Annotated in this window: 57 protein-coding genes and 1 tRNA gene (2 of these 58 cut by a window edge); 31 read left to right on the top strand and 27 right to left on the bottom strand. The window is 31.2% G+C overall.

Features of this window, described 5'->3' with window-relative positions; genetic code table 11:
• On the bottom strand, positions 1-122 hold the beginning of the coding sequence (locus NQQ59_RS00560) for an HD domain-containing protein (protein ID WP_144212665.1). It extends 457 nt beyond the left edge of the window; the window shows 122 of its 579 coding nt (coding positions 1-122); its start codon is at positions 120-122; its stop codon lies beyond the left edge, outside the window.
• 126 nt (positions 123-248) lie between these two features.
• Between NQQ59_RS00560 and NQQ59_RS00555 the strand changes: the two genes are divergently transcribed.
• From NQQ59_RS00555 to NQQ59_RS00535, 5 genes are all read left to right on the top strand, one after another.
• Positions 249-782 (top strand): hypothetical protein, encoded by a 534-nt coding sequence (locus NQQ59_RS00555; protein ID WP_144212663.1) that lies wholly within the window; start codon positions 249-251, stop codon positions 780-782.
• A 60-nt stretch (positions 783-842) separates the two neighbouring features.
• Positions 843-1829 (top strand): hypothetical protein, encoded by a 987-nt coding sequence (locus NQQ59_RS00550; RefSeq protein WP_144212661.1) that lies wholly within the window; start codon positions 843-845, stop codon positions 1827-1829.
• A 64-nt stretch (positions 1830-1893) separates the two neighbouring features.
• Positions 1894-2388 (top strand): hypothetical protein, encoded by a 495-nt coding sequence (locus NQQ59_RS00545; RefSeq protein WP_144212659.1) that lies wholly within the window; start codon positions 1894-1896, stop codon positions 2386-2388.
• 15 nt (positions 2389-2403) lie between these two features.
• On the top strand, positions 2404-3333 hold the full coding sequence (locus NQQ59_RS00540) for a DUF2268 domain-containing putative Zn-dependent protease (RefSeq protein ID WP_144212657.1): 930 nt from the start codon (positions 2404-2406) through the stop codon (positions 3331-3333).
• 44 nt (positions 3334-3377) lie between these two features.
• A complete protein-coding gene (locus tag NQQ59_RS00535; protein WP_144212655.1) occupies positions 3378-4172 on the top strand; it encodes a hypothetical protein in 795 nt (264 codons plus the stop codon).
• Positions 4173-4193: 21 nt separating this feature from the next.
• On the opposite strand, the gene NQQ59_RS00530 is transcribed toward NQQ59_RS00535, so the two are convergent.
• The 3 genes from NQQ59_RS00530 to NQQ59_RS00520 form a co-directional block, all read right to left on the bottom strand.
• Positions 4194-5189, bottom strand: a complete 996-nt coding sequence (locus NQQ59_RS00530) for a serine hydrolase domain-containing protein (RefSeq protein ID WP_144212653.1) — start codon at positions 5187-5189, stop codon at positions 4194-4196.
• Positions 5190-5206: 17 nt separating this feature from the next.
• Positions 5207-6025: a hypothetical protein gene (locus NQQ59_RS00525; RefSeq protein ID WP_144212651.1), complete on the bottom strand. Its 819-nt coding sequence runs from the start codon at positions 6023-6025 to the stop codon at positions 5207-5209.
• 219 nt (positions 6026-6244) lie between these two features.
• Positions 6245-6916: a DUF3826 domain-containing protein gene (locus NQQ59_RS00520; protein WP_222104866.1), complete on the bottom strand. Its 672-nt coding sequence runs from the start codon at positions 6914-6916 to the stop codon at positions 6245-6247.
• Between the two features lie 129 nt (positions 6917-7045).
• On the opposite strand from NQQ59_RS00520, the gene NQQ59_RS00515 reads away from it, so the two are divergent.
• From NQQ59_RS00515 to NQQ59_RS00505, 3 genes are read left to right on the top strand one after another with little or no spacing between them, the layout of a single operon-like run.
• The gene (locus NQQ59_RS00515) at positions 7046-7390 is read left to right on the top strand and encodes a VOC family protein (protein WP_144212649.1); all 345 of its coding nucleotides are present in this window, start codon (positions 7046-7048) and stop codon (positions 7388-7390) included.
• A 6-nt stretch (positions 7391-7396) separates the two neighbouring features.
• Positions 7397-7954 carry a hypothetical protein gene (locus NQQ59_RS00510; RefSeq protein ID WP_144221450.1) on the top strand — a complete coding sequence of 186 codons (558 nt, stop codon included), beginning with the start codon at positions 7397-7399 and terminating at the stop codon, positions 7952-7954.
• Between the two features lie 35 nt (positions 7955-7989).
• The gene (locus tag NQQ59_RS00505; protein WP_144212645.1) at positions 7990-8601 is read left to right on the top strand and encodes a hypothetical protein; all 612 of its coding nucleotides are present in this window, start codon (positions 7990-7992) and stop codon (positions 8599-8601) included.
• A gap of 28 nt (positions 8602-8629) precedes the next feature.
• On the opposite strand, the gene NQQ59_RS00500 is transcribed toward NQQ59_RS00505, so the two are convergent.
• From NQQ59_RS00500 to NQQ59_RS00485, 4 genes are all read right to left on the bottom strand, one after another.
• Complete coding sequence (locus NQQ59_RS00500; protein ID WP_144212643.1) at positions 8630-9190, bottom strand: DinB family protein; 561 nt, start codon at positions 9188-9190, stop codon at positions 8630-8632.
• Between the two features lie 61 nt (positions 9191-9251).
• The gene (locus tag NQQ59_RS00495; protein ID WP_144212641.1) at positions 9252-9758 is read right to left on the bottom strand and encodes a Crp/Fnr family transcriptional regulator; all 507 of its coding nucleotides are present in this window, start codon (positions 9756-9758) and stop codon (positions 9252-9254) included.
• 81 nt (positions 9759-9839) lie between these two features.
• Positions 9840-10253: a helix-turn-helix domain-containing protein gene (locus tag NQQ59_RS00490; RefSeq protein WP_144212639.1), complete on the bottom strand. Its 414-nt coding sequence runs from the start codon at positions 10251-10253 to the stop codon at positions 9840-9842.
• A gap of 77 nt (positions 10254-10330) precedes the next feature.
• Positions 10331-10405 (bottom strand) — tRNA-Val (locus NQQ59_RS00485).
• 263 nt (positions 10406-10668) lie between these two features.
• Between NQQ59_RS00485 and NQQ59_RS00480 the strand changes: the two genes are divergently transcribed.
• The gene (locus NQQ59_RS00480; protein WP_144212637.1) at positions 10669-12459 is read left to right on the top strand and encodes an ABC transporter ATP-binding protein; all 1791 of its coding nucleotides are present in this window, start codon (positions 10669-10671) and stop codon (positions 12457-12459) included.
• Between the two features lie 99 nt (positions 12460-12558).
• Here the strand turns inward: NQQ59_RS00480 and NQQ59_RS00475 are convergent, their stop codons facing one another.
• Positions 12559-13731, bottom strand: a complete 1173-nt coding sequence (locus NQQ59_RS00475) for a proline dehydrogenase family protein (protein ID WP_144212635.1) — start codon at positions 13729-13731, stop codon at positions 12559-12561.
• A gap of 237 nt (positions 13732-13968) precedes the next feature.
• Between NQQ59_RS00475 and aroB the strand changes: the two genes are divergently transcribed.
• From aroB to recQ, 5 genes are all read left to right on the top strand, one after another.
• Positions 13969-15036, top strand: coding sequence for a 3-dehydroquinate synthase (gene aroB, locus NQQ59_RS00470; protein ID WP_144212633.1), 1068 nt, complete (start codon positions 13969-13971; stop codon positions 15034-15036).
• 305 nt (positions 15037-15341) lie between these two features.
• A complete protein-coding gene (locus NQQ59_RS00465) occupies positions 15342-16745 on the top strand; it encodes a type III PLP-dependent enzyme domain-containing protein (RefSeq protein ID WP_144212632.1) in 1404 nt (467 codons plus the stop codon).
• Positions 16746-16851: 106 nt separating this feature from the next.
• A complete protein-coding gene (locus tag NQQ59_RS00460; RefSeq protein ID WP_095931202.1) occupies positions 16852-17820 on the top strand; it encodes a deoxyhypusine synthase family protein in 969 nt (322 codons plus the stop codon).
• An 8-nt stretch (positions 17821-17828) separates the two neighbouring features.
• The gene (locus tag NQQ59_RS00455) at positions 17829-18245 is read left to right on the top strand and encodes a DNA primase (protein ID WP_144212630.1); all 417 of its coding nucleotides are present in this window, start codon (positions 17829-17831) and stop codon (positions 18243-18245) included.
• Between the two features lie 141 nt (positions 18246-18386).
• Positions 18387-20501, top strand: coding sequence for a DNA helicase RecQ (recQ, locus tag NQQ59_RS00450; RefSeq protein ID WP_144212628.1), 2115 nt, complete (start codon positions 18387-18389; stop codon positions 20499-20501).
• A gap of 53 nt (positions 20502-20554) precedes the next feature.
• Here recQ and NQQ59_RS00445 read toward each other — a convergent pair whose 3' ends face one another.
• The 4 genes from NQQ59_RS00445 to NQQ59_RS00430 form a co-directional block, all read right to left on the bottom strand.
• Entirely contained in the window at positions 20555-21070 is a 516-nt protein-coding gene (locus tag NQQ59_RS00445; protein WP_144212625.1) for a DinB family protein, read from the bottom strand.
• A 29-nt stretch (positions 21071-21099) separates the two neighbouring features.
• Entirely contained in the window at positions 21100-23685 is a 2586-nt protein-coding gene (locus tag NQQ59_RS00440) for a phosphoenolpyruvate carboxylase (RefSeq protein WP_144212623.1), read from the bottom strand.
• A 91-nt stretch (positions 23686-23776) separates the two neighbouring features.
• Entirely contained in the window at positions 23777-24256 is a 480-nt protein-coding gene (locus tag NQQ59_RS00435; RefSeq protein ID WP_008468989.1) for an Lrp/AsnC family transcriptional regulator, read from the bottom strand.
• A 77-nt stretch (positions 24257-24333) separates the two neighbouring features.
• Positions 24334-25488, bottom strand: a complete 1155-nt coding sequence (locus NQQ59_RS00430; protein ID WP_144212621.1) for a M14 family metallopeptidase — start codon at positions 25486-25488, stop codon at positions 24334-24336.
• A gap of 311 nt (positions 25489-25799) precedes the next feature.
• On the opposite strand from NQQ59_RS00430, the gene NQQ59_RS00425 reads away from it, so the two are divergent.
• Positions 25800-26246 carry a helix-turn-helix domain-containing protein gene (locus tag NQQ59_RS00425; protein WP_144212619.1) on the top strand — a complete coding sequence of 149 codons (447 nt, stop codon included), beginning with the start codon at positions 25800-25802 and terminating at the stop codon, positions 26244-26246.
• Between the two features lie 84 nt (positions 26247-26330).
• Here NQQ59_RS00425 and NQQ59_RS00420 read toward each other — a convergent pair whose 3' ends face one another.
• Positions 26331-26882, bottom strand: a complete 552-nt coding sequence (locus NQQ59_RS00420; protein ID WP_144212617.1) for a 1-acyl-sn-glycerol-3-phosphate acyltransferase — start codon at positions 26880-26882, stop codon at positions 26331-26333.
• Positions 26883-26946: 64 nt separating this feature from the next.
• Here NQQ59_RS00420 and NQQ59_RS00415 point away from each other — a divergent pair, with 64 nt between their 5' ends.
• The 6 genes from NQQ59_RS00415 to NQQ59_RS00390 all read left to right on the top strand — a co-directional run bounded on the left by NQQ59_RS00415 (position 26947) and on the right by NQQ59_RS00390 (position 31696).
• Entirely contained in the window at positions 26947-27612 is a 666-nt protein-coding gene (locus NQQ59_RS00415) for a spermidine synthase (protein WP_144212615.1), read from the top strand.
• A gap of 4 nt (positions 27613-27616) precedes the next feature.
• Positions 27617-28294: a peptidoglycan DD-metalloendopeptidase family protein gene (locus NQQ59_RS00410; RefSeq protein ID WP_144212613.1), complete on the top strand. Its 678-nt coding sequence runs from the start codon at positions 27617-27619 to the stop codon at positions 28292-28294.
• A gap of 6 nt (positions 28295-28300) precedes the next feature.
• Positions 28301-28777 carry a hypothetical protein gene (locus tag NQQ59_RS00405; protein WP_144212611.1) on the top strand — a complete coding sequence of 159 codons (477 nt, stop codon included), beginning with the start codon at positions 28301-28303 and terminating at the stop codon, positions 28775-28777.
• 11 nt (positions 28778-28788) lie between these two features.
• Positions 28789-29310: a hypothetical protein gene (locus NQQ59_RS00400; protein ID WP_144212609.1), complete on the top strand. Its 522-nt coding sequence runs from the start codon at positions 28789-28791 to the stop codon at positions 29308-29310.
• 47 nt (positions 29311-29357) lie between these two features.
• Entirely contained in the window at positions 29358-29828 is a 471-nt protein-coding gene (locus NQQ59_RS00395; protein ID WP_144212607.1) for a nuclear transport factor 2 family protein, read from the top strand.
• 125 nt (positions 29829-29953) lie between these two features.
• Entirely contained in the window at positions 29954-31696 is a 1743-nt protein-coding gene (locus tag NQQ59_RS00390) for an APC family permease (protein WP_144212605.1), read from the top strand.
• A gap of 300 nt (positions 31697-31996) precedes the next feature.
• On the opposite strand, the gene NQQ59_RS00385 is transcribed toward NQQ59_RS00390, so the two are convergent.
• Entirely contained in the window at positions 31997-33484 is a 1488-nt protein-coding gene (locus tag NQQ59_RS00385) for an aminotransferase class V-fold PLP-dependent enzyme (RefSeq protein WP_144212603.1), read from the bottom strand.
• Positions 33485-33666: 182 nt separating this feature from the next.
• Here NQQ59_RS00385 and msrA point away from each other — a divergent pair, with 182 nt between their 5' ends.
• Together msrA and NQQ59_RS00375 are read left to right on the top strand one after the other, a co-directional pair.
• Positions 33667-34200: a peptide-methionine (S)-S-oxide reductase MsrA gene (gene msrA / locus NQQ59_RS00380; protein ID WP_144212601.1), complete on the top strand. Its 534-nt coding sequence runs from the start codon at positions 33667-33669 to the stop codon at positions 34198-34200.
• A 177-nt stretch (positions 34201-34377) separates the two neighbouring features.
• Complete coding sequence (locus NQQ59_RS00375; RefSeq protein WP_144212599.1) at positions 34378-35946, top strand: protein adenylyltransferase SelO; 1569 nt, start codon at positions 34378-34380, stop codon at positions 35944-35946.
• A gap of 80 nt (positions 35947-36026) precedes the next feature.
• Here NQQ59_RS00375 and NQQ59_RS00370 read toward each other — a convergent pair whose 3' ends face one another.
• Both NQQ59_RS00370 and NQQ59_RS00365 read right to left on the bottom strand, forming a co-directional pair.
• Positions 36027-36995, bottom strand: a complete 969-nt coding sequence (locus NQQ59_RS00370) for a YpdA family putative bacillithiol disulfide reductase (protein ID WP_144212597.1) — start codon at positions 36993-36995, stop codon at positions 36027-36029.
• 1 nt (position 36996) lies between these two features.
• Positions 36997-37470 carry a CYTH domain-containing protein gene (locus NQQ59_RS00365; protein WP_186296538.1) on the bottom strand — a complete coding sequence of 158 codons (474 nt, stop codon included), beginning with the start codon at positions 37468-37470 and terminating at the stop codon, positions 36997-36999.
• 186 nt (positions 37471-37656) lie between these two features.
• On the opposite strand from NQQ59_RS00365, the gene NQQ59_RS00360 reads away from it, so the two are divergent.
• Together NQQ59_RS00360 and NQQ59_RS00355 are read left to right on the top strand one after the other, a co-directional pair.
• Positions 37657-38568: an OmpA family protein gene (locus NQQ59_RS00360; protein ID WP_144212594.1), complete on the top strand. Its 912-nt coding sequence runs from the start codon at positions 37657-37659 to the stop codon at positions 38566-38568.
• A 20-nt stretch (positions 38569-38588) separates the two neighbouring features.
• Positions 38589-39131 carry a hypothetical protein gene (locus tag NQQ59_RS00355; protein WP_144212592.1) on the top strand — a complete coding sequence of 181 codons (543 nt, stop codon included), beginning with the start codon at positions 38589-38591 and terminating at the stop codon, positions 39129-39131.
• 90 nt (positions 39132-39221) lie between these two features.
• Here the strand turns inward: NQQ59_RS00355 and NQQ59_RS00350 are convergent, their stop codons facing one another.
• The 8 genes from NQQ59_RS00350 to menD all read right to left on the bottom strand — a co-directional run bounded on the left by NQQ59_RS00350 (position 39222) and on the right by menD (position 48357).
• Positions 39222-40268, bottom strand: coding sequence for an o-succinylbenzoate synthase (locus NQQ59_RS00350; RefSeq protein ID WP_144212590.1), 1047 nt, complete (start codon positions 40266-40268; stop codon positions 39222-39224).
• Positions 40269-40375: 107 nt separating this feature from the next.
• On the bottom strand, positions 40376-41611 hold the full coding sequence (locus NQQ59_RS00345; protein ID WP_144212587.1) for a tetratricopeptide repeat protein: 1236 nt from the start codon (positions 41609-41611) through the stop codon (positions 40376-40378).
• Positions 41612-41825: 214 nt separating this feature from the next.
• A complete protein-coding gene (locus NQQ59_RS00340) occupies positions 41826-42503 on the bottom strand; it encodes a metal-dependent hydrolase (protein ID WP_144212585.1) in 678 nt (225 codons plus the stop codon).
• A 27-nt stretch (positions 42504-42530) separates the two neighbouring features.
• Positions 42531-43493 (bottom strand): 1,4-dihydroxy-2-naphthoate octaprenyltransferase, encoded by a 963-nt coding sequence (gene menA, locus NQQ59_RS00335; RefSeq protein WP_144212583.1) that lies wholly within the window; start codon positions 43491-43493, stop codon positions 42531-42533.
• A 111-nt stretch (positions 43494-43604) separates the two neighbouring features.
• The gene (locus tag NQQ59_RS00330) at positions 43605-44438 is read right to left on the bottom strand and encodes a 1,4-dihydroxy-2-naphthoyl-CoA synthase (protein ID WP_012024845.1); all 834 of its coding nucleotides are present in this window, start codon (positions 44436-44438) and stop codon (positions 43605-43607) included.
• 799 nt (positions 44439-45237) lie between these two features.
• Positions 45238-46092, bottom strand: coding sequence for a CvfB family protein (locus tag NQQ59_RS00325; protein ID WP_144212581.1), 855 nt, complete (start codon positions 46090-46092; stop codon positions 45238-45240).
• A 177-nt stretch (positions 46093-46269) separates the two neighbouring features.
• Positions 46270-46611: a DUF2853 family protein gene (locus NQQ59_RS00320; RefSeq protein WP_144212579.1), complete on the bottom strand. Its 342-nt coding sequence runs from the start codon at positions 46609-46611 to the stop codon at positions 46270-46272.
• 84 nt (positions 46612-46695) lie between these two features.
• Entirely contained in the window at positions 46696-48357 is a 1662-nt protein-coding gene (menD, locus tag NQQ59_RS00315) for a 2-succinyl-5-enolpyruvyl-6-hydroxy-3-cyclohexene-1-carboxylic-acid synthase (RefSeq protein WP_144212577.1), read from the bottom strand.
• A 177-nt stretch (positions 48358-48534) separates the two neighbouring features.
• Here menD and NQQ59_RS00310 point away from each other — a divergent pair, with 177 nt between their 5' ends.
• Together NQQ59_RS00310 and NQQ59_RS00305 are read left to right on the top strand one after the other, a co-directional pair.
• Positions 48535-49710 (top strand): thioredoxin family protein, encoded by a 1176-nt coding sequence (locus NQQ59_RS00310; RefSeq protein WP_144212575.1) that lies wholly within the window; start codon positions 48535-48537, stop codon positions 49708-49710.
• Positions 49711-49725: 15 nt separating this feature from the next.
• Complete coding sequence (locus NQQ59_RS00305) at positions 49726-50223, top strand: GNAT family N-acetyltransferase (protein WP_144212573.1); 498 nt, start codon at positions 49726-49728, stop codon at positions 50221-50223.
• Between the two features lie 128 nt (positions 50224-50351).
• Here NQQ59_RS00305 and NQQ59_RS00300 read toward each other — a convergent pair whose 3' ends face one another.
• Positions 50352-50930, bottom strand: coding sequence for a glutathione peroxidase (locus NQQ59_RS00300; RefSeq protein WP_144212571.1), 579 nt, complete (start codon positions 50928-50930; stop codon positions 50352-50354).
• A 937-nt stretch (positions 50931-51867) separates the two neighbouring features.
• Between NQQ59_RS00300 and NQQ59_RS00295 the strand changes: the two genes are divergently transcribed.
• The 3 genes from NQQ59_RS00295 to NQQ59_RS00285 all read left to right on the top strand — a co-directional run bounded on the left by NQQ59_RS00295 (position 51868) and on the right by NQQ59_RS00285 (position 54030).
• Entirely contained in the window at positions 51868-52398 is a 531-nt protein-coding gene (locus NQQ59_RS00295) for an RNA polymerase sigma factor (protein ID WP_144212569.1), read from the top strand.
• On the top strand, positions 52398-53186 hold the full coding sequence (locus tag NQQ59_RS00290; RefSeq protein ID WP_144212567.1) for an anti-sigma factor: 789 nt from the start codon (positions 52398-52400) through the stop codon (positions 53184-53186). Before NQQ59_RS00295 ends, NQQ59_RS00290 begins: the two co-directional genes overlap by 1 nt.
• A gap of 109 nt (positions 53187-53295) precedes the next feature.
• The gene (locus NQQ59_RS00285; RefSeq protein WP_144212565.1) at positions 53296-54030 is read left to right on the top strand and encodes a DUF3667 domain-containing protein; all 735 of its coding nucleotides are present in this window, start codon (positions 53296-53298) and stop codon (positions 54028-54030) included.
• A 69-nt stretch (positions 54031-54099) separates the two neighbouring features.
• Here NQQ59_RS00285 and ccsA read toward each other — a convergent pair whose 3' ends face one another.
• Positions 54100-57321: a cytochrome c biogenesis protein CcsA gene (ccsA, locus tag NQQ59_RS00280; protein ID WP_144212563.1), complete on the bottom strand. Its 3222-nt coding sequence runs from the start codon at positions 57319-57321 to the stop codon at positions 54100-54102.
• Between the two features lie 289 nt (positions 57322-57610).
• Between ccsA and NQQ59_RS00275 the strand changes: the two genes are divergently transcribed.
• Positions 57611-57671, top strand: the beginning of a protein-coding gene (locus NQQ59_RS00275; protein WP_144212561.1) for a Rossmann-like and DUF2520 domain-containing protein. The gene runs 701 nt beyond the window's last position; 61 of the gene's 762 nt are visible here — the first part of the coding sequence; its start codon is at positions 57611-57613; its stop codon lies off the right edge, out of view.

Here is a 57671-nt window from a genome sequence, read left to right as displayed (position 1 = left end):
TTGATATACTCTACCCTTTCTCCTTCATTACCGCCACCATATTTTTGTCCGTCGTGAAGTTTTGAAACCAATTGCCAAATATTTTGAATGTCGTCTATGGACCAGTCTTTTTCCTGTTGCATATATAATCTGATTTTTAGATTAAATGTAATTTACTTCTTTTTTCTAATATTTACAATAATTCAGTTTTAGTTCTGTATTTTCTATTGTTATAATGATTGTATATTAGCCTCAAATAAAATCCTTACATGCAGCAAACTTTAAAAATTACAAGCCTTACTGATGAAGACATAAAATTCCTGAAAAAACAAGTAAGAAAAGGGTATTTGACGTGGTCTATATTTTCGATAATAACAATTGTATTTCCTTTTAGTTGCATTTATTTGATTATCACCAATGAAGAGCTAACAGATAAAATTTTCTCCATTTTTATGGTACTAATTATTTTTGGCTTTTGGATCTATGCCACAATCAGAGCAATCATAGACATAAATAAGGATAGAAAGTATCTACTATTGCAGAAAAAAATTGAAGGAAATAGTATAGTTTTAGAAAAGGAAATTGTCACAATAGAAGGACATGATTCTGATAGAGATTCTTATCAAATAAAAATCTATTCTGATGTTGAAGAAAAACATAGAATAATAGAAGTCACAAAAAAATATTACGAACTAATCCAAACAGGAGATTCCTTATGGATTGAATATTATTTGGATAGTAATTATATCAAAACATTGATATTTGATAAAATTGACAGTAAGTACAAAAATTTTGTCAATTAAAAATAGAGATATAAAAAATAGCTAGTAACATTATTTTAAGCAACATAAAAATTTAATTTCATGCAAGAATATCTTGAGAAAAATTATGACATTTCTAACTGGTTTTATAGTAGTTATTATGGTTCAAAACTTGGAAATCTAAAAGGGAATATTCGTTTTATGAAAGTATTAGCTTTCGATTTTGATACTGAAATTAATGCATACAAGCTGATAAATGGAACAGCTTGTTTTTCTTTTGAATTTAACCGACAAAAAGAAGTTATTAGAGAATTAGATGGTCAGGAAAAATTTGAAACAAAGTATAAGAGTTTTAAAGATGGTAAAATAATTTCAAGAGAATATTTGCCTGATCATTCTATTGAATTATATGAATATGATGAATCGACACATTTAGCCAATAAGTATATAAATATCAATAAGGATGGAGTACGGAAAGAAAAAGAGTTAAAAATTGAGAGGTTAAAAGACGGCTCAATAATTCATTACACAGAAAATCACAACTATAATTATGATCCTTATGATAGACTAAAACTTGAAAAAGCAAATGATAGTGATAGAGAGGTTGTTTACGATTATTCCACTTTTGGAAAAAGGGGATATTACACGAAAACAAGTTATCTAAAAGGTCAAATAAGTTCAGTTGAAAGATTTAGTCAGGACAACTATATTCTTATGAGGATATTGAATCGTGATGGTATCTTCTTGAGTAAAAGAATGTACTTTTATAATGAAAATAATCAATTGATACAGCTTCTAATCTTTTTTGACGACGATTCATTTGAGAATCATTACTATTTTTATAATGAAATTGGACTTTTAATTGAAGACAAAATTTCTTATCCAGGTGGAAAAATCGGAACGTGTGATTTTTTTGAATATGATCTTCATCATAATGTAATAAAGAGTAGAGATTATTCCTATCAATATAAATATGATGAACATGGAAATTGGGTTGAGAAAATTGAAATTAGGAGTGCAACAAATCAAATATTGTACAAGACAACTCGTGAATTTGAGTACTTTCCCAAAGGATTATATCTAGCTTAGTTAAATTTCTTTAAGGATATTAAACAAACCAGAGCAGAAAAACATTTCTACCTAATAAATAGTGATGACAAAAATTATTATTGAAAACCTAAAGATTTTATCTGAGAATTTCAAACACAAATTTGATACTTTCTCAGACACAATCATTTTTGTAAATGAGGTTAATAAAATTAGAATTAGACCTGAAAACAATACCAATTTTAGAATAACTTATAATCTGTGTTTGGATGAAAAAACGATTTTAGTTTCAAAAGAAACGATTTATCATTTTGTTTTGGAGTTATTTAAAAGAAAGGATACCGATACTGAAGTAAATTCCTTTCATAAAAAAACAATTGATATCGAAGAATGGTTTAAAATTGAAAAAGAAGAATCACTAAACATAATCAGCGAAATTGAAAAGGAGCTGGATTATAATTACAGATTAAAATACTTAATCTTGGAAACTAAGCGATTTGAAATAACCTATTTTAATGGTTTACTTATTCTAGAAGATAAACAGAAAGAATATTCTGCTAATGTGTTTAATTTTAGAAATATAGCTGAGATAATTCAATAACATAAAAGATTCAATATGAAAATAAAATACCTTGTTTTATTCGTTCTGGTTTCTATTCAAAATACTGCTTTTGGACAAACTAATTTTTCTGAGAATCCTTTTGATGCAGTTTTTGAAACAAAAGACACAAAGAATTTTTGGCTCGCATTTGATAAAATGGAAAAAACGAAAGAAAATCCATTTGTTGAATATATGAAAAAAGGTTCTCCTGGTGTGAAAGCGTTTACTGAATACAGAATTATAAATGCAGATTCTCTTTTTGTGGTTGTGAAGAAAAGAAAAGCAGATTATGAACTTTCTCGAAATGTTTTAGATGGTCTAAATACTAAAGAAAAAAGAGTAAGAGCTATTTACAGTGCATTAAAATATTGGTATCCAAAGGCAAAGTTCCCTCCTATTTATTTTGTTTATGGAAGATTTAATTCTGGAGGAACTTCTGCTCTTGAAGGAATTGTAGTGGGAACAGAAAAACTTCAAAATTTAGATGGAATTTCAGGTTTAATTGCCCACGAACTGGTACATTATCAGCAAAACATATCGGGTAAAGATGCTTTGTTGAAATGGTGTTTGCTTGAAGGAGGCGCTGATTTTATCGGCGAGCTTATTTCGGGAGAATCAATAAATCAGTTTTCATATCAATATGGAGAAAAAAATTTGGACAAATTGTGTATGGAATTTGTGTCAAGATTAAAGAACATAGATAATCAGGATTGGTTATATGGAACATCCCAAAAAGACGACAGGCCAAATGATTTAGGATATTGGATTGGTTATAAAATAACCGAAGCTTATTTCAATAAACAGAAAGACAAACAGAAAGCAATTGATGAAATATTAAACATAAAAGATACCATGCAATTTTTAAAACAAAGTGTTTTTTTAGATGTCTATATTGAAAAATATCAGAAGAATAAAAAGGAAAGTTATGATGAGTTTTTTAAATAATTAAATCGAAACTAAACACTATTCTTTCTCTTAAAATTTAAAAAATGAACTTATTAAGAATATTTGACCAGACATTTACTGAACGTAAATTTGTGTTTTTCATTCTATTTGAATTGTTAAACAATGTCGAATTTGAAGAAACAATGCCTGTAGAATATAATAAATTATTAGCTGACTTTAATGAAAAGCTGAGATATAATATTTTTAGTGAATTAAATTTAAATAGTGCTCTAAATCAAGAAAACAAAGCCTCATTCATAAAGATATTTGAATCACTTAATTCTAACAGATTTAACTTGGTTTCTAACGATCTTAATCAAGTATTACGATCCAAACTGTTTTTAAATCAAGATCGTAAGAAAATTGGAAGAATAATCTATGAGCAACTTGAAAATAAAATCTATGTGACAGATATTTTTAATGCAATTTTGAATGCTCTAAAATTTGAAACCTTTCATGAAGTAAGTATAGTTGGTGCAGATGAATTACTTGGTGATTGGACTTCAATTAAAGAATCAGGTCAGTTACGAATAAATTACAATATGACAGATTGGACACCAATTGGATCAAAAATTGAATTGAAAATAGAAGAATTCGAAGATGATTTCTATAAGTTTATTTGTTTGGCCACAGTGAGAAATTATAATTCCAGAGATTTTTTTCTAATAAATGTACACGAAACAAATGTTCAGATAAAAAACGGCTTTTTTTATCACTATAATTTTGAAACCAATAAGCTTATTTATAAAAAGCCTATTTATGAATTTGAAAATAATACCTTCAAAACTACAATTGGTGATTATGAGTTTGTTTTTCAAAAGAAAAACTTAAGTGAGTAAATGGCAGATTTTAAACAAGTCTTATTTAAATATATCTTGTATCGAACTGCTTATTTCATCCAAATTATTTTGCTTGTTATTGGTCATCAAAATAATGGTTAAATCGGGATTACTGACCAATAAAGCTTGATAATTAAACGCTGCGCCATCATGTCTGTGATTGATTACTTTACCAAGTTTGATACTTCCTTCGCCAAGACCAGTCTGACTTTCTTCAGAAAAAGGCACAAAAAGCTGAAGCGTTGATTCAAGTGAAATAATTTTAAATGAATTTATTGCTTCTGACCATTTGTAAAAATCTCTCAAATCTAAAGCTGTCCAACCAGAAATGTTATATTTAAGATCATCTTGTTTTCCGTTATTATTAAATGATTTTGCAAAAAGTTTTTCATTTTTGTCCGGATCCACAACTGCATTTTTTATACCGATTGGAAGAAGTATTTTCTCAATAACAAAAGAATTGAAAGTCATACCAGTAATTTTCTCAATGATTCTCCTTTGTAAAAACACATTGTTATTATTATAATCGTATTTTGTCCCCGGCTCAAAATCAAGAGATGCTGTACTTTTTAGAAAAGCCATATTATCTGAATCCTGATTGACTTCCTTCCATCTTATTTGTGGAAGTCCGCTTGTGTATTGCAGTAAATGAATAATTTTGATGTTATCAGCCCATAAAGGAAGTTCAGGAAGATATTTTGAAATAGCATCATCAAGCTTTAATTTCCCTTGTTCTTTAAGCATCAATATTCCTACCGCATTAAATTCCTTTGCAATTGAACCAATATGAAAACGGTATTTTTTATTTAAGAGATTAGATTTACTCGTATCGGCTTTTCCAAAAGCTTTTTCGTAGATTATTTTGTTCTTTTGAGCAATTAAGACATTTCCGTTGAAACTTTTGGAATTTTGTAGATTACGAAACAAAATATCGAGATTAGCTTCTTCTCTTCTCTGTCCGTAAGTGTTCGCTATTATAAAGAATACGATGATAAGACAAGTTTTTCTAAGTAGCATTTTTTATGTCGTAGTTTTTATAAATAGTTCTGTCTTTGTTTAATGAACTGCCAATCGTATTGAGTACAAAGTCCAATTCCATGATGTTCACCCTTACCATTTTGCGGTAATTCATTAAATATTTCTGGAATTTGACCAATAACTTCAATTAAACAGTGAGAGTGATGTCCTTTAGACAAATTAGTATGAAAAATGACTCTGAAATTATAGGCAAATTTAATGATGGTTTTTTGTTCAATAAATTTTGATAAATCTCTCGTATCAAAAATAATATCATAAACTTTTGGCAAAGTGACGTTTGCATAACAAGAAGAAATTCCAACCGACAGTATATTTGGATTATTTCTTTCTGATAATAAAGATCTAAATTCTTGTTTTACATCATTAAATTTTTCATCTGGCAAACGCGAATATCTTTCCCTTTTTAAATCATCAATATTTTCGGGAAAGTCAAACGGAATGAAATCATGAATCGTAATAAACCTGTCAATCGGTTCAATATCTAACTCCTTTTGCCAAGGAAATTCTGTTTTATAAAATAGATCAAATAAATTAGTAAAAATCAACTTAATTATTGTGCTAAAGTCAGATGATTTCTCATAATATTTATTGTACAAATCTTCAATCTTTAGAATCGACTTGAATTTTTGATTTTTTATGTCAAGGTAAATCGGTACAAACTCATCTATAAAATTCAATCGGTCCATATTAGCCAGAGAATCTGTTTGAAAATAATTTGAATTGGTTATTTCTTCCAATAAAAGTTCAGCAAAATGTCTTTTGAGGGATGAATTATAATACCGTAACCTTTCAAAATTATCTTCGAATGTATTCATATTACTGGTGAATTGTTTTTATAGAGATTGGGATTAAAGAGATTAGCTAGCAAGTTTCACTAAAATCTACTGATAAGTCTTTGTTTAGTAAGATTTGTTACATTTTATGTATTTCAAATATATTGTTTTTTCTAAAGTATTCTTTTCAAAAGGAACCTTTAAATTATTAATTTTCAGTTCATATATGTTTTAAAATAATAGAAAAAAAACTCCCTAATTTTAAGGAGTTTTTGTCTTTTTAGCAGCTTCTTTTTCGGCTTTAATTTTCTTTGTATAATCAGCATACATCTGGCGCCAGTTACGACCATTATTATTTAAATATTGTTCAGCTTGTGTTTTGTAAATTTCAAAAATGACCGAAATCTCTTTCATACTTTTGTAATCTACTGCTTGTTCACGAGCTTTTTCTAGTAATTTTTGAATTTCAGCAGTTTCTGTATCAGTCATTTCCAGAACAATCGCCTGATAACCTTTCATTGTAAAAGCGACTTTTCCTACTGTATATTTATCTAAAACTAAAGCTACTTGTTGTTCATTTAAATCCTTTCTTAATCCGCTCATTAAATCATCATGAACTTTTGAAGGTATTGCTGAATCAGCAATAATTTGTCTATGAAGTTCAGAAAGAGGTTTTCCATCCAAAGGATTTATTCCTGCTGGAACTGTAGAAGCAGGATGACTATTATGCCATTCTTTTACTGCAGTCAAATGTGTAGCGACTACTTGCGACAACCTTTCTTCTTTTGCACGATCATTTAATGATAAAGAACCGATCCATTCTTTGGCTTTTGTTGTTTCGTCTTGTTCTGTTTTACCAGTTTGTGCATTGATTGTAATGTTGGTAATTAAAAGTAACATTATGATTGATGCTAATCTATTTTTCTTTTTCATAAAATTTAATAGTTTTGAGTTTTTGATTTAAAAATACAAAACGCAATCTGGTTTTTGAGTTTTTAAGTGTATAATTAACAATTATTAAGAATTCAAAGAAAATTATAAATAAATATAGTTCAAAAACAGATGGAGATTAGACTTATTGTAATACGTACAAACGCCCCCAAACGTCTTGCTGACTTTTATAACTTGCTTGGTTTAACATTTGATTATCATAAACATGGTAATTCGCCTATGCATTATTCTTCTAAAATTGGAAGCATGGTTTTAGAAATTTATCCATTGGCAAAAAATCAAACAGAAGCAGATAAAAACATAAGACTAGGTTTTGCTATTGACAATTTTGAAGAAACATTGAATTTGCTCAATCATCATAACGTTTCATTTTCGGAACCAATGCAAACAGATTTTGGCTTTTTGAGTATTGTTTCAGATCCTGATGGAAGAAAAATAGAACTTTATAAAAAATAATTTTACTTGTCAAAAATCAATCGAACAGATAATATGACTGAAATAAAAATAGTCTTTCGTTTTAATATTTCTGAAGTTGTATTTCCTCCAATTGAAGAATTCCTATATTCTAATAAAGAGTTAAACATTATCTCGGAAAATCGAATTAAAAATGAATTTTTGAAAAGCGAAAATGCTATTGCTAGTCAGATTAATAATTGCATTAACAATGGAGAATTGATTCCAACAGAAATATGGTGTCCGTTTTGGACTTGTATGATTTCTGAAGGTCAAATGAATATTTTTACAGCGGCAGTTGGAAATCTTGAACAATTTAAAGAATTTGAAAAATGTATGACAGCCAATGAGTTTATACTTTCTGAAATTATTTATTTGAAATTAAACGATATTTCCAGAATTACTCAAATGGCAAAAGAGAAATATTATAAAATATATGATGACGAAGAAATATTGAGAAATCATATTGAAAAATATAATGAAATGAGAGAAGAAGTAATACGTTACGCTTTACCAAAATATAAAGTGGTGATAAAGGATTTCTTTTTAGAAAAAATAAAAGTGTAAGGTATTTTACGGTTTAAATAAAAAATAAAAACAAAATGGGAGTTGATCTAAACGTTATAATCGGACATAACTTGACATCAAAAGAAATAATGGATTTTCCTAATGTATTGAACAGAAACAAAGAGCTTAAGGATGTTTTCCTAGAAGGAATTAATAGTAAGTTAGAACACGGCGCTACTGTTGAACGAATACTATCCATTCTTGAAAAAGAATATTTTTGGCAAAACATTACTGAAAATGATTTGTTAGATTCCTGGAAAAATAATGAAACTCCCGAGCTCGTTGCAGAATACGGTTATATATGCCATATGCTGGATACTTATTTTGGATTTTTGTATTTCAACAAAAGAACTATTGATATTACTTATCTTCCTGAACATAAGTATGCTAATTTGAAATACCAAGCGAATAGAGAATTCATATTCAACTTTAGTAAAGCACTCGCTAAGTTAGTAGGTTCTGAAAAAATTATTTATTGTGCCGATACTGGCTCGACTGAAATTATAGAGTGTTGGGCAACAGAAGGAATGACGATTGAGTCAGTACTAGATCTTGCCATAAAAGAATTTGGAATGCCATCGACAGTAGTCCAGGAAGCAATTGATAAAAGATTTATAATTGAAGATGTTCAAAATCCTATTTATTGAAAAAGTTAAGATATAAAAAACTCCAAAATCATAAGACTTTGGAGTTTCTCATTTCAACTTGTATTTGATCAATTTGATTAAAATGTCTAATGTTATGATTGACAAAAAAATGAAAAGTATCTCCTAATTTTAGTCTAATAAACTTTGATATAGAAATTTTGATCTTTACTTTGTTTAAACTCACATTTCTTGATTGATTCAGCAAGTCCAAAAGTTTTATTTGCTGATTTAAAAACCTGTCAATTACTGATTTGTCAAGTTTAGTATTCAATGGATTTTTGTCTTTAAAAGTTTTCATTTTATTTAGCTTTCCTTTTGGCAGCATACTGTTGGCAAAATAATTTCCTAGAATTCCACTTTTAAATTCAAAATCAGTTTTGGTGACCGATTTTTTTATTTCGCTTTCTATTTCTGGCAAATAATAATCGCCATACAAATTCAAATGCTCTAAACATTCCAAAATGCTCCAAGAACTTTCGTTTCTTCTCCAAGTCAAAGCATTCAAATCATAATCCTTTAGTTTTTCTGCTTGATTAATAATTTGTCTCGTTTGCTCTAAAATTCTTTCTATAAATTCTTCTGATTGCATAATTCTATTTTTTACTTCATGCAAAATTGTGAAAAGTATTTTCTATAAATCTTGATTGAAGTCAAGACTTTTTTAACCTAGACAAAGTTTCGGCACTCATTCGTAAATAATTGGCAATATGCCGGTTTGGGATTTCCTGAAAAAGTTGCGGACTCCTTTTTAAAACCCTTTCATATCTTTCTTTTGGAGAATTTGTTAGAATGTCGATTTCTCGTTCCATTTGTTGAACTACGAGATTTTCTAAAATTGTTGTCCATAAACTTCGATTGCTTTCATTTTCTAAAAAACTATCTATTTGCTTTTTATCCACAACTTTTACAACCGTCTTTTTTATGGCTTGAATGAACAAATCAGAAGGCTTTCCTGTTAAAAAAGAATCTAACGAAACAATTAAATTTTCTTTATAACCAAATCTAATTACTCGCTCTTCATTTTCATCTAAAACAAAAATCCTAACACTTCCACTTTCTATAAAATACAAATTGTTATCAATACTGCCTTTAACCTTCAGAAAATCATTTCTGTCGATTGTTATTGTTTTATTCGAAAGCTCTATAATTTCTTTCATTTTCTGTTTTGCTGTAGTTTAAATATAAAGCAAAAACCTCCAAAATCATAAGGTTTTGGAGGTTTTGAATTCTTTATTTTTTTATAATGATTCTTTATTGATAAGCTTTTCAAGTCGTAGCATCATTTCATCTTTTTCTTTCAGCATGCGTTCGTATAATGCAATTTTTTCATCATGGAGTTTTTTCAACTCTTCGATAGGATTGAAATTAAATGTAGAATTAGGATTTCCAACGCAGGCATTATCTCCAAAAGTATTGGAAATGATATTTATAGCTTGTTCTTCATCAAAGTTCTGAAATGCTTCTACAGGAATTTTCAATATATCTGAAATTTGCTTCAATATATCGTCTTCAATTACATCCTTTTGCTCCAGCATAAAGATTTTCTTTTGATTCCAGTTCTCTCCTAGATCGAAAGCCAACGCCTCCTGCTTTATGTTAAGCATTTCTCTAAAACGTTTTACATTTCTTCCCTGATGAATTTTTTGTTCCATAAATAAGTATAAGTTTTATGATGCTCAAAGATAAAAAAAAACTCCAAAATCATAAGACTTTGGAGTTTTGGAGTTTGTGGGCGATGAGGGGTTCGAACCCCCGACCCCCTCGGTGTAAACGAGGTGCTCTGAACCAGCTGAGCTAATCGCCCTATTTTACTAGGTTGCTATCGTTTGTGATTGCGAGTGCAAATATACAGCTAGATTTTATATTTACAAGTCTTTTTTTGAAAAATATGAAAAATAATTTTAATAAAATGTTTAGAAATCTATTTTTCAGCAATTTAAAAAAATAGAAAAAAACGTGTTTTCTTAATTTTAGTTAAAAATTGAATGTAGAAAAGCTATTTCCTAATAATCTTTTTGCAGTAATTTGCTATAATCATACCTTTGCCTACCTTAATTGTATATTCAAATGGCAAGATTTCAAGAAAATGATTTACCAAAAGCTAAATTAAACGCTAACTCTCTTCAAAAAGCACTCCGAATTTTTAAATATGCCAAGAGCCACAAATGGAAATTTTTCCTTGGCTTGATTTTTCTATTTTTAACAAGCGCTACTGCCCTCGCCTTTCCTAAACTAATGGGAATGCTTGTAGATTGCGTTACCAACAAAGATCTTTCTAAGGCAAACGAAATCGCATTAGGATTAATGGCTATTTTAGTTCTACAGGCCGTTTTTTCTTTTTTTAGAATTTCACTGTTTGTAAACTTTACAGAAAATTCCCTTTCAAACATTCGCTTTGCGTTGTATGAAAACCTGATCAAATTGCCAATGTCGTTTTATTCTCAAAAGCGTGTTGGGGAATTAAACAGTAGAATCAGCGCTGATATTTCGCAATTACAAGATACTTTCAGCACGACAATCGCTGAGTTTTTACGTCAGTTCATTCTAATAATTGGTGGTTTTGTAATCTTAGGAAGTATTAGTCCAAAATTAACTTTAATGATGTTGGCAATTGTGCCGATCGTGGCAGTTGCTGCCGTAATCTTTGGAAGATTCATTCGTAAATACGGAAAAAAGACACAAGATAAAGTTGCCGAAAGCCAAGTAATCGTTGAAGAAACATTACAAGGAATTAGCAATGTAAAAGCATTTGCTAACGAATGGTATGAAATTCAACGTTACAAAAACAAGATTAGAGAAATCGTAAAAATCGCTATTAAAGGCGGTCAATACAGAGGTTATTTCGCTTCATTTATTATTCTTTGCCTTTTCGGATGCGTTGTGGCCGTAGTTTGGTACGGAATCACATTAACGATAAAAGGTGAAGTTGAAGGTGTTGGAGATTTGATCTCATTCGTATTATATACAACCTTTATTGGTGCTTCTTTTGGGGGAATTGCCGAAATGTATGCACAGATTCAAAAAGCGGTTGGAGCAACAGAACGTGTTTTTGAATTGTTAGAAGAAACTCCAGAGGAAATTAATGCGAAACCTAGACTTACTGCTGTTGAGAAAATAAAAGGAAATGTATCGTTTAAAAACGTAGCTTTCAGTTATCCTTCAAGAAAAGAAGTTCAGGTTTTAAAAGACGTTAATTTCAATGCCGAATTCGGACAAAAAATAGCCATCGTTGGACCAAGTGGTGCCGGAAAATCTACTATTTCTTCTCTTTTATTGCGTTTTTACGATATCACTTCAGGAGAAATCTTAGTTGACGGAAAAAACATTTACGATTATGATTTAGAAGATCTTCGTGGAAATATGAGTATTGTTCCTCAAGACGTAATCTTGTTTGGCGGAACAATTAGAGAAAATATCGCCTACGGAAATCCAAATGCTTCTGAAGAAGAAATTATTGCAGCAGCAAAACAAGCCAATGCTTTCAACTTTGTAGACGGTTTTCCTGAGAAATTCGAAACTTTGGTTGGAGAGCGTGGTGTTAAACTTTCTGGAGGTCAGCGCCAACGTATTGCCATTGCAAGAGCATTGCTTAAAAACCCAAGTATTTTGATTTTAGATGAAGCTACGTCTTCTTTAGATAGTGAAAGCGAAAAACTAGTTCAGGAAGCTTTAGAAGTATTAATGGAAGGAAGAACAAGTATTATTATTGCTCATCGACTTTCTACCATTAGAAACGCGGATAAAATCTTAGTTCTAGACAACGGAAAAATTTCTGAAGAAGGAACACATCAAGAGCTAATAAACCTAGAAAATGGTATTTATAAGAATTTAAGTAATCTACAGTTTAGTAACTCTTAATTAAATTCCAAAATCCAAAACAATAAAAAAACTCCAATCGAAAGATTGGAGTTTTTTGTTCTATCCTGTAAACTGAGACTGTAAACTGAGACTAAAAAACTACTCTTTCCCTTTTCTACGTTTACGTTCTGCTTTAATCATAGATAATTCGCGGCTTGTTTGTCCGGCAACTGAAGTGTTTTCTTCAGCACGACGAATCAAGTATGGCATAACATCTTTAACAGGTCCGAACGGAAGATATTTGGCTACGTTATAACCATTTTCAGCTAAGTTGTAGCTAATATTATCACTCATTCCGTATAATTGTCCAAACCAGATTCTGTTATCGTTTTTAGCAATTCCTTTTTGAGCCATCATCTCCATAAGTTTATACGAACTTAATTCGTTATGAGTTCCAGCAAAGATTGACATTGTTTCAATATGATCTAGCATATAATTTACAGCAGCATCATAATTATCATCGGTAGCTTGTTTAGAAACGCAGATTGGCGAAACATATCCTTTTTCTTCTGCTCGTTTATTTTCTTTCTCCATGTAAGCACCACGAACTAATTTCATTCCGATGAAGAAACCTTCTTTTTTCGCAATTTCGTGTAAACCTTTTAAATAATCTAAACGATCCCAACGATACATTTGTAATGTATTGAAGACAATTGCTTTTTCTTTATTGTATTTGCGCATCATTTCGGTAACCAAATCGTCAGCTGCATCCTGCATCCAGCTTTCTTCACCATCAATTAATAAGGCTACATCTTTTTTGTGAGCCTCACTGCAAACTTGGTCAAAACGAGCTACTACTCTATTCCATTCTTCTTGTTCAGCAGGATTAAGAGCTTGTTTCTCTCCTAATTTTTCATACAATTCAAAACGTCCTAAACCAGTTGGCTTAAATACTGCGAATGGAATTGCTAAACGTTCTTTGGCAAATTCGATAGTTTTTAAAGTCATTTCCAAAGCAGCATCAAACTGCTCTTCTTCTTCTTTTCCTTCAACAGAATAATCTAATACTGACGAAACACCTTTAGTAAACATTTTGTCCACCACAGTCAAACAGTCGTTTTCGTTTACACCACCACAAAAGTGATCAAAAACAGTAGCACGGATTAATCCTTCAACCGGAAGATGTGCTTTTATTGCAAAATTAGTGACAGCAGTACCAATACGAACCAAAGGCTCGCTATCAATCATTTTAAAAAGAAAATAAGCTCTGTCAAGTTCTGTATCACTTTTAAGTGAAAATGCAACCTGAGTGTTATCGAATATTTTTTCCATTAAGTTTAGTTTTTATGCAAAGATAGAGAGTGTTTTGAATATTCTTCACAAAACAGGACGATATTTTTAGGTATCTTTAAATAATAACACAATAAAACATTCGATTATAAAGTAAATGTTTTGTTCTTAATTATAATGCAGATAAATTAGGTGTATTTTAAACAAATTAGAGCTAAAGTTTGATTATTAATTAGTTTAAAATACTTTATTTTTGCGCTTTCAATTAACTAAAGAATTATGCAATCTATTCAGGCCAATAATTATCTAGTGCATTTCAACCAAAATGCATACGAAGCTTTAAATAAACATTTAAGAGAAAATAAATACTCCAATATATTTATTATTGTTGACGATCAGACAAACGAATATTGTCTTCCGAAGTTTATTCCGCATTTAGAAACAGATTTAGCGATCGAAATTATTGAGTTTGAAGCCGGAGAAGCAAATAAGAACATCGAAACTTGTATCGAAATCTGGAATATTCTGACAGAACTTGGAGCAGATCGTAAAACACTTATTATTAATGTAGGTGGCGGTGTAGTAACAGATTTAGGTGGTTTTGTTGCTTCTACTTTTAAAAGAGGAGTTGATTTTATCAATGTTCCGACTACTTTACTTTCTATGGTTGATGCTTCTGTTGGAGGAAAAACAGGTGTTGACTTAGGAAATCTTAAAAACCAGATTGGTGTAATCAATGTGCCGCAAATGGTATTAATTGACACCGAATATTTAGAAACTTTACCACAAACTGAAATGCGATCTGGTTTAGCCGAAATGCTTAAACATGGTTTGATTTATGACGCACCTTACTGGAGACAGTTTTCTGATTTAAAATCTATTGTTTTTGATGAATTGGATCAATTGATTTATCGTTCTGTTGAAATTAAGAATGAAATCGTTATTCAGGATCCAACAGAAAAAAACATTCGTAAAGCTTTAAATTTCGGACATACTTTAGGTCATGCTATTGAAGGTTATTTTTTAGAAAGTGAAGAAAAAACTACATTATTACATGGTGAAGCAATCGCTGTTGGAATGATTTTAGAAAGTTATATTTCACTAAAGAAAGATTTAATTTCTGAAGAAGAATACAGAGAAATCAAAACCATTATTAAAGGTATTTATGATGATGTTCTTTTTGAAGAAAATGATATCGATCCGATCTTGGAATTGCTTATTCACGACAAAAAAAATGAATACGGTTTAATTCAATTTGCATTGATTGAAGGAATCGGCAAGATAAAAATTAACCAATCCGTTGAAAATAAATTAATTCTAGACGCGTTTCAAGATTATAAATCTTAAACTTTTTTTAATCGAAAGCGTTGCATTTGGTATATTTTATTTTTTACATTTGCCCCATGAAAACAAACAAGCAGCAAAGAAATTTTAGCTCTTATCGAAACCGTCTCAACAGTTCTTTATTAAGAATGTTGAATCGTTTTTACAATAGTAAAAGTCCGCTTTGCTTTGATGTTTTCCAATGTTCAAAAGCCGAGCACGAAAAACTGCCGATTATATTCGCCAATATTAGAGTTTGAATTTAAGATTTAGTACCTTAATATCTAAATTACAAGTAAAAATTACAATCTCTAAAAATTGACAAATAAATGAATACAAAATATTCGGATCTAATAAACCAAACATACTACTTTCCACAAGAGGAATTTAAACTAAACAAAGACAACTTATTGTTTCACAATATCGATTTGATGAAATTGGTTGAACAATACGGAACACCGTTAAAGTTTACTTATTTACCTCAGATTTCTGAAAATATCAATAAGGCAAAAGCTTGGTTCAGAAAATCGATGGAAAAAAACAAATACGACGCAAAATACTACTATTGTTATTGCACAAAAAGTTCTCATTTTGAATATATCATGAATGAGGCTTTTAAAAACAATATTCATATCGAAACTTCATCTGCATTTGATGTAAACATTGTAGAGAATTTGTTAGAGAATGGCAAAATCAATAAAAGTACTTACGTAATCTGTAATGGTTTCAAAAGAGACGAATACATTTCTAATATCGCAAGATTAATCAACAACGGACATAAAAATACTATTCCGATTATTGATAATTACGAAGAGTTAGATTTACTTCAGGCAGAAATTAAAGGAAAATTCAAAATTGGAATCCGTATTGCTGCTGAGGAAGAACCTAAATTTGAGTTTTATACTTCAAGATTAGGTATCGGTTACAAAAACATAGTTTCTTTCTATAAAAAACAAATCCAGGAAAATGATAAGTTAGAGCTTAAAATGCTTCACTTCTTTATCAATACTGGAATCAACGATACATCATATTACTGGAATGAGCTTGTAAAATGTATTAAAGTATACATTGCTCTAAAAAAAGAGTGCCCTACTCTTGACGGTTTGAACATTGGAGGTGGTTTCCCTATTAAAAACTCACTTGCCTTTGAATATGATTATCAATACATGATTGATGAAATTATCAATCAAATTAAAATTGCTTGTGATGAAGCTGAAGTTGATGTTCCAAATATTTTTACGGAATTTGGATCATTTACTGTAGGCGAAAGCGGTGGTGCAATCTATCAGATTTTGTATCAAAAACAACAAAATGATAGAGAAAAATGGAATATGATCGACTCATCATTCATTACCACTTTACCAGATACTTGGGCTATAAACAAACGTTTTATTATGCTGGCTGTAAATCGCTGGAATGATACCTACGAACGGGTTCTGTTGGGAGGTCTGACTTGTGATAGTGACGATTATTACAATTCTGAGCAAAACATGAATGCCATTTATTTGCCAAAGTACAACAAAGAAAAACCTTTATATATTGGTTTCTTTAATACTGGAGCTTATCAGGAGACAATTGGAGGATACGGAGGTTTACACCACTGTTTAATTCCACAACCTAAACATATTCTAATTGACAGAGACGAAAACGGGATTTTGGCAACTGAGGTATTCTCAGAACAACAGACTTCAGACGACGTTTTGAAGATTTTAGGATACAAAAAAAAGTTGTAAAAAAAACGGCAAATTAAGTAATGGATATCTTTAGAAAATTCTTAATTTGCATTAACATCCAAAAAGGTTAAACTTTTTAATTCAAAAAAAAACAAAAACAAAAGAAATGAAAGGACCAATCAGTCAGTTTATTGAAAAACATTATTTGCATTTTAACTCTGCTTCATTAGTTGATGCTGCAAAAGCATATGAGCAGCAATTAGCCGATGGTGCAAAGATGCTTGTGAGTATGGCTGGCGCAATGAGTACAGCTGAAATTGGTAAAATTTTTGCCGAAGTAATTAGACAAGACAAAGTACATATTATTTCATGTACTGGTGCGAATCTAGAAGAAGATATCATGAATTTAGTAGCTCATTCACACTACGAAAGAGTTCCTAACTACCGTGATTTAACTCCAGAAGACGAATGGGCATTATTAGAAAGAGGATTAAACCGTGTTACAGACACATGTATCCCTGAACATGAAGCTTTCCGTCGTTTACAAAAACACATTTACAAAATCTGGAAAGATGCAGATGATAAAGGAGAACGTTATTTTCCGCATGAATTCATGTATAAAATGTTGTTATCTGGTGTTTTAGAAGAATATTACGAAATTGATTTAAAAGATAGCTGGATGTATGCAGCTGCAGAGAAAAATTTACCAATTATCGTTCCAGGATGGGAAGATAGTACAATGGGAAATATCTTTGCTTCATACGTAATTAAAGGTGAATTAAAAGCATCTACCATGAAATCTGGAATTGAATACATGACTTTCCTTGCGGATTGGTATTCTAAAAACAGTTCAAACGGAATTGGATTCTTCCAAATCGGTGGTGGTATTGCTGGGGACTTCCCTATCTGTGTTGTACCAATGTTGTACCAAGATATGGAAATGCATGATGTTCCATTCTGGAGCTATTTCTGTCAGATTTCAGATTCAACAACCAGTTATGGTTCTTACTCTGGAGCAGTTCCAAATGAAAAAATCACTTGGGGTAAATTAGACATCAAAACCCCTAAATTTATTATTGAGTCGGATGCTACGATTGTTGCTCCGTTAATTTTTGCATATTTATTAGATTTATAAAATAATTTATGAAAAGAGTTATAGTAGACTACGCTAAACTTACCAATGAAATTTTAAACCTTTTGGTGGAGAAATTTCCTGATGGTTACGATGATTCGGATGTAATCCGTTTTAGAAATGCTAAAAACGAATTGGTTGAAGCTGTTGAAGTTCGTACTGAGGATACTATTTATTTAGTAAAAATTAGTACTAAATTGGCTGACAGAATTGAAAACTACGATGAAGATGATGATTTAGATGTTGACGTAGATGCAATTGCACCAGTTAAAGGTATGGATATTGATGACGATATCAGCGATGATGATGACGACGATGACAATCAAGACAAACCTGATACTGACGGTGGTGATGACGATGACGATGATGATGACAACGATAAAGCAGATACTGATTACGATGATGAAGATGAGGATGATGAAGATTAATTCATTTTCTTAAAATATTAAAAGGAACTCTATTTCGGGTTCCTTTTTTTTATTTTAATTATACTTTAAACGAAATTTAATTTTTTATGTTTTGTAGGATTATTTTTAATTTTATATTTACAACATAAAAATTATACGCCTATGACTTCAGAAATTTTACACGCTACTCTAAAAGAGAATTTTGGTTTTGAGAAATTCAGACCGAATCAGGAAACGATTATTACTACCATACTTTCAGGACAAGATGCATTAGCTATCATGCCGACTGGAGGTGGAAAATCAATATGTTTTCAACTTCCAGCTTTAATTTTACCCGGAATCACAATTGTAATTTCTCCGCTTATCGCATTAATGAAAGACCAGGTTGACAGTTTGAAAACCAACGGTATATCAGCATGTTATATCAATAGCTCACAATCTTCGCAAGAGCAGCAATATTATATAGATAATCTAAAATCAAATACTTTTAAATTAGTTTATATTGCTCCTGAAAGTTTGTCTTATTTAGATATGGCTTTTAATGAGTTAAATATAAGCTTGATAGCAATTGACGAAGCACACTGTATTTCATCTTGGGGTCATGATTTTAGACCTGCTTATACCAATTTGGGATATCTCAAAAGTCGATTCCCTTCTACTCCAGTTTTGGCATTAACAGCCACAGCCGATAAAGCAACTCGTACAGACATTACAAAACAATTGAATTTAATAAGACCTAAAACTTTTATCGCTTCTTTTGATAGAAAAAATTTAAGTTTAGAAGTGCGTCCGGCCTTAGATCGTGTTAAACAGATTGTAGATTTTATTGAAGATAAACAGAACGAATCTGGAATCATTTATTGTCTTAGTCGTAAAACTACAGAGGAACTTGCTGAAAAATTAAAGAAAAACGGAATTACCGCAAAAGCATACCACGCCGGATTAGACAATGAAACTCGTGCCAAAACTCAAGATCAATTTATTAATGATGATTGTCAGGTAGTTTGCGCCACTATTGCTTTTGGAATGGGAATTGACAAATCGAATGTTCGCTGGGTGATTCATTATAATCTTCCAAAAAATATTGAAGGATATTATCAGGAAATCGGAAGGGCTGGACGTGATGGACTTCCAGCAGAAACTGTTCTGTTTGAAAGTTACGCCGATGTAATCCAACTTCAAAAATTTGCTTCTGAAGGATTGAACTCTGATATTCAGTTGGCGAAATTAGATCGTATGAAGCAATATGCTGATGCTGTTAGTTGTCGCAGGAAAATTTTGCTTTCCTATTTTGGAGAACTGGTTACAGAGAATTGCGGAAACTGCGATATTTGCAAAAATCCTCCAACTTTTTTCGATGGGACGATTCTCGCGCAAAAAGCATTGTCTGCTATTGTACGTTTAAAAGAATCTGAACCATTAGCAGTAATTGTTGATTTTTTGAGAGGATCGAGAAACGCGTATATCTACGAAAAAAATTATCAAGAGCTAAAAACGTATGGAATTGGTGCTGATGTTTCTTGGTATGATTGGAATCAATATTTAATTCAGCTCATCAATTTAGGATATTGCGAAATCGCCTTTCATCAACACAACAAAATACTGCTTACTCCTTTTGCTAAAAAAGTTTTGTTTGAGGGGGAAAAAGTAAAATTGACTACTGTAGTTAAGAAAACAGTTGATAAAAACGAAATCAAACAAGAAAAAGCTAAAGTAGTTAAAAATTCTCTTTTTGAAACCCTGCGAAAATTGCGTTACGAAATTGCTCAGGAAGAAGAAGTTCCGGCGTATGTTATTTTTAGTGATGCTTCGCTACGTCAAATGGAAATTTTGAGACCAATGACAGATGAAGATTTTCTTGCTGTTGAAGGTGTTGGTAAAGCAAAATTGGAAAAATATGGATCTGAATTTATCAACGCCATAATTCAGTTTTACAAGAATAAATCGGTTGTCAAAAAAGAAAAAAAAGAAAACACATATGAAAAAACTTTAGAATTATTTGAGAGCGGAATTTCTGTAGAAGAAATAGCGGAAAGCCGAAATTTAGGTCGCACTACAATTATTTCACATTTAGCTAAATTGTATGTTGATGGACATCAAATAGATTTAAGTCAATTTGTTTCGGAAGATGAAATTTCAAAAATTCAAAAAGCACAAATAGAATTAGAAAAACCTGAAGCTTTGAGGCCTTATTATGAATATTTTGAAGAAAAAATGTCTTATGATAAAATTAGATTTGGCTTAGCTTTTATTGAGCGAAAGAGTCAAACGATTTAAAATAAAAAATCCTGTGAATCAACTTCACAGGATTTTTTGTTTTTTTTTATCTCTTATAAATATCTTTCTTCAAAAACTTTTTGATGATGTTTCTGATGTCCGATTATGACAAAGCCTAAAGCACGAACAGAAATCTGATTCCCAGCAGCAGTTCCGATTCTTTTAAGCTGTTCATCAGATAGACTTTTGTAAAACAATAAGTTTGAATGTCTTACAGCAGAAAATTCAGTTAACAAATCCTGAATGCTTCGCGAATTTGCATCGGTATTATCTGCGTAATCACTTTCCTCAAAACCTGGCAAAGGTGTTTTGTCATTTCTTGAAAAACGTAAAGCACGATAAGCAAAAATTCTTTCTGTATCAATCACGTGCTGAATAATTTCTTTGATAGTCCACTTCCCTTCTGCGTAGCGATAGTCAAATTTATCCATCGGAATATTTTGAACAAATCGGATAAATTCATGAAGAGAAATTTCTAATTCTTCGATTAATTTTCCGTCTCCAGCTTCTTTAATGTAAGTACCAAAATGACCTGCATATTCGTTTTCTAAAACATCACTGATATTCATATTTAATGAATTTTAAATTTATAATTCGGTTAAGCTGAATTTCTACTAGCATTTGTATTTCCGAAAAGTGATCTAGTTACGATTTTCTCATAAACTTTAATCAATTCTTCGTTTTGAACTTCTTCTTTATTCAATTCATTAATTCTCAATAAAGCATATTGCTGAATTGTCAATAACGGCAATACAATGCGCTCTCTAATCTGGATTGAAGCAATACCATCAGGATAATTTTCCATCAAAGTTTTATGTCCTGCAATTTTCAAAAGCAGTCTCTTTGTTTCAGAAAATTCGTCATGAATAATATTCCAAAACTCACCAAATTCAGGATCTTTACTCATGTAAGCTGTTAATGGCAAGAATGATTTTGCCAACGACATCATGCTGTTTTCAAGTAAAGTTTTAAAGAATAATGAATTGTGGTACAAATCACTTACTTTATCCCATTGCCCATTTTCTTCAAAATGCTTTAGAGCTGAACCAACTCCAAAGAATCCAGGAACGTTTTGTTTCAACTGACTCCAAGAACCAACAAACGGAATTGCTCTTAAATCTGCAAAATCTAAAGATTCAGATTTACTTCTTTTTGATGGACGGCTTCCGATATTAGTTTTAGAGTAATATTTCAACGTACTCATTTTTTCCAAATAAGGAATAAACTTTGGATGATTCTTGAAACTTAAATATTTTTGGTATCCTAAATCTGCTAACTGATTCAGAATCTGAGTTTCATCAGCAGTTAATTCGTTTTTATCTTTACTAAAAACCTGATTGGTAACACCAGCAGTGACCAAGTTTTCAATATTATAACGGCAAGAATCTAAAGTTCCGAAATTAGAACTAATTGTTTGTCCTTGAACAGTGATTTGAATTTCTTTGTTTTCAATTTTTGGCCCTAAAGAAGCGTAGAATTTGTGTGTTTTTCCACCACCACGTGCAGGAGGTCCGCCACGTCCATCAAAGAAAATAGCTTTAATTCCATATTTTCTAGAAATTTCAGTTAATGAAATCTTAGCTTGATAAATACTCCAGTTGGCCATTAAATAACCACCATCTTTAGTTCCGTCAGAGAAACCAAGCATGATAGTTTGCTCATTTCCTCTTGATTTTAAATGCTTAGCATATTCTGGATTAGTATACAACTGTTCCATAATAGAATGTGCATTCTGTAAATCATCAACAGATTCAAAAAGCGGAATAATATCTACAGTAGGATGTTCCCAATTGTTCAAACGAATCATGGCAAAAGTCTCCATCACGTTCAAAGCACTTTCGTTATTACTAATGATGTAACGATTAGCTCCTTCTTCACCATTGTTCTGCTGAATTGTTTTAATTGCCTGAACAGATTCTAATGTAGATCTTGTGATTTCATCTTCAAAATCAGCAGGATTTAAATTTCCTTTCACTTTAGATAAAACATCAATTTTTTGATCTTCCGTTAATTCGTAGTAGTTTTTAGGAAAAATATCAGAACCAGCATTTAAGTAATAGTTCACAACATCTTTAAACACTTTGTTGTGAATTTTACTGTTTTGACGAATATCTAAAGTCGCAAAGTGAAATCCAAATAAATTGATTTTTACCAAAAGCGCTTCTAACTCATCTAAATATAAAGACTGATGTTTCTCAATTATGATTGCTCTAATTTTGTTTAATTGAGTCAATAACTCCTCTAAAGTGATAAAAATATCACCTTTAGAATAGAAAACAGAACGATAAAGTTTATGTTCAAGATCGGCTACTAAAGTGTCTACACCTGAGAAAGTTAGCTTACGTTTAAGATTTCTCATCTCAACATAGTAACACTTTAAAATCGAAGTACGTAAACGATCTGCAACTTTAAGTGTAATTTCTGTAGTAACAAAAGGATTTCCATCACGATCTCCACCTGGCCAGAAACCAAGCTTGATCAACTGATTTTGGATCTGATTTCCTTCCATAATATTCTTCTGAAGATAATGTACAATTTCTCCCGCTGTAGCGTAGAATACATTTTCTAAAAACCAAATTAAACTTACAGCTTCATCGTAAGGATTTGGTTTTTCATGTTGAATAAAAGGCGTTTTTCCTAACTGTGCCAATAATTGTTTAATCTGCAACAAATCGTTCTGACGAATTGCCTCAGTTAAATCATTGATAATTCCTAAAACCGGTCCAGGATAAAACTGAGTTGGATGTGCTGTTAAAACCGTACGAACATTGAAGTTTTCTAAAAACTCTACTAATTCGTCATCTTTTTCTTTAGCATCAGATTTTTCTTTGATATCGCGTAAAGATCCACGCCCTTCCATGTTGTTCACTTCTGGAAACGCAGCATCTTCAATAGCATCAAACAGTACAATTTGACGTTCGATATATTGAATAAATCGGAACATTAAATCGACTTTTTCAGTTTCAGAAGCGTTGTTTAAGAATTTATTAGAAAAGAATTCAAAGATTTCTTTTGGTGTTTCTTGTTTTTTAAAGCCCGTTTCGCAAGTTTCTGTAAATAAAGGAAGTAAAACTCCTGTGTTATCTATAGAATCAAAAGGTAATGTTATAAAAACACTATTATAAATGTGGTATTTTGAGAGAACGTCTTGATTAAAACGTTCAATTTTCGGCAACGTATACATAATTGTGTTATAGTTGGTTGGTTAATTAGTCATAAAAAAACCCCAAGAATAAACTTGAGGTATATTTTAATATAGCATTCAAGAAAAGTTCTTACATATTTTTGAAAATAGTATGCATCAAACGCTTCTTATCGTTTATACTTTCCTCTAAAGAGATCATAGTTTCAGTTCTGTACACACCATCGATATCATCAATCATGAAGATAACCTCTTTCGCGTGTTTAGTATCTTTTGCTCTAATTTTGCAAAAAATATTGAATTTTCCTGTAGTTACAGAAGCTACAGTAACGAATGGAATTTGGTTAATTCGCTCTAATACAAATTTTGTTTGAGACGTATTATTCAGAAATACACCCACATAAGCAATAAATGAATACCCTAATTTATCGTAATCCAAGGCTAAAGAAGATCCCATGATAATACCGGCATCCTCCATTTTTTTAACTCTAACGTGTACCGTACCAGCAGATATCAAAAGTTTTTTTGCAATGTCAGTAAACGGAACTCTCGTATTGTCTATTAACATATCTAAAATCTGGTGATCTACTTCATCTAAACGAAATTTACTCATAATTGTTTAATTAATATTACTAATTGCTATTACAAAGTATAAAATTATATATAAAAAACAACAAATTCACATAAAAATTAACTTTTTATTAATCCGTTAACAAATTTAACATTTTTATTTAAATAAAAATTTGCTTTTTGACCCACTTTTGGAAAATTTGAGAAATCATCCGAATATTCTTCGCCTTTTGCGTCATATTCATAATGTCCAAAGAAATTTTCCAATTCACCTACTTCAGCGATGTAAGCATTAAAATGAATCTTATTTTCGATTAATTCTTCTTTGTATTGAGCGACAAAATTCGTAATAATTTCGATACCATCATAATTTATTTTGACATTTTTATACATAAAATCATAAAAAACCACATTATTTTGTGAAATATTCAAATATTCACCAAATCGATTATCAACTAAATCGTTTTCGGAAATTTGTTTGAAGCTTGAAATTAACGCGAAAAAGATGTATTTACGTGTAATTTCCCTTTCGTAGTCGCCTGGGTAATGACCTGCTTCAAATAAGATTGTTGGAACTCCTAAGTATTGAAAAGTGTCTCCAATACAATTAATATTGAATGAATCATCAAAACGTCCTACTTGACCCGGAATATATTCCTGAAGTACTTTATTAATTTCTGCAATAATATTGATTGCTTTCAATCTGTTTTCATTAACCTCTCTTTCTTCATTATAAGAAGGTGCTAAAAAAGAAACTGTTGCTGGTTTTCCAGTAGTTCCTGCTCCAAATATGGTACGCTGATCATGAAGGTTGAAACAATAATGAGGTTTGAAATTCTCAAAAACATTACGTAGCACATTACTTTCAGGCTGTGTAAGATCTTGCGAATCACGATTTAAATCTATTTCATTAGCATTGGCTCTTGTGTATAATCTTGCTCCGTCTGGATTTAAAATCGGAATAGAAAGAAAGGTAAATGTCTCCAACATTCTTTTAGAAAAATCAGTTTCTCCATTTAATAAATTGATAAAATCAAATAATGCTTTCGTTGTAGTACTTTCATTTCCGTGCATTTGTGACCACAAATAAACACGAGTTGGACCAGTTCCAATTTGATAACTATATATAAGTTCACCTAAAACAGATTGCCCAACAATTTGAACCTGTCCGTTAGTATTTAGTTTATCTAAAAGAGGTTGAATATGATCTAAAGTTAGATATCTTCCTGAGATGGTTGTCTCTTTATATTGTGTAAAAAGTTGTTCTAAATTCATTGTGTTTTGATTAGTTTACAAAAGTAAACATCTTTATTTTTACAATTGTGAAACTGCAAAAGCTTTAACAATTTAATATTGTAAACAAATTTTTGAAACAGAATGATAGCTTTGTTCTTGTTTGAACTTTAAACTATTTGAAATGTTAACTTATATTTATATTTAATTGTAAATCAAATATTTAATTAATATTATTTTAATTTAAAGTTTAAGTAAAAACCAGGTTATTATTGAAGTAAAGTAATTGAAATTGTTTTACTATTTCTTTTTGTTTACATTTGTAAATAGCTGATTTTAAACTATTTTTTACAATGGTAAACATAGATGATTTTGTTAAAAGACTTGAAATCGTATTAGAGTATTATGGTTTAAATGCTTCTGCATTTGCCGATAAAATTGGAGTTCAACGTTCGAGTATGTCTCATCTTTTGTCTGGAAGAAACAAACCTAGTTTAGATTTTATATTGAAAATTCTGGAAGTTTTCCCAGAAATAGATTTGTATTGGATTTTGATTGGAAAAGGAAATTTCCCAGATCAAGATCAAAATTTTGAAAAGTTAAAATCTCCAACTCCTACTTCACTTCATCAAAACACTTCAGAAAATTTATTATCTGCCATTGATGTTGATGAAGATAAAAAAAATGAAAAAACTATTTTTCCAGAGTTCGAAAACAAGAACATAAATATTAATGATGACGAAATTGAGAAAATTGTTCTTTTTTATAAAAATGGTACTTTCAAAGCCTATTTACCATAATCCAAAAATTAGCGCATATTTGGAGATTGGTACAGAAAATTTTCAAATACGCGATTCTCACGCATTTGGAAAAATTCTCAGATTTTACAATTTTACTCCATTTTCCGGAATTTTCCCCAAAACTCCTTTATAGTGTTTCTTTAAAATTTCGAAATCTGCTTCGTAATTTCCAGTTGGGTAAAATGGTTTGCCAAGATTTACTTCTTTTTTACCCCAATCAAAAGCTACGGGAACAATTGGTACTTTCGCTTTAAGCGCAATAAAATAAAATCCAGTTTTAATTTCTTTTACTTCTTTACGAGTTCCTTCGGGGGCAACCGCAAGACGAAAGACTTCTTTACGTTCAAAAATGGCAGCAATAGAATCAACTTTATTTAAGCCACCTGAACGATCTAGAGGTTCGCCTCCCACATTTCTGAAATAATATCCAAAAGGAAATCGAAACAATTCTTTTTTTCCAACCCAATTCATTTGCAGTCCAGAAATGCCACGAGTAAAAAGTCCAATATAAAAATCATGATTACTTGTATGCGGCATTACCATCAAGATACATTTTTTTATTTCGGCATTTTTCAATCCTACTATCTTCCAGCCCATTAGCTTAAAAAATAAGAATTTGTACAATAGTTTTTTCATTAAACACTTATTATTTGGTGCAAAATAAAAGATTTAATGGTAAATTTGAGTAAAAGCATACAAAATGATTCAAAAATTTTTCAGTTATATAATCCCCATAAAAATATTTAAAAAGAAATCTGCAAGAAGCAAAACAATTGAAGTCACATGGGCAAATGGTGAATTAGTTTTAGATACTGAAAATACTAATTATTCGTATGGAAGTCTGCAACGCATATTAAGATATGGACTTCGAAATATTGGCTATGATAACATTTTAAAAATGGATCATATTTTATTACTGGGTGTCGCTGGTGGAAGTGTCGTAAAAACCTTGGTTGACGAAATTCAATATAAAGAGAAAATTACAGGAGTAGAAATCGATCCTGAAATGATTCAGATAGCCAATCAATATTTTAATCTCAATCAAATTAAGCAATTAGAAGTTGTTATTGATGATGCATTTGAATTTGTTTTAAAAACTAAAGACAAATACAATCTTATTATTGTTGATATTTTTGAAGATACCAATATGCCGAACTTTTTGTTTGAAAAGTTTTTTCTGGATAGAATTTGTACCTTATTAAAAGAAGATGGATTTATCTTGTTCAATACCATGATTTTGGATGAAGCACATAACGTAAGAAATCGAAAATATATTTCTGAAGTAAATACTGAATTGTTTACTAGTAAAATGCTGCCTCGTATAGAAGTACACAATGAAATAATAATTATTAAAAAAGTTGCCTGATTTTATGAAGCCCCTCACCTCAATATTAAATGCCTTACCACCTACCAAAATAATTGATGAAACAATTCCTGTTTCAGAATATACGCCGTTGAATTTATCGGTTTCAAATGAGGAATTAGTGGCTCAAAAACTTGATACCTCACAAGATTTCGAAAAATATATTTTTAGTTATCTTAAAAGGAATAAAGCCAAAGTTGCTTTTGGAGGTTACATTGAAGGTCGTTCCTTATACCAAAGAAGCACCATTTTTTTTAATGAATCAAAACCGGAGCGTAATATTCATATTGGTTTAGATTTATGGACAAAAGCTGGAACAACTGTTCTTGCTGCTTTAGATGGTAAAGTTCATAGTTTTAAAAATAATATTGGTTTAGGCGATTATGGTCCAACGATAATATTGGAACATGAAGTCGAAAAAGAAAAATTTTATACTTTATATGGACATTTGTCGTTAGAAAGTATAGAAAACTTAAAGATCGGAGACAAATTTAGAAAGGGAGATAAGATTGCTGTCCTTGGAAATGCCTCAGTAAATGGAGATTATGCGCCTCATGTCCATTTTCAAATTATTCATAAAATTGATGACTATTGGGGAGATTATCCAGGTGTCTGCAATGCAAAAGACTTAAACTTTTATATAGAAAATTGCCCCGATCCTAACTTATTATTAAAAATTACTTAAATAGTTATGAAGAAAGCAGGATTGATTATATGTTTGTTATTATTAATTGGATGTAAATCGAAAACAGTAAGCAGAGATACGGAAGATTTAAAAATAAAGAAAATCACGACGACCGAAATAAATTCAAGTCAACAGCAAAAAGCTTATGATTTAGGAAAAAGAGTTTTGCTTACTTGTAATACTTCAAAATTTAAACCTTTTAATGAAACTGAAGTAACTAAATCGGTAATGGAAAATACTACCGAGGAGCGTTTAACCAAGACCTGTCAAAGGTTTAGACAATATTACGGAAGTTTTATAGATTTAAAATTGGATGGCGTTTACAAAACAAAGCATGAAGTAATTTACCGTTATCATGCTTTATACACCAAGAAAGTCGCAAACAAAGAATTACGAATTTTTGTAAATGATGAAAATCTCATTTCTGCCATAAAATCAATGGATTGGGATGAAAAGTTTGATACTAAACTTACGAATCAATAAATAAAAAAAATATGAATTTAAAATTATCATTTCTTATCCTATTGTTTATCTCGACTTTTGCAAATGCACAGCAAACTATAACAGTAAAAGGCTCTAGCTTTCCAGCAACGCAAGAGTATACTTTTATCTGCGAAAAATATGCATTTACAGGTGAAGCCAAAATTCAGATTGCCAAAACAGATAAGGGAGGTATTTTAAAAATAAGTATTGCAACTTCAAATGATAAGGCTAGAATTGCTGGCGGACTTTACGTTGACCTGACAAATGCTGATGTTATTGCCTGTACAGACAAAAATGTAAAAGAATCTGCAGATGGCACAACAACTTCATATTATTACTTTACTCCTGCAGAATGGTTGAAATTGAAGAAAACTGACATTTACGCAGTTCGATTTATAATCGCTGGAGGTCCAGATACTTTTGGAAACCAAACGGGATATTTTACTGCTTATAGTAAAATGAACTATTTTTCTACAGCATTTGATAAATCAAAAAAAACATTTGATACAGCAAAAGAAATTAGTGTTTTGTGATGTTTATTTAGTCGAATAAATCTTATATTTAACATTAAAAATTTCCTATGAATCCTAACGAATCCCTAATAACAAAATTTTATACTGCTTTTGCCAACGCCGATGCCAAGACGATGAGTGAATGTTATCATCCAAAAGTTCATTTTATTGATCCTGCTTTTGGTTTACTTAAAGGAGAGCAAGTTTCAAAAATGTGGGAAATGCTCTTGTCAAAAAGCAAAGGAAACTTAAAAATAGAATTTTCTAACGTAAAAGCAGACGATTCTACGGGATCTGCAAATTGGATTGCTACTTATAATTTTAGTAAAACAAATAGAAAAGTCGTTAATAAAATTAGAGCTGAATTTGTTTTTCAAGACGGATTAATTATTAAACATACTGACGGTTTTGATGTATGGAAGTGGTCTAAACAAGCTTTTGGAGTAACTGGTTATTTGCTTGGTTGGACAGGTTTTTTCCAGAATAAAGTTCAAAAACAGGCTTTATTATCATTGCAAAAGTTTCAAGAATCTAAATAATATACCTAAATTAGAAATCTACATAACACTTTTAAGCGGGTTTCAATTTAAATATCTGCCTTTTAACTGATTGTAATTATTTGTTACTTATTGTTTTGTACTAAAAGTGTTAATCTCAACTACTGATGAAAGAAATTGTACACAAAAAATTAAATCAATTACAGGCAACTGCAATTTGTGGAAACGATATTAGCTCTTCTTGTCTTTATGTTTCTGCTTTAACCATATTATATGCAGGACAATATGCATGGATTTCACTTTTAATTGTTGCTGTAGTATTATTTCTCTTTAGAAAAATTTATGGTGAAGTTGTTGGGGCAATTCCTTTAAATGGCGGAGCTTACAATGTTTTATTGAATACTTCTACGAAAAGATTGGCTTCTTTAGCAGCGACTCTTACCGTTTTGTCCTATATGGCGACAGCTGTTATTTCAGCTTCCGAAGGAATGCACTATTTACATGGTATTTTTCATGGATTAAACGTTACGATTGCAACTGTTGTGGTCTTAATATTATTTACAGGATTGGCGATTTTAGGAATTGGAGAATCAGCATTTGTTGCTGTAATAATTTTTCTAACGCATATTGGAACTCTAAGTTTGTTAGTATTAGCTTCAATTTGGTTTGTGTTAACGCATGGTTTAGAAACTTTTCATATCAATTGGCATACACCTATAGCTTATGAAAGCATTAAAACAGCACTTTTTCTTGGATTTTCTGCAGCAATGCTCGGAATTTCAGGTTTTGAAAGTTCTGCCAATTTTGTTGAAGAACAAGAACATGGTGTTTTTCCGAAAACACTTAGAAACATGTGGGGTATTGTTAGTTTCTTTAATCCTGTTATTGCTATTTTATTAATAAGTGTAATTCCTCTTACAGAAGTTGGAGAAAACAAAGAATCACTTTTAGCTCATTTAGGGCAAACTACTGGAGGTTCATGGTTGGCTTGGCTTATTTCCATCGATGCCGTTATGGTGCTCTGTGGAGCAGTTTTGACATCATTTGTTGGTGTCTCAGGACTTTTAAACCGAATGACATTAGATCGAATTCTACCTAATTTTTTCTTGAAGCAAAATAGCAGAGGCTCGCATTATAGAATTGTAATCAGCTTTTTAGTGCTTTGTATTTCAGTACTTTTTGCTACAAACGGACATTTAGAATCTTTGGCTGGAGTTTATACTTTTTCATTTTTAGCTGTAATGGCTTTATTCGGAATTGGAAATTTGCTTTTAAAATACAAACGCAAAAAGTTACCAAGACCAGAACGCGCCAGAGGAATTGCCGTTGTTGCTGCAGTTCTTTTTGTCATAGCTGCTTTCATTGGGAATATGGAATTGAACATCAATTCATTCTATACATTTCTTCAATATATGGTTCCAGCTTTGATCTTCATCGGAATCATGTTAAATCGCGTTATTCTAATTCGTTTGCTAATCGAAGCTTTAGAATATTTCTATCAGCCACTCAGAAAAATGGTGATCATCAGCAATCGTTATTTGCAAAACATGAGTACTCAGATCAATTCGCAGGAATTTGTCTTTTTTACAAAAGGAGATGATATCACTATTCTAAACAAAGTTTTACAATACGTAGAAGATAACGAAACAACCAAAAAACTTAAAATTGTTCATGTCAAAAACGATTCAACAAATAACGAAGCCCTCAAAAAAGATCTAGAAGTTTTAGATCGGGCTTACGACGGACTTGATATTGAATATCTAGAAATAGAAGGAACTTTTGGTCCAGAAATAATCGATGAACTTTCTCAAAAATGGAAGATTCCAAAAAACTTTATGTTCATTGGTTCACCTGGAAACAAATTTTCTTACCGAGTTTCAGATCTTGGTGGAGTACGATTGATTATGTAATTTTTTAAAAGCAGAAATATTCGTTTTTTCAAGAAGTGAAGTCCCGCTATAAATTTCAATCTTTTATGGTGAACCCCACCATAAAAGGATTTCCATTTCTATCGGGGCTAAAAAAGAACAAATCATTTTCATAAGAAAACATAAATAACAAAAAAAATAAACCCGACAGGTTTTAGAAGCCTGTCGGGTTTAATATTTTTAATAGGGAGCAAAAAGTAAGCTTTGTAATCCCTTTAAAGACTCCTAATAATAAAGCTTAAAAACTCTACGAAAATCCTTAGTGTTCTTTGAGTAAAAAAACTAAGATTTAAACCAGCCTTCAACTAATTCATCTTCGAAAGAAGTTGCATTTTTATGAATAAACTCATTTCTGTTTTTATCATAAGAATAATCAAGTCCCCAAGATTCGTGATTTGCAGCTAGTTCTTTAATACTTTTACAAACAAAAGCAATCTCTTCGTCTGTAGTCGTTGGGTGAATTGACATTCTAATCCATCCTGGTTTTTTGATTAAATCACCAATTGTTATTTCATTTACCAGTTTGTTAGACGTTTCCTGATCAACATGTAATAAATAGTGACCGTATGTTCCTGCGCAACTACATCCTCCTCTAGTTTGGATTCCGAAACGATCATTTAGAATTTTTACTCCTAGGTTAAAATGAAGATCGTCAATAAAAAACGAAATTACACCAAGACGTTCTTTATGTTGTCCAGCCAAAATTTTAATATTCGAAACGGGCTCTAATTCACTAAAAACATAATCAACGATTTCATGTTCGCGCTGCATGATGTTTTCAATTCCCATTTCTTCTTTCAACTCAATTGCAAGAGCTGTTTTTATTACCTGAAGAAAACCTGGAGTTCCACCATCTTCACGATCTTCGATATTATCAATATATTTATGTTCTCCCCAAGGATTTGTCCAACTTACAGTTCCGCCACCAGGACAATCAGGAATCATATTGTTGTATAATTTTTTATTAAAAATTAAAACACCAGAAGTTCCAGGTCCGCCTAAGAATTTATGAGGAGACATGAATACGGCATCTAAATACGCTTCTGGATCAGCAGGATGCATGTCAACTTCTACATAAGGTCCAGAACAAGCGAAATCAACAAAACAAACACCATTGTACTGGTGCATTAATTTTGCAGCTGCATGAAAAGGAGTTCTTAATCCTGTAACATTTGAACAAGCAGTAATAGAAGCAATTTTTATAGTTCTGTCATTGTATTTTTCTAGTAAAGCTTCTAAATTTTCTAAATTGAAAAGACCTTTTTCGCAAGACGGAATAATTTCAACATCTGCAATGGTCTCCAACCAAGAAGTCTGATTAGAATGATGCTCCATGTGTGAAATAAAAACAATAGGTTTCTTTTCTGCTGGAACATTCGTGAAGTTTTTCAAGTTTTCAGGAATTTTCAAACCTAAAATACGTTGGAATTTATTAATAACTCCAGTCATTCCAGTTCCATCTGTAATCAAAACATCGTCATGGTTTGCATTGGCATGACGTTTAATAATATGTCTGGCGTGATGATAAGCTTTTGTCATAGCAGTACCAGAAACAGTAGTTTCAGTATGCGTATTGGCTACAAAAGGACCAAATTCATTTAATAATTTTTCCTCAATCGGACGATATAATCTTCCGCTGGCAGTCCAGTCAGTGTAAATAATAGATTTTCTGCCATAAGGTGACGTAAATTCCTGATTTATACCGACAATATTTTGTCTAAACTCTTGAAAATAAGTTTCTAGGGTGATGGTACTATTTTTGCTATTCATTGGTTGTGTCTTGTGTTTGAATGCAAATATATCGTTTTTTTATAAAATTGCGAATTTATCAATACTAAACTTCAAACATTACATTCCTATTGGGTATCTTTAGTTAAAAGAACTTTTTTTTAATAAATTATCATAATATCCTATCGAATTAATAGACAATAAACTAATAGAAAGTATTATTTATGGGAAATTTATCAGTAGCTACCTTTGGTGGCGGTTGTTTTTGGTGTATCGAAGCTGTAATTCAGCGTTTAAAAGGTGTAGAATCCATAAAATCAGGTTACTCAGACGGATTTATTAAAAATCCTGCATATAGAGAAGTTTGTACCGGAAGAACGGGACATGCAGAAGTTATTCAAGTGACTTTTAATCCTGACATAATTTCATATCATGACTTAATATTTATATTCATGACAAGTCATGATCCAACAACTTTAAATCGTCAAGGAGGTGATAGTGGAACTCAATATCGTTCTATTGTTTTGTATCATGATGATGAACAAAAAGAAATTGCAGAAAAAGTATTTGAAGAAGTTCAGCCTGCTTATGCCGATCCGATTGTAACGCAATTGAAACCTTTTGAGGTGTTTTACGAAGCTGAAGATTATCATCAAAATTATTATAATGAAAATCAAGAAGCTGGATATTGCCAAGTGGTAATTGATCCTAAAATTCAAAAACTTAAAAAAATGTACGCTGACATGTTAGTGGATTAATTTTTTAGGTTAACCAAAGATTAAATGGATTAAAAAGATTATCTGTTAGTCTTTTGACACGAATTACATCAATTTACTCGATTTTTTTCGGTTGAATTTTAAACAATTAGTGAAATTTGTGTAATTCGTAGCTGAAAATAATTCTTAATCTGTGGCAAAAAAAGAAAGAAATTTAAAATGAAAAATTTAAAAATAAACAATCGATTTACAGCCGAACTACCAGCAGATCCTGATTTAACTAATGAAGTTCGTCAGGTCAAAAACACCTTGTTTTCGTATGTAAATCCAACAAAACCTTCAGATCCTAAACTGATTCATGCTTCTGATGAAGTTGCAGCATTAGTTGGAATTTCAAAAGAAGAAATTCAATCAGAAGAATTTGTAAACGTTTTTTCTGGAAAAGAGATTCTTCCAGAAACGCAACCTTATGCCATGTGTTATGCCGGACATCAATTTGGAAACTGGGCAGGACAATTAGGTGATGGACGAGCTATTAATTTAACTGAAGTTGAAAACAATAATCAGTTTTATACGCTTCAATTAAAAGGTGCAGGAAAAACACCTTATTCAAGAACTGCAGATGGTTTGGCTGTTTTACGTTCGTCTATAAGAGAATATCTTTGTGCAGAAGCTATGCATTATTTGGGAGTTCCCACTACCCGATCACTTTCATTGATTCTTTCTGGAGATCAGGTTTTGCGAGATATTTTATATAATGGAAATCCAGCATATGAAAAAGGCGCTGTGGTGTGCCGTGTGGCTCCTTCTTTTATTCGTTTTGGAAGTTATGAAATGCTGGCCGCAAGAAATGAACTTAAAAATCTAAAACAGTTTGTAGAATATACCATCAAACATTATTTTCCTGAAATTAAAGGAGAACCTAAAGAACAATATATCCAGTTCTTTCAGAAGGTTGCAGATACGACACGAGAAATGATTTTGCATTGGCAAAGGGTCGGATTTGTACATGGTGTCATGAATACAGATAATATGTCAATTCACGGAATTACGATTGATTACGGTCCGTATGGTTGGTTAGAAAACTATGATCCGAACTGGACACCAAATACTACTGACAGTCAAAACAGAAGATATCGTTTCGGAAATCAGCCTCAAGTGGCGCAATGGAATTTATTTCAATTGGCCAATGCGCTTTATCCTTTGGTTAATGAAGCTGCTCCTTTGGAGAAGATATTAGACTCTTTTATTACTGAGCTTGAAGAAGGATATAAAAATATGTCTTTAAGTAAATTAGGGATATTTACTTCAAGTGATACTGATGATAAAATTGTGAAAGGTCTTGAAGAAATTTTACAATTATCAGAAACTGATATGACGATATTCTTTAGAAATTTAAGTCAAATCAAAAAAGAAGATTCAGTCGAACAAGCATTCGAAAAGATTGAATACGCTTTCTATATACCAGAAGAAATAAAAGGAAACATTCTGGATGCATGGCAAAAATGGCTTGCAGTTTATTTGAAGCGATTAAATTTTGAAGAGTTATCAGATGAAGAACGTTCCCTTAAAATGAACTTGACAAACCCAAAGTATGTACTTCGAAATTATATGGCACAATTAGCCATCGATAAAGCCGATAAAGGAGATTATACTTTAGTTGATGAATTGTTTCAACTTTTGAAGAATCCTTACGACGAACAACCGGAATCTGAAAGATGGTTCGCCAAACGTCCTGACTGGGCAAGATCTAAAGTAGGTTGTTCTATGCTTTCTTGTAGCTCTTAAAAAGTATTTTTTGCCACGAATTTCACGAATTGACACTAATTTTATTTGTTGAAATTAGTGAAATTCGTGGCTTATCAATATTACTTCGAAATGTGATCTACTATTAAATTAGCATGAACTCTTGAGTTTTCAATAAACCATTTATGAGTTTGCATTCCGCCGCAGACTACACCCGCAAGAAATAATCCTTCTACATTGGTTTTCATAGTTTCTGGATTGTAAACTGGAATTTTTAACTCGTCATTAGAAAGCTCAATTCCCATTTTTTCTAAGAAATTCAAATCTGGTTTATAACCTGTCAAGGCCAAAACAAAATCATTTTCAATGGTAATTTTTCCGTTTGGAGTTTGTATTTCTACTTCATTCTCTCGAATTTCAGTAATATTCGATTCAAAATAAGCTGTGATACTTCCTTCAGCGATACGATTTTCAATATCTGGTTTTACCCAATATTTTACACGGTTATTGATTTCATTTTTACGAATCACCATAGTTACATCGGCTCCTTTTCTCCAGCATTCCAAAGCAGCATCAACAGAAGAATTATTGGCTCCTACAACCAAAACTTTTCTAAAAGCATATTCATGCGCTTCTTTATAGTAGTGACGTACTTTTGGTAAACCTTCACCAGAAATATTCATCTCAATCGGAATATCATAAAATCCTGTAGCGATCACTACATTTGTTGCTTGATATTCAGATTTGTCTGTTTTAATCTGAAAAACATTCTTACTGTTTTTTTGAACATCTAGAACTCTTTCAAATAAATTAATATTGAATTTAAAGTAGCGATGAATATTTCTATAATATTCTAAAGCTTCTTGGCGCCCTGGTTTTGGTGCTAAACAATTAAAAGGGATTTCGCCAATTTCTAATCTTTCGGCAGTTGAAAAAAAAGTCATATAGAGTGGATAGTTGAAAATACTATTCACTATTGCTCCTTTTTCTATAATTAAATATTTTAGTTTTTTCTTTTCGGCTTCAATGGCGCAGGCAAGACCAATTGGTCCTCCACCTACTATTATTAGGTCGTATACTGTTTCTGTCATTTTATTTTTGCCAGTCTTTAAAAGGATTTTTACTTAAATAGGCGTTGTAATATCTTTCGTCATTTGTCACTTCTTCTCCAAGCCAATTCGGTTTTTCAAAAGTTTCTGTTTCCGAATTCAGCTCAATTTCAGCCATTATTAAGCCTTCATTTTCTCCGTAAAACTCGTCAACTTCATATACATGAATTCCTGATTGTATTTCATATCGGGTCTTTTCAATTTTACCTTTTTCACATAATTTCAAAAGTTCAATTGCTTCTTCTAACGGAATTTGATTTTCCCATTCAAAGCGAGACATACCACCACTCTGACTTATTCCTTTTATAGTTATAAATCCTTTATCGCCTTTAATTCTGACTCTTACAGTTCGTTCTGGAGCAGAACTCAAATATCCTTGAGCAATTTTATTTTGAGTAAAAGCTTGATTTTTGAAGTCGTCAGATTTTACAAGAAATTTTCTTTCTATTTCGACCATTATAATTCTAAATTATTTTTTTATGCAAGTTACTCATTTTAATCAAGCCTTCGAAAATTTAAAAAATCAAAAAAATGTTAATTTGAGTTTTGTTTCTCAAATCAGAAAACATTAAAATAACTGATTATTAATACATTACGTGTTATTTTTTTAGTTAAATTTGATTGAATCTTAACTTCATCATCTATGTCTAAAAAAGCACTTTATCTATTAGGCATTGCAATAACCATAATTTTAGGGGCTTATTTATACCTAAAATTCTGCTGCAATTGCTCTGAGAAAATTACATCGGATGACACTCCAAAAACAGCAGTCCCAACTGTCCAAGAGCCTAATTTTGTTCCGTTTGTATTAAATGGTCCAGGAATTGAATATCAAACTAATGATAACCTCAAGTTCCTTAAAAACAACGCTACTTTAATAATGCCAGTAAGTGATTCTGTCATTAATGGTATTCAAAAGTTAAAGTTATTCTTGGTTTCTAATCCAAAACAGAAGGTTGTCATAACAGGTTATGCTACATCAGATGAAACCAATTCTACCACTTTTGAGAATCTTGGTCTTGCCAGGGCAAACGAGGTTAAGAATTATTTTGTTTCTGAGGGATTATCAGAGAAACAGTTTACCACTAAAGGAGAAATTATAGATAAATGGAAAATGAGTGCAGATACACTTCTTGGTCCGTCAAACTATACATTTGAAACTATTGATTCTACTTCAACTTCAACTGATGAATGGACTGCTTTAAAGAATAAAATAAACGCTGATCCATTGATTCTACATTTTAACACCAATAAGTCCCGCGAGACGCTTACCAGTCTTGAAAAGCAGAAAGTTGCAGATATAGTAAAATATACCGAAAATGTTAAAGATGCGATTGTATTGGCTGTAGGTCATTCTGATGATGTCGGAAATCGTGATTCGAATATTGTTCTAGGACAAAAAAGAGCAGAATTTTCTAAAAAATATCTTTCCAAAAATGGTATAGATCCAGCAAGAATTGAAACACAATCTAAAGGACCAGATGAGCCAGTTGGAGATAACAATACTTCGGAAGGAAAGGCCTCAAACAGAAGAACTGTAATTACAATTAAATAACTAATCAAAAACATACGATCATGAATATACCTTGTATTTTAATACCTGTGCTAGTGGGATTAATCTGTGGAATTTTAGGTTACTTACTAGGAAAAATGAATTCGAAAAATGATGATTCTCTTGCATTATCTCTTCAAGCCGATTTAGATGCTTGCAAAGCTAATACTCGAAATTTAAATGCTAGGATTTCTACTTTAGAAGCTGATTTAGCTGCAGCAAAAGCAAAACCACAGTCATTTACAGCAACGACTCCTATTGTAATTCCGTTCAACAGCGAATTGGCGGCAACTGTTCTCGGTAAAAAAATTAAAGAAAACGATTTGAAAGTGGTAGAAGGAATTGGACCGAAAATAGAAGCTTTGTTTAACGATGCTGGAATAAAAACCTGGCATGATCTCTCTGAGGCTTCAACAGAAAAATTACAATCTATTTTGGATGCTGGAGGTGAGAATTATGCGATACATAATCCTAGTACTTGGGCAAGACAAGCTTTAATGGCTTACCAAGGAAAATGGCAAGATCTGAAAGACTGGCAAGATAGTTTGTTAGGAGGAAAAGAGTAAAAAATAGCTACAAAGGTTCAGAGTTGCAAAGGAACAAAGGCTTTTCTCAATGTTTTTAAAACTTTGTTACTTTGAACCTTTGTTACTTTGTTACTTTGTACCTTCAAAAAAAGATTCCCATTCTTTTTCCAAATTGTACCAAAGCTGTCCATTTTTAACTTCTAATGGACAATCTATATTATTAGTATATAATGCCCCAGTTCCTAAACCTTGCGGCATATTTGAGTTTTGAAGAAATGTCCATTGCGCTATAGCATTAAGCCCAATATTACTTTCTAACGCAGATGTAATCCACCAACCAATATTGTATTTATCTGCAAGCGAAATCCATTCTTGAGTTCCTCTAAAACCACCTATAAAACTTGGTTTTAAAATAATATATTGTGGCTTTATTTTCTTTAATAACTCTTCTTTTTCTTCAAAAGAAAATACGCCAATTAATTCTTCATCCAAAGCAATAGGAAAAGGTTTTTCTAAACATAGTTTAGCCATTTCTAAAACATTTCCTTGTTTAATAGGTTGCTCTATACTATGAAGCTGAAATTTACTTAATTGTTTTAGTTTATCTAAAGCTTCTATTGAAGAAAAAGCGCCATTGGCATCTACACGAATTTCGATTTCTTCAGGAGAAAAATGATTTCGGATAAACTGTAATAATTCAAGTTCTTTCTCAAAATCAATGGCTCCAATTTTAAGTTTAATGCAATTGAATCCGTTGGCTAATTTATCTTCAATTTGCTCTTTCATAAAAGTGGATTCTCCCATCCAAACCAAACCATTTATAGTTATAGATTTGGTATTGTTTGTAAAATCTGATGGAAATAAAAGGTAAGGATTTTCACTTCTTAATGATTGAAAAGCCATTTCAATTCCGAATTGAATTGACGGAAATTCTAATAATGATTCCCAAAGTGCAGTTTCACCTAAATGAATATTATCGCAAGCCCATTTTAGTTTTTCTTCATAATCTTCACGATCATCTGCGCTCAAACCACGAAGTATACCACACTCTCCTATTCCTTTTTTACCATTTTCTTCTAAAATAATAAACCAAGTTTCTTTATCGGTCATAATTCCTCTAGAAGTACCTGAGGGTCTTTTAAATTCTAGTAAATATTTATGGTAAGATGCGTTCATTTTTTTCAAGGTGCTAAGGGACTGAGGTGCTAAGCTACTAAGGTACTAAGGCGTAAAATAGACTGCAAGAAAAACTTAGAACCTTAGTAGCTTAGTAACTCAGTACCTTAATTAAATAATTTTAAGATTTTTTCAAAATCTTTTGATGGAAGTCCTGCTTTTTGAAAAAGTAGAAAGTCAGATTTTGTTTTGTCTTTCCAACTTAAACTATCCGTTACATTTTGATCTTGATACTTCTTATAGATTGCTTTTGCATCGCTATAATTATCACTGATCAAATAAGCATGCGCTAAATTTAATTTGACTAATAATTCCGTATCATCTAATTTCTCTCCTTCATGCAGTGTTTTCAGTGCTTTTGCGTATTGTTTGGTCAAAATATAGCAGTAACCAAGCGAACTGTAATCTACTGCTGTTGCTTTTCCTTCGTTAATAATGGTATTTAATTTCGGAATAGCCTCATTGTATTTTTGAGTTTTGATTAAAGAAGCTGCTTGTGTTCTTAAATCATTAAAAACATTTTTAGAAATATCAGCATCTTTATAACATGCATTTCCAAAATCTTTATAGACTTTTGTTTTTTCAACCGATAATAATTTTTGAAATTCATCGTAACGATATTGTTTCATAATTTTATTCAAAATACAAACACAGAAATCGTCAGAATTGGCCATTTTTTGAGCCATTGTCGATGTTTTACAAAGACTTATAATTTCATTTTTGTTATCCTGATTCCAGCCGCGGTTTAATTTAGTATCGACCCAAGGCACAACTTCTAAAACCACTTTTTGGCTTAAAATCCAGTTTTTGCTTTCAAAACCAAACCAGACGGTACTGATATTTTCTTTTAAACAAGATGATTTACCAATCGATAAACGTTTCGCATCTTTGCTTACAGGTTCTGCCTGAGAAAAACAGGCTTTATCAATTTTTCCATCTGCAACGTATTTCTTTGCGTTTTCATTTGAAGTATAAATGGAATAAGTACATTCATCATCTCCCGAAATTTTGGACATTAAAAAAACCGCTCCTGCTGATCCCTGACTAACTCCTGTAGGATCTGGAATGGCTTTTAATAAGGAAACCAGACTATTCGTCAATTCTTGATTTTTATCTAATAATGTAATTCGGTAAACGATTTCGGTAGTTCCAATTGGCAGATCTTCAGTTGCAATAGAAATTCTATCACGTGCAGGAACCATTATTTCTTTTGTAGTAGCTCGTTCTTTGTCCCAATAACCATCTTTTTGAGCAAAAAGATTTAATGAAAGGGCAAGAAATAGAGATAGAATTATTTTTTTGAAAGTATTTTGTGATGATGCTTTAATTGCCACAGATTTCACAGATTAAAATGATTTTTTACTTTAAAACTCGATTATTGAAATAACATAGATTGTGCCAAATAACTTTCTTATAAAATGAGTGCCCTAGCCCCGATTACTTCACTACTATTTATTTTAATTGAAGTTCAGTGAACTTCGTTTGAGGCGGTATCCTTTTTTAGGCAATTTTTCTTTGCCTAAAAAAGATATAGCCGAAAGCGGGATTAGCTCCTCATTATAATTCTATAGATTCTCCGATTGCTAAAAGCATTAAATCTTTTCCTTTATCAAAGAATTTACGAATAGATTCTTCATGATCGATTTCGATGTACCCAAAAGTATCAAAATGATATCCTAAAATTTTATCACAATCTACAAAATCTGAAGCGATAATAGCATCCTCAACATCCATTGTAAAATTATTACCAATTGGAAGAATTGCTAAATCTAATTCTGTACGAAGTGGAATTAATTTCATATCGTAAGTCAAAGCGGTGTCACCAGCGATGTAAATATTTTTATGTTCGCCTTCAATTACAAATCCACCAGGATTTCCACCGTAAGATCCATCTGGAAAACTACTTGAGTGAATAGCTGTTACATATTTTACATTTCCAAAATCGAATTTCCAGCTTCCACCATGATTCATTGGGTGAGAATTGAAACCTTTTTTAGCATAATAACTTGCAATTTCTGCATTTGAAACAATAACTGCATTTGTGTTTTTTGCAATTGCTTCAACATCTAAAACGTGATCTCCATGAGCATGTGTCAACAAGATATAATCTGCTTTTAATGTGTTAATATCAATTGCAGCTGCTTGTGGATTTCCTGTAATAAATGGATCCACAATAATATTTTTTCCTCCTACTTCAATTCCTAAAGAAGCGTGTCCGTAGTATGTAATTTTCATTTTTTGTTTGATTTAAAGTTTAATAATTTATCTACCTCCTAAAAACAAGTTTACAATGATGTCTGAAATTAAAGAGATCATACAAACTGTCAATAAAATAGAAAGTAAAAATGTACTTAAAGCCAATTTTTTCAATTCTGGATCTAATAACTTAGGATCCTGATTTTTATAAACTGTAATTAAATGTTTAGTTAAAGGAATAAAAGCCAGTAAAAACAAGTATTGATCAAAGTTATAATCGCTTAAAATAGCAAAAACAACTACTAAAAGCATTGCTGTAATGATCAAGAAAAAATGGTAATTTTTAGCTTTTTGAGCACCAATTTGAACTACAATTGTGTTTTTACCTGCTTTTTTATCTGATTCCTGATCGCGCATGTTGTTCAAATTCAAAACTCCAACGCTCAATAATCCGATTGAAACTGCTGGTAGAATTAATAGTGGATCTATCTCTTTTGCATATAAAAAGTTCACTCCCAACGTACTAACCAATCCGAAGAAAATAAAAACGAATAAATCTCCAAATCCTCTGTATCCATAAGCTGAATTACCAACTGTATAGCGAATAGCCGATACAATTGCAGCGATTCCTAGTAATAAGAAAAAAATAGAGTAACCAAAATTATCTCTTCCAAATGCAAAATAGATTAATACAATAGCTGATAGTAAAGTCAATAATGAAGTAATGATTATTGCTTTTTTCATTGCTTGAGGCGTAATAACACCACTCTGAATAGCACGTTGTGGTCCTACTCGATCTGCATTATCTGTACCTTTTACACCATCACCATAGTCATTTGCAAAATTGGATAAAACCTGTAAACCTAATGTTGTTAGCAATGCAAATCCAAAAACTTTCCAGCTAAATACTTCAGTTGGTGTATTGATCGTTTCTGTTGGATTTGATAAAGCATAAATACTTCCAACTATAATTCCGGAAACTGATAAAGGTAATGTGCGCAGTCTTGCGGCTTCAATCCAATGTTTCATTAATTTGTTATTTAAGATTTTAGAATGTAGATTTTAGATTTATTTTTAATTCTAATTTTTAGATAGCTTGAATATCAAATCTAAAATGAGAAATCAGAAATCTACAATGTATTAAGGCAACCATTTATTTTCACCGAAATTTGGTTTTCTTTTTTCCAAGAAAGCATTTCTTCCTTCTTTAGCTTCTTCGGTCATATAAGCCAAACGAGTTGCTTCTCCCGCAAAAACTTGTTGTCCGACCATTCCGTCGTCTGTCAAGTTCATAGCAAATTTTAGCATTTTGATAGATGTTGGTGATTTTTGAAGAATTTCCTGTGCCCACTCATATGCAGTAGCTTCCAGTTCATCGTGAGGAATTACAGCATTTACCATTCCCATTTCAAAAGCCTCCTGAGCAGAATAATTTCTACCTAAAAAGAAAATTTCACGTGCTTTTTTCTGACCAACCATTTTAGCAAGGTAAGCAGATCCATAACCACCGTCAAAACTGGTAACGTCTGCGTCTGTTTGTTTAAAAATGGCATGTTCTTTACTAGCAAGTGTCATATCGCAAACTACGTGCAAACTATGTCCGCCACCAACAGCCCAACCTGGTACAACTGCGATAACTACTTTAGGCATAAAACGAATTAAACGTTGCACTTCCAAAATATTTAAACGGTGCTGACCGTCATCTCCAACATATCCTTGGTGTCCGCGCGCATTTTGATCTCCACCACTACAGAAAGAGTAAACTCCGTCTTTTGTTGAAGGTCCTTCAGCAGAAAGTAATACTACACCGATTGAAGTATCTTCTTGTGCATCATAAAAAGCCTGGTATAATTCTGAAGTAGTTTTTGGACGGAATGCATTTCTAACATTTGGTCTGTTAAAGGCTATTCTCGCTACTCCATTGCATTTTTTATAGGTTATATCTTCAAATTCTCTGGCTGTAATCCAATCCATTTTGATTTTTTTGTTTTAATAATTATAGTGTAAAAATAAAGCATTTTTACTATTTTACCTACTCAAATCGCCTTAAGTCTTTGTGAAATTGAGCTGCAATGTTAACAATTGGTATTTACTTACAAAAAATAACATATTTTAACATTACTTTAGAAAAATAATAATTAATTTTACACCCTAGAAATCAATGAGATACATTTTATTTCAAAGGTTTCAGATTGATTTTCTTTCACTGATTTATTAACCTAAAAAATGATTTTTTTGAGAAAATTTAAAAAATTTGTCGCTCATTTTTTTAGGATGTTAAATAACAAACCTGAATTAAAAGAGCAAATGATTTATGTGTTTGTCGAAACTTCAAAAAGAAAAAAGTAACACCTAAGGTTAAATGTTAGAATTGTATCTATAATTAGTATATGAATGATAACGAAAAGAAGAAAAAAGTACTAATTCACACTTTCTAAAAGTTATTTATAAACCAATGGATTAGCCGTGAAATTCTTTTTTTGCTTTTAAGATAGGTACATCGATTATTTAAAAGACATACCCGTCAATGGAATGATTTCAAAAATTCGTAAAGCTATTATTCTGAGATGGATTCGAATTATTTTATTTCTGTTTTTTTTTAATTACAATTTTTTTTAAAACTAGAATAAAAAGCGAAAGGCTGCCTAAATAGGCAGCCTTTTGTGTTATAATAACTTTGCTGAAGCGAAGTAAATTCCAAATAATAAATTCTAAATTCCAATCCTAATGAATTTTGGAATTTGGAATTTCTAAAATTGGAATTTTAAAGCTTTTAATCTTTTACAAGGTAAATTCCGTCGTCCTTAATTTCGATTAGTTTTTCTTTATATAAAGAACCGATTGCTTTTTTGAATGATTTTTTACTCATCTTTAAAACTGTCTTAATGTCTTCCGGATGTGAATTATCATTTAAACGAAGAAAACCTCTGCTGGCTCTTAATTCGCTAAGAATTTTTTCAGCATTAGGTTCAATGCTTTCAAAACCTTGTGCTTGAATAGCAACATCTATTTTGTTGTCGGGACGAATATTTTTAATAAAACCACGCATTCTGTCACCAGTTCTAATAGCGTCATCGTACACTTCATCTTTATATAAAAGACCTTTATGACGTTCGTTAATGATTACATTAATTCCCATATCAGTAATATGAGAAACGATTAAATCAACTTCTTCGCCTTTTTCAACTGTTAATTGATCATTGCTCAAGAATTGGTTGGTTTTGCTTGAAGCAACCAAACGATTCGTTTGTTTATCCATATACAAATAAACCAAGTAACGTTTTCCTTTTTCCATTGGACGCGCCTGCTCCTTAAACGGAACCAGAATGTCTTTCTCCATTCCCCAGTCCATAAAAGCACCTACATTATTAATGTAATTTACACGTAAAAGCGCAAATTCATTCAATAAAATATAAGGAACCAATGTTGTTGCAACTGGACGCTGTTCATGATCCAAGTAAACAAAAACAATTAATTCTTCTCCAATCTCAAATACTTTTGGTACATATTTGTTAGGAAGTAAAACATCGTGAATTCCGTCTGGGTCATTTTCAGGATCTCCTAAAAACAAACCAACTTTGGTATCACGTAATATAGTAAGGGTATTGTATTTTCCTATTTCTAGCATTTTCTTTTTATTCTAAGTTGATCAAACAACTAAGTTCTGTGGCGCAAAGGTACAAACTTTGAAAGCGTGGAAAGAAATAAATTTAAACAAAACTTAAATTAGGCATTTAAACTAAAAATCCTCTCAAACACTTCAAGTGCAATAAGAGGATTTTCAATCAAGCCTTACTAAAATTAGTTATTCAAATACACTTTCTTTTTTAAAATGTATCGTTAATAGATAATAGACAACTGCTCTATATTTATGTCTATTTGATTTTCCATATTTTTCCATAACAGCATAGATCCCTTCCATTAACTCTGGACTATCTGGCAAACCAAGTTTCTGAATTAAGAAACTATTTTTAACTGTATCCAACTCTGATTGTTGTGATGAGGCAACTGTTGATGCATCATCATTATAAATAGATGGACCACAAGCGATAGTTACTTTAGTTAGCAAATCAACATTTGCAGTAATACCACATTTCTCTTTTAAATCAGTAGTGTACTTTTGAATTAATTCTTCTCTTTTACTCATAACTATAATATTAATTGGTAAGCCAAATGTATACTAAAGCAAGATGTAAAACAATAATTTTAACAAAATATTTCTTACTTTTTATTAATTTAAAAATTTGAAATATTGTTTTAAAATAATATCGTTCTCTATTGTTGGAGTGAAAATTTCTAAAATTGCAGGAATATCATCTGAATTATACAATGATTCGATTCCAATTTCTAAAGATTCATTGTCAGTTACAGTTAAATAATTCATTCCATACATTTTAGCCAAATGCTCAGCAGTTAGATTATGCGATGTTTCAAAATAAGTATTAAAAACAGGCTTTTCTTCATGTCCAGGTAAAATTCTGAAAATTCCTCCTCCTCCATTATTAACTAAAATAATTTTGAAGTTTTTCGGAATATAAGAGTTCCAAAGTGCATTACTATCGTATAAAAAGCTAATGTCTCCCGTTATAAAAACAGTTTGTTTTGTATTACCAACTGAAGCACCAATAGCAGTAGAAGTACTTCCATCAATACCACTGGTTCCTCTATTACAGAAAACTTCAATTGATTCATCAATATCAACTAATTGTGCGTAACGAATCGCAGAACTATTACTAATCTGCAATAGACTATTTTTTGGAAGCGTTTTGATTACTTTTTCAAATACTTTAAAGTCTGAAAATGAAATTTTATTTAAATATTCTTCACGCTTTTCTAATCTCGTTTTGTAAACGGTATCTATATTTTTAAAATAATTACTTTTTACAAAAGATGTCTTTGAAAGCAAGTCGGTAAAGAAATCATTTGGATGCATTTCAAAATGTTTTGTCAATGCTCCAAAGGTATCATATGCACGTAATGTATCGATATGCCAATGTTGTTTTGGTTTGTATTTTCTCAAAAATCCTTTGATCCTTTTTGAAACTACCATTCCGCCAAAAGTTACTAAAACTTCTGGATTAAATTCTTTAAAATCAATATCATCAAACGGTGTAATTAAAGTATCAATTGAATTGATAAAAGTTGGATGATGAAGATTTGAAGTTGTTTCAGTTAAAACTACAACAGACGGATCTGAAGCTAGATTTTCAATTACTTCTTGATCAATTATATTTGACTCGTTAACTCCAACTAAGATTAATTTACGTTTAGCATTATTCCAAACAGAAACAATTTCTTCGCTGTTTTCTATAGTTTTTGGAGCATTTTCTAGTTCTGAAGTTGTAATTATCGGTTGTACAGAAAGTTCTTCTGTAGTTTCATACAAAGGTTCTTCAAAAGGTGCATTGATATGAACTGGACCTTTTTTGGCGATAGCCGTTTCAATTGCTAAATTGATTTTTAAATCATTTTCTTCTGAAGCTTCTTCGGTCAAATTAGCATTGAAAACAGAATGATTTAAGAAAACATTTTCTTGACGAATCGTTTGTCCGTCACCTATGTCTATTTTACTTTGCGGACGATCGGCAGAAATTACAATTAGCGGAATCTGGCTATAAAATGCTTCTGCTAAAGCGGGATAATAATTCAATAAAGCTGATCCCGAAGTACAAACAATTGCGGTTGGCTGTTTAGTTTGCTGTGCAATTCCTAAAGCAAAAAATGCAGCGCAACGCTCGTCTGCAATACTGTAACACTTAAAATTTGGATTTTGAGCAAATCCTATCGTTAATGGCGCATTTCTAGATCCTGGAGAAATAATAATGTTTTTGATGCCTTTGGCTGATAAAATTTCGATAATGCTTTGTGCAAGCGCTATTTTGGGGTAAATCATTACGGTCGTGTATTACTATTTTGAAGAAAATTTTCTGTTCCAATTTCCTTTCATCTTGATTACAAAGTTACAAACTTCGCAGTTGATTTATGTTATAATTAGGAATATATTAAGGCTCTTTCTCAAAAAAGGAAATATATTTGTAAAATCGAATTATTAATAAAAGCCTGACTTAATATGCGTTTCTTATTTGTGCTCTTTTTAACTGTTACTTTTCAAAGTGTAATTTCTCAAAATAAATTTGTTCCTGTTGATATTCCGTATAAAACGGCGTTGGAAACTGCTAAAAAAGAAGGAAAACCACTTTTTGTAATGCTTTATGCTGATTGGTGTCCGCATTGTAATTTGATGAAAAGCGAAGTTTTGAGCGATCAAACAGTTATCGATTTTTTGAATAAGAATTTTGTCTGCACTTATAAAGACATTGAAAAAGAAGAAGGAATAGCTTTAAAGAATAAATTCAAAACAAAATCACTTCCTACTTTTTTATTTATAGACAACAACGAAACGTTGATTTATGCTTTAAAAGGAGAATTGAAAAAACCTGATTTTCTAAATGAGCTTCGTTATGCTTTGAATCCGAAAATGCAATTGCCTTATCTAGAAAAGGAATTCTTAGCCGATCCAAGTAATTCAGATAAATATTTCACTTATTTGAATACACTGAAAAAAGGAAAAGAAAGAACTGAATTGTCGCCAGCCACACACACGTATTTAAACACACAATCTGATTCACAATTAATTAGTGAAGTAAACTGGCGTGTTATTGCAAATGGCGTTACAGATATTAAATCAAGAGAATTTCAATATGTTTTACAGCATCAAAAGGAGTTTGCTGCAGTTGCTTCTCAAAGCAGAATCGACAAAAAGATTGAAAACATCGTAAATGAATTACTTCGCCCTTTGGTTGACAATTTGGACACCATCAATTACTATAAACAAAGAGAAATTGCAAAATCTATTCGTTTACAGAAAACAGATTCTTTAGTTTTTAAATATGATTTAACTTTGGCCGAAAGAACCGAGAAATGGGATTTTTACAAAAAAGTTACTTTAGAAGACACTCAAAAATTAGTTTGGAATGATGCCAGTTTCCTAAAAGATATTGGAAACACCTATTTCAAACATATTACGGATACCGAAAGTTTGAAAAAAGCGATTTTCTGGGTCAACCATTCTTTAGAATTAAATGATTCTTATGATGGAAATCTACTTGAGGCTAAACTTTATAATAAAATAAAAGACAAAAAGAAAGCTTTAGAGTACGCTAAAGAAGCCAAAGCTATTGCAAAAGAAATGGGCTGGGATGCTAAAGAAGCGGATATTCTTTTAGCTGAATTAAACAAAAAATAATCACAATAATTACCAATGAGTATCATTTTAAGACCTGCAACTGAAAACGATTTGCAAAAGATTTTAGAAATCGTAAATCATTCGATTTTACATACAACAGCCAACTACAGCTACGAAATTCAGACTCTAGAAGTACAGCAAAAATGGTTCGAAGATAAAAGAGCTAAAAATCTTCCAGTCGTAGTTGCCGATTTAGACGGTGAAGTCGTTGGCTTTGGAAGTTATGGTCAATTCAGAGAAAAAATTGGTTATCAATATACTGTAGAACATTCTGTTTATGTGGTTGATAATATTATTGGTAAAGGAATTGGTTCAAAACTTTTAACTGAATTAATTCGTTTAGCAAAAGAACAAGGTTATCATGTTATGATTGGCGCAATTGATGCAGATAACGCCGGAAGTATTGCTTTTCATGAAAAATTCGGATTTGTAGCTACAGGAACCATTCGTGAAGTCGGTTACAAATTTGATCAATGGCTGGATTTGGTTTTCATGCAGTTGATTTTGGTATAACCGCAAAGACGCTAAGAATTACACAAAGTTCGCAAAGTATATAAACTCTGTCTCTTTGTAACTTTGTCCCTTTGTAACTAAAAAAAAACTCAAATTCGAATATTCAAATTTGAGCTTTTTTTTATGTTTTAACTTTTAATCCAATTAATTACTTCTGGATCTGTTGGTAAAGTTCTTGGTTTAATCACTTTTACCAATTCTCCTTTTTCATTGATTAGGTATTTTTGAAAATTCCATTCTACTTCAGAATCTTGTAAACCATTTTTAGATTTTTGAGTTAGGAATTTATAAACTTCACACATATCATTTCCTTTAACCGAAACTTTGTTCATCATAGGAAAAGTTACACCGTAATTTTGCTGGCAAAAACTTTCAATTTCTTTAGCTGTTCCAGGTTCTTGCGAAGCAAAATTGTTTGCTGGGAATCCCACAATTACAAAACCTTTATCCTTATATTCTTTGTAAATAGCTTCTAGATCTTTGTATTGTGGTGTTAAACCACATTTTGAAGCAGTATTTACAATCATAACTTTTTTGCCTTTCAAAGACGCGAAGTCAAAAGTATCTCCAGATAAATCCTCTACTTTAAACTGATAAATATTTTCTTTTACCATAATTTCTTTTTTTTGTTTATGGCTCGTTTGAGCCTGAACTTGCGATGCGATCATAAATAATGCACTGCAAACTAAAATTGCTATATTTTTCATCTGATAATTTTTTATAAAATTAGCTAAAATCTGTTTTAGTAAAACTATTTTCTCTGTTTATATTTTGCCAATCAAAAGTTAAATAAAAAATTGAAGCCTAACGTTAATCAGACGTTAGGCTTCCCCCCATACAAACAAATCAAACCATGAATTAATTATTATGCAATCTTTTATTATAAAATAATATATGTACAAATTATAGTTGATGACTCGGTTATGTTGAATCTTTTTATTCCCCCAATGTCTTACGTACTTTCAAAATATTTTCAAATGGCTTGTATTGTATTTACTGAATCTTAACATCGTCATAAAGACATAATAAAAAGTCTTCAATTTGGAAGTCCGAGTGCATCAACTATACTATATTTTGTTTTAAACTAAAAAAACGTTACTAATTTTACTGCTTATAAAGCTTTATGAAGGCTACAACAAAAACTAGTAAACTGACTATTTTTATAAATACCATAATCTTAAAAGTTTATTATTTATAATGAATTCGTCAATCTCAACTACATTTTCAATTGACTTATAACAGCTTCTTTTCTAAAGTCGTTCTTGTTAAAAACTGTCATCGCTAACACTGTGGTTAGTCCGACGATCAATATTTTTATTATATGCTTGCTATCCATATTATTGTTTTTTAAGAACGACTTTATATTTTCAATCTAATGGTTATCTGGCTTATAAATTTGGCTCTTAATTTGGAATTGGCTTATTATGGTCTTTTTCTTACTCTCTTATAAAAACATTTACGTAATTGGATTGTTTTTGGTTTTAAAAAAAGTAAAAAAAATCATCTTTTTTTTGAAACCCCTTTATTTTCCTAGGTTTAGGACTACAAAAAAAAATAAAAAAAATCCAAAAAAAATAATTTATCTTTATAACAGTTACCACTAAATGTCTAAAATTTTATTTCCAAACTTAAAAATCCCAATCTATGAGTCAAGAAGAATTGTTAGTTTTAATTTATAAGAAAGATGAAAAAGCTTTTACTCACTTATACGATATGTATTCTAAAAGTTTATTTTCTGTCATTCATGTTCTAATCAAAAATCGAGAAGAAGCAGAAGATGTTCTCCAAGACGTCTTCGTGAAAATCTGGAAAAACATCGATTCTTATAACGAAAGTAAGGGTCGTTTTTATACCTGGATCCTTAATATTGCTCGCAATACATCGATTGATAAGCTTCGTTCTAAAAATTTTAATAACAGTCAAAAAAACCTTTCCTCAGATAATTTCGTAAATCTGTTAGATGACAGTAATAAATTGACCAATAAAATTGATGCAATCGGAATTCAAGAGTTCGTAAAGAAACTGAAACCAAAATGTATTGAGATCATCAATTTATTATTCTTTAAAGGATATACCCAGCAAGAAGCTTCAGAAGAATTGGCAATGCCACTGGGAACTATCAAAACACAAAACAGAAACTGTATTAACGATTTACGTAATTATTTAAAAATATAATGGAAGCACAAGAATATATAGAATCAGGAATTCTAGAGTTGTACGTTTACGGCTTATTAAGTGAAAAAGAAAACCTAGAAATAGCTGAACTGGCAAAAAAGAACCCAGAAGTCGATAGCGAAATTATTTCGATCGAAAAAGCTGTTATTGCTTTATCATCAAGCTTCTCTCCTTTCCATTCGGTAGAGAATTTTGAGAAGATTAAAGCTCGTCTTGAACTTAAACACGGTAAAGTAGTCGACATGAAACCAACTTCAAGCTGGTCTCAATATGTGGGCTGGGCAGCTGCTGTATTATTATTGTTAGGTTTAGGGTATCAAACTTTAGAATTAACAAAAACAAAAGAAGCTATTTCTATTGTTGGAAATGAAAAAAATAAAATTCAAAGAGAATATGCATTTTTAGATCAGCAGAATAAAGAAACTGAGAAAAATTTAAATATTGTAAGAGATATTAAAAACACTGGAGTAACGCTTGGAGGACAAGCTGTATCACCAAGATCATTTGCAAAAGTATACTGGAATCAGCAGACGAAAACAACTTACATCGATGCTGCAGGTCTACCGACGCCTCCAAAAGGAATGGTATATCAAGTTTGGTCTTTAAAATTAAGTCCAGTTCTTACACCAACAAGTATTGGTTTACTGGATAATTTTGAAGGAAATACACAGAAAATCTTTGCTGTGAGCCAAACAGATTCTGCTGAAGCTTTCGGAATTACTTTGGAACCAGCTGGCGGAAGTCCAACACCTACAATGGAACAACTTTATACTTTAGGAAAAGTTTAAAGCAAACTCTTTTATAAAAATTGAAAACGCATATTTAATCTAATATGCGTTTTTTTTTATTATTTTTAATTGAAACAATTTCTAACTAACAACTTATAATTGAGCGTCTATGGAAGTAATGTGCAAAAATTGTCATCAGGTTTTTAAAGGTCATTATTGTAGTAATTGTGGTCAATCTGCTGAGACGCACAAAATAAATGCTCATTTTTTATGGCATGATATTCAGCACGGTTTACTACATTTCGATAAAGGAATTTTATATTCTTTAAAAGAATTATTTACTCGGCCTGGACATTCTGTTCGGGAATTTATTGAAGGTAAAAGAGCCCGACATTTTAAACCACTATCTTTAGTTGTAGTTCTGGCAACACTTTACGGTGTTTTGTATCACTATTTTCATATCAATTATTTTATAGAAAGTGATAGTGAAAGTTTAAATTATGAAAATGTAAATGAATGGATTGCTACTCATTTCTCTTGGGTCACAGTAGCTACAATTCCGTTATATACTATTGGTACTTATATTGTTTTCAAAAATCAAGGGTATAATTTTTTCGAATATTTTGTTTTAAATACATTTAAAGCTTCTCAACGTTTATTTGTTCAGATTTTGACATTTCCAATATTGTACGCTTTAAATGGCACGTTATACATGCCTAAATTTTCACTTGTAACTTATTTAATTGGATTGTTTTTAGTTTTTTGGACTAATGTTCAGTTCTTCAATAAAATGTCTAGAACAAAAGCAATATTGTTATCACTACTAAGCCACGTCATCTTTTTGTTTTGCTTTACAATTATTTTAATAGTGATACTTCTTCTAACAGGAAATTATTCAAATTGATAATATGAAAATAAAAAGGTTCGACTTGTGTCGAACCTTTTTTATATGAATTAATAATTACCTGAATTATTATTTTTTCACTTTTTTAGTTTTATAATACTTATTGTACTTAGGATAAGTTACAGCTCCAATTAAAGTAATTGTTCCTAAACAATAATATATCCAATTTAAAGAATGTGCTTCTCCACTTGCATATGAGTGTAATCCAACTAAGTGGAAGTTTACTCCATAATACGTAAATAAAATTGAAACGAAAGCGTACATAGTCATTAAATTAAAGAACCATTTTCCTCTTAAAGCTGGAACAAAACGAGCATGAATTACAAATGCATAAATCATAATAGAGATTAAAGCCCAAGTTTCTTTTGGATCCCATCCCCAATAACGTCCCCAGCTTTCGTTTGCCCATTGTCCTCCAAGGAAGTTGCCAATTGTTAGCATGATTAGACCTATTGTTACGGCCATTTCGTTAATGTAACTTACCTCTTTCAGATGTAAATCCATTTTGGCTTTATTTTTATCATTCGTAAAGAAAATCAATAATAAAGCAACAAAACCTAAAATCATTCCTAAAGCAGTCGGACCATAGCTTCCTACAATTACTGCTACGTGAATCATTAACCAATAAGAATTTAAAACAGGTTGCAAATTCGCAATTTCTGGATCGATCCAGTTTAGGTACGCCGCCATCAAAATCATTGCTGTAACGAATGCTGACGAAGCAACTGTTAGTTTTGATTTTCTATCAAAAGCCAATCCGAAGAACATGGTTGACCATGCTACATAAACGATAGATTCATAAGCATTACTCCAAGGTGCGTGACCAGAAATATACCAGCGAGCTATTAATCCTATTGTGTGAACAACAAACAATAATCCTACAAAAATATGGAATCCATTTACAACATAACGAAGCCATTTTTTCTCAAAAAAGATATTGATTATGGTAAACATCAACATAAAAATAGAGACTGTCATGTACCAATAAGGCAATACCTTAAATACATCATATTTATTGTATGCAATTTCTGCATCAATTTTTTGTTCGCTTGGTCTTACTTTAGCTCCAAACTTCTTTTGGAAACCATTAATACTTTCTACTAAATTATCAGCTGTATCGAAGTTTTTCGCGATAGAACCATTATTTAAAGCGCTAAAGTATAATGGTAAAATTTGTTTTACATAAGTAGAATCCATTCCTTTAAAACCTGCACCTTCACGCTCTAAATACGAAACCCATTTATGATTAGGATCGTTTGGAACTGGGAATATTTTTAAAATACTTCCACTTAATGCTGATTCCATTAGGTTAACCTTTTTATCTGTTTCAATAAAATCCTTTTCGAAACTATTTGGATTTCCTGCTTTATAAGCTGCATCTAAATAAGGAGATAACTTATAATTTCCTTGTTCGTCAAAGAATTTTACAAATGGTGCAAATTTATCTTTTGAATCAATTCCGATAATTTTACGAATACTATCATTTTTAGTGTTGATGTAAATTATTGGAACTTGAATCCAAACCTGCGCATATTGTGTCATCGATAGGAAAACCTGATCAGAATTCATTCCATTATAATTATCATCATGACTTACTTTACGAAGTAATTCAGATGAAAACGTATTAATTGGCTTCATTCTTCCCCCGGCATCCTGAATAATCAAACGACCAAATTTTGCTGCGTGTGCTTCTGGTGCTTTATAAATATTTAATAAAGAATCTAATTGTTTTTTGCTTGGTGGAGCTGTAACGTGATTAGCGTGATCGTTTGGATCTGCAGTATGCTCATGATCATGATTGTGATCATGTGAATGTACATGAGGTGTTTGTTGCGCAAAACCATTCAAACCAATCAATAAAACCAATATTGTAATTAGTTTTTCTTTTTTCTTTTGAATCGCTTCTAATTTCTTTTTCAAATCTCCAAAACGAGAATGTTTAGTAAACATAATAGCCATTAAACCGATGTATAAAAGGAAATATCCTAAATAAGTAATGTTGGTTCCCCAGAAATCGTGATTTACAGAAAGTACTGTTCCTTTTTCGTCTGGATCAAATGAAGATTGGAAAAAACGATATCCTTTGTAATCTAAAACGTGATTCATAAAAATATCAGCATCAAAAGTTTCCGTAGAATCCTGAACAGTTACTTTACTTTTAAATGCAGAATAGCTTTTTTCTGTTCCTGGATATTTGTCAGCAATAAAGTCATTTAATTTTACTTTGAAAGGCAAAATATAAGCTTTACTTCCGAAGAATAATGAATACTCTATATTTCCAATTTTAACCGTTTTAGCCTCTCCAACCTGTCCTTTAGAACCAAAAAGCATTACTTCTTTTTCCTGACCTTCAGCTTTTACTTTTACAACCAGAGCATCTGTATGAGATTTAGCTTTATAATCATTATTTGATTCATATTCTACTTTTCCTTTCATTGCAGGATCTGGGAATACAATTCTAATATCACCAATACTGTATAAAGAACGCATCATTAAAGGCTGTACATTGTCTTTTGTGACTTTACCTTTCATTTGATCCGCCATTCTCATAAATTCTCCCTCAAAAGGAGTTTGAATCGTATATTTTTCTCCAGTCGTATTAATATTAATAGCGCCATCGGTTGGTTTATTCAAAGCAAATAAAACATTATGAATGTTCTGAACTTCACCTTCTTTAAGGTAATGTTCTTCACGGCCACCAGCACCGGCTTCAACTAATTTCAAGTATAAAGTTCCATTTGGATCTTCTTTAACGACTTCTTTCGCTCCCATGATATAATTAGAGTATGAAACTTCAAATGGAGTTTGGTCAAATTTTCCGCTAAGAGAAAAATCGTTGTTGGTAGCTGGAGAAAGCAAAAGACTCTTGTCAAAAACTCTTCTTTTCATTTCTCCTTTATATTCACCGTCAACAAAAACAGTTAAAAAAGTTTTGTCTGAATAGATTTGATTTTCTGCCGCTCCTTCGCGAATTGGCATCATTCCCTCATAACTAATATATCTCGTAATAAAAGCTCCTGTAATGATAAAGATAAAAGAAAGGTGAAGTAATAAAGTCGCCCATTTTTCTTTTTTAAGTAGTTGGTAACGCTTGATATTTCCGAAGAAATTGATCACAAAAACAAGCATTATCGCTTCAAACCACCAAGTATTGTAAATTAAAATTCTGGCCGTATCGGTATTGTATTTACTTTCGATAAAAGTTCCAACACCCATTGCAATTGCGAATGTTAAAAAAAGAACGGCCATTAATCGTGTAGAAAACAAAAAAGAGAATATTTTTTTATCCATTTCTTAGGAATTACATTGTATAAAAGTGCGACAAAAGTACTCAAAAATGTTGATTAGCAGACTCAGCGTTTTGTTAATAAAAACCAAAAATCAGGACTATTTTTTAAACGAATTGATAATTAAGAAAGTTTAAACTTACAAATTAAATAGTGATTTGATAAACAATGATTTTTATCAAAAATGTGTTATAAATGAAACAAAAAAAGCAAACTGTAAAAAGTTTAAAAAAACCGTTATCATTAGTTTTATACTGACTTAACATTAAAAAAATAATACTAATTTTGCTTTTATGATCCAAATAAACATAATCGGTTCCGGCAATGTTGCGCAACATTTAATAAAAGCTTTCA

The sequence above is a fragment of the Flavobacterium panacis genome (genome assembly GCF_024649945.1).
Lineage (GTDB): Bacteria > Bacteroidota > Bacteroidia > Flavobacteriales > Flavobacteriaceae > Flavobacterium > Flavobacterium panacis.
The sequence above is the reverse complement of the archived record's forward strand: the minus strand, read 5'-3'. Positions and strand labels throughout refer to the sequence as shown.

Bases quoted from the DNA above. Each gene is read 5' to 3' on its own strand.
- NQQ59_RS00555 (WP_144212663.1), top strand. From the start codon at position 249: ATGCAGCAAACTTTAAAAATTACAAGCCTTACTGATGAAGACATAAAA.
- NQQ59_RS00550 (WP_144212661.1), top strand. From the start codon at position 843: ATGCAAGAATATCTTGAGAAAAATTATGACATTTCTAACTGGTTTTAT.
- NQQ59_RS00545 (WP_144212659.1), top strand. From the start codon at position 1,894: ATGACAAAAATTATTATTGAAAACCTAAAGATTTTATCTGAGAATTTC.
- NQQ59_RS00540 (WP_144212657.1), top strand. From the start codon at position 2,404: ATGAAAATAAAATACCTTGTTTTATTCGTTCTGGTTTCTATTCAAAAT.
- NQQ59_RS00535 (WP_144212655.1), top strand. From the start codon at position 3,378: ATGAACTTATTAAGAATATTTGACCAGACATTTACTGAACGTAAATTT.
- NQQ59_RS00530 (WP_144212653.1), bottom strand. From the start codon at position 5,189: ATGCTACTTAGAAAAACTTGTCTTATCATCGTATTCTTTATAATAGCG.
- NQQ59_RS00525 (WP_144212651.1), bottom strand. From the start codon at position 6,025: ATGAATACATTCGAAGATAATTTTGAAAGGTTACGGTATTATAATTCA.
- NQQ59_RS00520 (WP_222104866.1), bottom strand. From the start codon at position 6,916: ATGAAAAAGAAAAATAGATTAGCATCAATCATAATGTTACTTTTAATT.
- NQQ59_RS00515 (WP_144212649.1), top strand. From the start codon at position 7,046: ATGGAGATTAGACTTATTGTAATACGTACAAACGCCCCCAAACGTCTT.
- NQQ59_RS00505 (WP_144212645.1), top strand. From the start codon at position 7,990: ATGGGAGTTGATCTAAACGTTATAATCGGACATAACTTGACATCAAAA.
- NQQ59_RS00500 (WP_144212643.1), bottom strand. From the start codon at position 9,190: ATGCAATCAGAAGAATTTATAGAAAGAATTTTAGAGCAAACGAGACAA.
- NQQ59_RS00495 (WP_144212641.1), bottom strand. From the start codon at position 9,758: ATGAAAGAAATTATAGAGCTTTCGAATAAAACAATAACAATCGACAGA.
- NQQ59_RS00490 (WP_144212639.1), bottom strand. From the start codon at position 10,253: ATGGAACAAAAAATTCATCAGGGAAGAAATGTAAAACGTTTTAGAGAA.
- NQQ59_RS00480 (WP_144212637.1), top strand. From the start codon at position 10,669: ATGGCAAGATTTCAAGAAAATGATTTACCAAAAGCTAAATTAAACGCT.
- NQQ59_RS00475 (WP_144212635.1), bottom strand. From the start codon at position 13,731: ATGGAAAAAATATTCGATAACACTCAGGTTGCATTTTCACTTAAAAGT.
- aroB (WP_144212633.1), top strand. From the start codon at position 13,969: ATGCAATCTATTCAGGCCAATAATTATCTAGTGCATTTCAACCAAAAT.
- NQQ59_RS00465 (WP_144212632.1), top strand. From the start codon at position 15,342: ATGAATACAAAATATTCGGATCTAATAAACCAAACATACTACTTTCCA.
- NQQ59_RS00460 (WP_095931202.1), top strand. From the start codon at position 16,852: ATGAAAGGACCAATCAGTCAGTTTATTGAAAAACATTATTTGCATTTT.
- NQQ59_RS00455 (WP_144212630.1), top strand. From the start codon at position 17,829: ATGAAAAGAGTTATAGTAGACTACGCTAAACTTACCAATGAAATTTTA.
- recQ (WP_144212628.1), top strand. From the start codon at position 18,387: ATGACTTCAGAAATTTTACACGCTACTCTAAAAGAGAATTTTGGTTTT.
- NQQ59_RS00445 (WP_144212625.1), bottom strand. From the start codon at position 21,070: ATGAATATCAGTGATGTTTTAGAAAACGAATATGCAGGTCATTTTGGT.
- NQQ59_RS00440 (WP_144212623.1), bottom strand. From the start codon at position 23,685: ATGTATACGTTGCCGAAAATTGAACGTTTTAATCAAGACGTTCTCTCA.
- NQQ59_RS00435 (WP_008468989.1), bottom strand. From the start codon at position 24,256: ATGAGTAAATTTCGTTTAGATGAAGTAGATCACCAGATTTTAGATATG.
- NQQ59_RS00430 (WP_144212621.1), bottom strand. From the start codon at position 25,488: ATGAATTTAGAACAACTTTTTACACAATATAAAGAGACAACCATCTCA.
- NQQ59_RS00425 (WP_144212619.1), top strand. From the start codon at position 25,800: ATGGTAAACATAGATGATTTTGTTAAAAGACTTGAAATCGTATTAGAG.
- NQQ59_RS00420 (WP_144212617.1), bottom strand. From the start codon at position 26,882: ATGAAAAAACTATTGTACAAATTCTTATTTTTTAAGCTAATGGGCTGG.
- NQQ59_RS00415 (WP_144212615.1), top strand. From the start codon at position 26,947: ATGATTCAAAAATTTTTCAGTTATATAATCCCCATAAAAATATTTAAA.
- NQQ59_RS00410 (WP_144212613.1), top strand. From the start codon at position 27,617: ATGAAGCCCCTCACCTCAATATTAAATGCCTTACCACCTACCAAAATA.
- NQQ59_RS00405 (WP_144212611.1), top strand. From the start codon at position 28,301: ATGAAGAAAGCAGGATTGATTATATGTTTGTTATTATTAATTGGATGT.
- NQQ59_RS00400 (WP_144212609.1), top strand. From the start codon at position 28,789: ATGAATTTAAAATTATCATTTCTTATCCTATTGTTTATCTCGACTTTT.
- NQQ59_RS00395 (WP_144212607.1), top strand. From the start codon at position 29,358: ATGAATCCTAACGAATCCCTAATAACAAAATTTTATACTGCTTTTGCC.
- NQQ59_RS00390 (WP_144212605.1), top strand. From the start codon at position 29,954: ATGAAAGAAATTGTACACAAAAAATTAAATCAATTACAGGCAACTGCA.
- NQQ59_RS00385 (WP_144212603.1), bottom strand. From the start codon at position 33,484: ATGAATAGCAAAAATAGTACCATCACCCTAGAAACTTATTTTCAAGAG.
- msrA (WP_144212601.1), top strand. From the start codon at position 33,667: ATGGGAAATTTATCAGTAGCTACCTTTGGTGGCGGTTGTTTTTGGTGT.
- NQQ59_RS00375 (WP_144212599.1), top strand. From the start codon at position 34,378: ATGAAAAATTTAAAAATAAACAATCGATTTACAGCCGAACTACCAGCA.
- NQQ59_RS00370 (WP_144212597.1), bottom strand. From the start codon at position 36,995: ATGACAGAAACAGTATACGACCTAATAATAGTAGGTGGAGGACCAATT.
- NQQ59_RS00365 (WP_186296538.1), bottom strand. From the start codon at position 37,470: ATGGTCGAAATAGAAAGAAAATTTCTTGTAAAATCTGACGACTTCAAA.
- NQQ59_RS00360 (WP_144212594.1), top strand. From the start codon at position 37,657: ATGTCTAAAAAAGCACTTTATCTATTAGGCATTGCAATAACCATAATT.
- NQQ59_RS00355 (WP_144212592.1), top strand. From the start codon at position 38,589: ATGAATATACCTTGTATTTTAATACCTGTGCTAGTGGGATTAATCTGT.
- NQQ59_RS00350 (WP_144212590.1), bottom strand. From the start codon at position 40,268: ATGAACGCATCTTACCATAAATATTTACTAGAATTTAAAAGACCCTCA.
- NQQ59_RS00340 (WP_144212585.1), bottom strand. From the start codon at position 42,503: ATGAAAATTACATACTACGGACACGCTTCTTTAGGAATTGAAGTAGGA.
- menA (WP_144212583.1), bottom strand. From the start codon at position 43,493: ATGAAACATTGGATTGAAGCCGCAAGACTGCGCACATTACCTTTATCA.
- NQQ59_RS00330 (WP_012024845.1), bottom strand. From the start codon at position 44,438: ATGGATTGGATTACAGCCAGAGAATTTGAAGATATAACCTATAAAAAA.
- NQQ59_RS00325 (WP_144212581.1), bottom strand. From the start codon at position 46,092: ATGCTAGAAATAGGAAAATACAATACCCTTACTATATTACGTGATACC.
- NQQ59_RS00320 (WP_144212579.1), bottom strand. From the start codon at position 46,611: ATGAGTAAAAGAGAAGAATTAATTCAAAAGTACACTACTGATTTAAAA.
- menD (WP_144212577.1), bottom strand. From the start codon at position 48,357: ATGATTTACCCCAAAATAGCGCTTGCACAAAGCATTATCGAAATTTTA.
- NQQ59_RS00310 (WP_144212575.1), top strand. From the start codon at position 48,535: ATGCGTTTCTTATTTGTGCTCTTTTTAACTGTTACTTTTCAAAGTGTA.
- NQQ59_RS00305 (WP_144212573.1), top strand. From the start codon at position 49,726: ATGAGTATCATTTTAAGACCTGCAACTGAAAACGATTTGCAAAAGATT.
- NQQ59_RS00300 (WP_144212571.1), bottom strand. From the start codon at position 50,930: ATGAAAAATATAGCAATTTTAGTTTGCAGTGCATTATTTATGATCGCA.
- NQQ59_RS00295 (WP_144212569.1), top strand. From the start codon at position 51,868: ATGAGTCAAGAAGAATTGTTAGTTTTAATTTATAAGAAAGATGAAAAA.
- NQQ59_RS00290 (WP_144212567.1), top strand. From the start codon at position 52,398: ATGGAAGCACAAGAATATATAGAATCAGGAATTCTAGAGTTGTACGTT.
- NQQ59_RS00285 (WP_144212565.1), top strand. From the start codon at position 53,296: ATGGAAGTAATGTGCAAAAATTGTCATCAGGTTTTTAAAGGTCATTAT.
- ccsA (WP_144212563.1), bottom strand. From the start codon at position 57,321: ATGGATAAAAAAATATTCTCTTTTTTGTTTTCTACACGATTAATGGCC.